The organism is Streptomyces sp. NA02950, assembly GCF_013364155.1.
Lineage (GTDB): Bacteria > Actinomycetota > Actinomycetes > Streptomycetales > Streptomycetaceae > Streptomyces.
Genome location: NZ_CP054916.1, coordinates 3,915,610 through 3,970,887, shown reverse-complemented (window position 1 = coordinate 3,970,887; position 55,278 = coordinate 3,915,610). Strand labels below are relative to the sequence as shown.

General features: G+C 72.0%; 59 protein-coding genes (2 of these 59 cut by a window edge). 41 read left to right on the top strand and 18 right to left on the bottom strand.

What is annotated here, in order from left to right:
- Positions 1-364, top strand: partial view of an STAS domain-containing protein gene (locus HUT19_RS16995; RefSeq protein WP_176181312.1) — the end only. Its footprint begins 518 nt before the window's first position; the window shows 364 of its 882 coding nt (coding positions 519-882); its start codon lies off the left edge, out of view; the stop codon is at positions 362-364.
- Positions 365-399: 35 nt separating this feature from the next.
- Here the strand turns inward: HUT19_RS16995 and HUT19_RS16990 are convergent, their stop codons facing one another.
- Positions 400-1,593, bottom strand: coding sequence for an IS110 family transposase (locus tag HUT19_RS16990; RefSeq protein ID WP_176179786.1), 1,194 nt, complete (start codon positions 1,591-1,593; stop codon positions 400-402).
- Between the two features lie 227 nt (positions 1,594-1,820).
- Between HUT19_RS16990 and HUT19_RS16985 the strand changes: the two genes are divergently transcribed.
- From HUT19_RS16985 to HUT19_RS16970, 4 genes are read left to right on the top strand one after another with little or no spacing between them, the layout of a single operon-like run.
- A complete protein-coding gene (locus tag HUT19_RS16985; RefSeq protein ID WP_176181311.1) occupies positions 1,821-2,231 on the top strand; it encodes an STAS domain-containing protein in 411 nt (136 codons plus the stop codon).
- Between the two features lie 58 nt (positions 2,232-2,289).
- A complete protein-coding gene (locus HUT19_RS16980) occupies positions 2,290-2,688 on the top strand; it encodes an ATP-binding protein (protein ID WP_254886177.1) in 399 nt (132 codons plus the stop codon).
- Positions 2,685-3,716 carry a SpoIIE family protein phosphatase gene (locus tag HUT19_RS16975; RefSeq protein WP_254885619.1) on the top strand — a complete coding sequence of 344 codons (1,032 nt, stop codon included), beginning with the start codon at positions 2,685-2,687 and terminating at the stop codon, positions 3,714-3,716. Before HUT19_RS16980 ends, HUT19_RS16975 begins: the two co-directional genes overlap by 4 nt.
- A complete protein-coding gene (locus tag HUT19_RS16970) occupies positions 3,713-4,984 on the top strand; it encodes a PP2C family protein-serine/threonine phosphatase (protein WP_176181310.1) in 1,272 nt (423 codons plus the stop codon). Before HUT19_RS16975 ends, HUT19_RS16970 begins: the two co-directional genes overlap by 4 nt.
- A gap of 35 nt (positions 4,985-5,019) precedes the next feature.
- Here the strand turns inward: HUT19_RS16970 and HUT19_RS16965 are convergent, their stop codons facing one another.
- Both HUT19_RS16965 and HUT19_RS16960 read right to left on the bottom strand, forming a co-directional pair.
- The gene (locus HUT19_RS16965; protein ID WP_176181309.1) at positions 5,020-5,676 is read right to left on the bottom strand and encodes a hypothetical protein; all 657 of its coding nucleotides are present in this window, start codon (positions 5,674-5,676) and stop codon (positions 5,020-5,022) included.
- Positions 5,677-5,774: 98 nt separating this feature from the next.
- Entirely contained in the window at positions 5,775-7,886 is a 2,112-nt protein-coding gene (locus tag HUT19_RS16960) for a glycosyltransferase (RefSeq protein WP_176181308.1), read from the bottom strand.
- 347 nt (positions 7,887-8,233) lie between these two features.
- Here HUT19_RS16960 and HUT19_RS16955 point away from each other — a divergent pair, with 347 nt between their 5' ends.
- On the top strand, positions 8,234-8,974 hold the full coding sequence (locus HUT19_RS16955; protein ID WP_176181307.1) for a hypothetical protein: 741 nt from the start codon (positions 8,234-8,236) through the stop codon (positions 8,972-8,974).
- 54 nt (positions 8,975-9,028) lie between these two features.
- Here the strand turns inward: HUT19_RS16955 and HUT19_RS16950 are convergent, their stop codons facing one another.
- Positions 9,029-9,877, bottom strand: a complete 849-nt coding sequence (locus tag HUT19_RS16950) for a hypothetical protein (protein WP_176181306.1) — start codon at positions 9,875-9,877, stop codon at positions 9,029-9,031.
- A gap of 71 nt (positions 9,878-9,948) precedes the next feature.
- Here HUT19_RS16950 and HUT19_RS16945 point away from each other — a divergent pair, with 71 nt between their 5' ends.
- The 4 genes from HUT19_RS16945 (at position 9,949) to glmM (ending at position 14,345) form a co-directional block, all read left to right on the top strand.
- Complete coding sequence (locus tag HUT19_RS16945; RefSeq protein WP_176181305.1) at positions 9,949-11,568, top strand: ABC-F family ATP-binding cassette domain-containing protein; 1,620 nt, start codon at positions 9,949-9,951, stop codon at positions 11,566-11,568.
- A 278-nt stretch (positions 11,569-11,846) separates the two neighbouring features.
- Positions 11,847-12,290: a 50S ribosomal protein L13 gene (gene rplM / locus HUT19_RS16940; RefSeq protein ID WP_176181304.1), complete on the top strand. Its 444-nt coding sequence runs from the start codon at positions 11,847-11,849 to the stop codon at positions 12,288-12,290.
- Between the two features lie 41 nt (positions 12,291-12,331).
- Positions 12,332-12,835 carry a 30S ribosomal protein S9 gene (rpsI, locus tag HUT19_RS16935; protein WP_176181303.1) on the top strand — a complete coding sequence of 168 codons (504 nt, stop codon included), beginning with the start codon at positions 12,332-12,334 and terminating at the stop codon, positions 12,833-12,835.
- Between the two features lie 151 nt (positions 12,836-12,986).
- Complete coding sequence (gene glmM, locus HUT19_RS16930) at positions 12,987-14,345, top strand: phosphoglucosamine mutase (RefSeq protein WP_176181302.1); 1,359 nt, start codon at positions 12,987-12,989, stop codon at positions 14,343-14,345.
- A gap of 99 nt (positions 14,346-14,444) precedes the next feature.
- On the opposite strand, the gene HUT19_RS16925 is transcribed toward glmM, so the two are convergent.
- Entirely contained in the window at positions 14,445-15,407 is a 963-nt protein-coding gene (locus HUT19_RS16925; protein WP_176181301.1) for a DUF389 domain-containing protein, read from the bottom strand.
- Between the two features lie 11 nt (positions 15,408-15,418).
- Positions 15,419-16,393 (bottom strand): type I pantothenate kinase, encoded by a 975-nt coding sequence (coaA, locus tag HUT19_RS16920; RefSeq protein ID WP_176186973.1) that lies wholly within the window; start codon positions 16,391-16,393, stop codon positions 15,419-15,421.
- A 173-nt stretch (positions 16,394-16,566) separates the two neighbouring features.
- Between coaA and glmS the strand changes: the two genes are divergently transcribed.
- Positions 16,567-18,414 (top strand): glutamine--fructose-6-phosphate transaminase (isomerizing), encoded by a 1,848-nt coding sequence (gene glmS / locus HUT19_RS16915; RefSeq protein WP_176181300.1) that lies wholly within the window; start codon positions 16,567-16,569, stop codon positions 18,412-18,414.
- Between the two features lie 10 nt (positions 18,415-18,424).
- Positions 18,425-18,793 (top strand): holo-ACP synthase, encoded by a 369-nt coding sequence (locus HUT19_RS16910; protein ID WP_176181299.1) that lies wholly within the window; start codon positions 18,425-18,427, stop codon positions 18,791-18,793.
- Positions 18,794-18,822: 29 nt separating this feature from the next.
- On the opposite strand, the gene bla is transcribed toward HUT19_RS16910, so the two are convergent.
- The gene (bla, locus tag HUT19_RS16905) at positions 18,823-19,746 is read right to left on the bottom strand and encodes a class A beta-lactamase (protein ID WP_176181298.1); all 924 of its coding nucleotides are present in this window, start codon (positions 19,744-19,746) and stop codon (positions 18,823-18,825) included.
- Positions 19,747-20,267: 521 nt separating this feature from the next.
- Between bla and HUT19_RS16900 the strand changes: the two genes are divergently transcribed.
- Both HUT19_RS16900 and HUT19_RS16895 read left to right on the top strand, forming a co-directional pair.
- Positions 20,268-21,170, top strand: a complete 903-nt coding sequence (locus tag HUT19_RS16900; RefSeq protein ID WP_176181297.1) for a LysR family transcriptional regulator — start codon at positions 20,268-20,270, stop codon at positions 21,168-21,170.
- Positions 21,167-22,066, top strand: coding sequence for a serine hydrolase (locus HUT19_RS16895; RefSeq protein ID WP_176181296.1), 900 nt, complete (start codon positions 21,167-21,169; stop codon positions 22,064-22,066). The genes HUT19_RS16900 and HUT19_RS16895 overlap by 4 nt, the downstream gene beginning before the upstream one ends.
- A gap of 171 nt (positions 22,067-22,237) precedes the next feature.
- Here HUT19_RS16895 and HUT19_RS43985 read toward each other — a convergent pair whose 3' ends face one another.
- Positions 22,238-22,360: a hypothetical protein gene (locus HUT19_RS43985; RefSeq protein ID WP_303331912.1), complete on the bottom strand. Its 123-nt coding sequence runs from the start codon at positions 22,358-22,360 to the stop codon at positions 22,238-22,240.
- A gap of 58 nt (positions 22,361-22,418) precedes the next feature.
- On the bottom strand, positions 22,419-23,864 hold the full coding sequence (locus HUT19_RS16890) for an NAD(P)H-hydrate dehydratase (RefSeq protein ID WP_176181295.1): 1,446 nt from the start codon (positions 23,862-23,864) through the stop codon (positions 22,419-22,421).
- Between the two features lie 83 nt (positions 23,865-23,947).
- Here HUT19_RS16890 and alr point away from each other — a divergent pair, with 83 nt between their 5' ends.
- From alr to HUT19_RS16870, 4 genes are all read left to right on the top strand, one after another.
- Positions 23,948-25,102: an alanine racemase gene (gene alr / locus HUT19_RS16885; RefSeq protein WP_176181294.1), complete on the top strand. Its 1,155-nt coding sequence runs from the start codon at positions 23,948-23,950 to the stop codon at positions 25,100-25,102.
- A gap of 2 nt (positions 25,103-25,104) precedes the next feature.
- Entirely contained in the window at positions 25,105-26,319 is a 1,215-nt protein-coding gene (locus HUT19_RS16880; RefSeq protein ID WP_176181293.1) for an alpha/beta fold hydrolase, read from the top strand.
- 15 nt (positions 26,320-26,334) lie between these two features.
- Positions 26,335-26,835: a tRNA (adenosine(37)-N6)-threonylcarbamoyltransferase complex ATPase subunit type 1 TsaE gene (gene tsaE, locus HUT19_RS16875; protein ID WP_176181292.1), complete on the top strand. Its 501-nt coding sequence runs from the start codon at positions 26,335-26,337 to the stop codon at positions 26,833-26,835.
- Positions 26,836-27,066: 231 nt separating this feature from the next.
- Complete coding sequence (locus HUT19_RS16870) at positions 27,067-27,261, top strand: hypothetical protein (RefSeq protein WP_176181291.1); 195 nt, start codon at positions 27,067-27,069, stop codon at positions 27,259-27,261.
- A 32-nt stretch (positions 27,262-27,293) separates the two neighbouring features.
- On the opposite strand, the gene HUT19_RS16865 is transcribed toward HUT19_RS16870, so the two are convergent.
- Positions 27,294-27,851: a hypothetical protein gene (locus tag HUT19_RS16865; RefSeq protein ID WP_176181290.1), complete on the bottom strand. Its 558-nt coding sequence runs from the start codon at positions 27,849-27,851 to the stop codon at positions 27,294-27,296.
- 264 nt (positions 27,852-28,115) lie between these two features.
- Between HUT19_RS16865 and tsaB the strand changes: the two genes are divergently transcribed.
- The 4 genes from tsaB to HUT19_RS16845 are packed head-to-tail and all read left to right on the top strand — an operon-like array spanning position 28,116 to position 30,745.
- Positions 28,116-28,790 (top strand): tRNA (adenosine(37)-N6)-threonylcarbamoyltransferase complex dimerization subunit type 1 TsaB, encoded by a 675-nt coding sequence (tsaB, locus tag HUT19_RS16860; RefSeq protein WP_176181289.1) that lies wholly within the window; start codon positions 28,116-28,118, stop codon positions 28,788-28,790.
- Positions 28,791-28,816: 26 nt separating this feature from the next.
- The gene (gene rimI, locus HUT19_RS16855) at positions 28,817-29,359 is read left to right on the top strand and encodes a ribosomal protein S18-alanine N-acetyltransferase (protein ID WP_176186971.1); all 543 of its coding nucleotides are present in this window, start codon (positions 28,817-28,819) and stop codon (positions 29,357-29,359) included.
- Positions 29,352-30,485, top strand: coding sequence for a tRNA (adenosine(37)-N6)-threonylcarbamoyltransferase complex transferase subunit TsaD (gene tsaD / locus HUT19_RS16850; protein ID WP_176181288.1), 1,134 nt, complete (start codon positions 29,352-29,354; stop codon positions 30,483-30,485). Before rimI ends, tsaD begins: the two co-directional genes overlap by 8 nt.
- Complete coding sequence (locus HUT19_RS16845; protein WP_176181287.1) at positions 30,482-30,745, top strand: hypothetical protein; 264 nt, start codon at positions 30,482-30,484, stop codon at positions 30,743-30,745. The genes tsaD and HUT19_RS16845 overlap by 4 nt, the downstream gene beginning before the upstream one ends.
- A 46-nt stretch (positions 30,746-30,791) precedes the next feature.
- Here HUT19_RS16845 and HUT19_RS16840 read toward each other — a convergent pair whose 3' ends face one another.
- Positions 30,792-31,403 (bottom strand): DUF6879 family protein, encoded by a 612-nt coding sequence (locus HUT19_RS16840; protein ID WP_176181286.1) that lies wholly within the window; start codon positions 31,401-31,403, stop codon positions 30,792-30,794.
- A complete protein-coding gene (locus tag HUT19_RS16835) occupies positions 31,396-31,665 on the bottom strand; it encodes a hypothetical protein (RefSeq protein WP_176186969.1) in 270 nt (89 codons plus the stop codon). Before HUT19_RS16835 ends, HUT19_RS16840 begins: the two co-directional genes overlap by 8 nt.
- Before the next feature lie 451 nt (positions 31,666-32,116).
- On the opposite strand from HUT19_RS16835, the gene HUT19_RS44290 reads away from it, so the two are divergent.
- From HUT19_RS44290 to HUT19_RS16820, 3 genes are all read left to right on the top strand, one after another.
- Positions 32,117-32,353 (top strand): hypothetical protein, encoded by a 237-nt coding sequence (locus tag HUT19_RS44290; protein ID WP_368661697.1) that lies wholly within the window; start codon positions 32,117-32,119, stop codon positions 32,351-32,353.
- The gene (locus HUT19_RS16825) at positions 32,350-34,473 is read left to right on the top strand and encodes a tetratricopeptide repeat protein (RefSeq protein ID WP_176181284.1); all 2,124 of its coding nucleotides are present in this window, start codon (positions 32,350-32,352) and stop codon (positions 34,471-34,473) included. Before HUT19_RS44290 ends, HUT19_RS16825 begins: the two co-directional genes overlap by 4 nt.
- Positions 34,474-34,591: 118 nt before the next feature.
- The gene (locus HUT19_RS16820) at positions 34,592-35,227 is read left to right on the top strand and encodes a hypothetical protein (protein WP_176181283.1); all 636 of its coding nucleotides are present in this window, start codon (positions 34,592-34,594) and stop codon (positions 35,225-35,227) included.
- A 10-nt stretch (positions 35,228-35,237) separates the two neighbouring features.
- Here the strand turns inward: HUT19_RS16820 and HUT19_RS16815 are convergent, their stop codons facing one another.
- From HUT19_RS16815 to HUT19_RS16805, 3 genes are all read right to left on the bottom strand, one after another.
- Positions 35,238-35,588 carry a hypothetical protein gene (locus tag HUT19_RS16815; RefSeq protein WP_176181282.1) on the bottom strand — a complete coding sequence of 117 codons (351 nt, stop codon included), beginning with the start codon at positions 35,586-35,588 and terminating at the stop codon, positions 35,238-35,240.
- 336 nt (positions 35,589-35,924) lie between these two features.
- On the bottom strand, positions 35,925-36,773 hold the full coding sequence (locus tag HUT19_RS16810; protein WP_176181281.1) for an arylamine N-acetyltransferase: 849 nt from the start codon (positions 36,771-36,773) through the stop codon (positions 35,925-35,927).
- Positions 36,774-36,893: 120 nt separating this feature from the next.
- Positions 36,894-37,601: a TetR/AcrR family transcriptional regulator gene (locus HUT19_RS16805; protein WP_176181280.1), complete on the bottom strand. Its 708-nt coding sequence runs from the start codon at positions 37,599-37,601 to the stop codon at positions 36,894-36,896.
- A gap of 94 nt (positions 37,602-37,695) precedes the next feature.
- On the opposite strand from HUT19_RS16805, the gene HUT19_RS16800 reads away from it, so the two are divergent.
- Positions 37,696-39,180, top strand: a complete 1,485-nt coding sequence (locus HUT19_RS16800) for an MFS transporter (protein ID WP_176181279.1) — start codon at positions 37,696-37,698, stop codon at positions 39,178-39,180.
- Here HUT19_RS16800 and HUT19_RS16795 read toward each other — a convergent pair.
- Both HUT19_RS16795 and HUT19_RS16790 read right to left on the bottom strand, forming a co-directional pair.
- On the bottom strand, positions 39,143-39,346 hold the full coding sequence (locus HUT19_RS16795) for a DUF397 domain-containing protein (protein WP_176181278.1): 204 nt from the start codon (positions 39,344-39,346) through the stop codon (positions 39,143-39,145). The genes HUT19_RS16800 and HUT19_RS16795 overlap by 38 nt on opposite strands.
- 60 nt (positions 39,347-39,406) lie before the next feature.
- On the bottom strand, positions 39,407-40,258 hold the full coding sequence (locus tag HUT19_RS16790) for a helix-turn-helix transcriptional regulator (RefSeq protein ID WP_176181277.1): 852 nt from the start codon (positions 40,256-40,258) through the stop codon (positions 39,407-39,409).
- Between the two features lie 167 nt (positions 40,259-40,425).
- Between HUT19_RS16790 and HUT19_RS16785 the strand changes: the two genes are divergently transcribed.
- A complete protein-coding gene (locus HUT19_RS16785; RefSeq protein ID WP_254885618.1) occupies positions 40,426-40,968 on the top strand; it encodes an ATP-binding protein in 543 nt (180 codons plus the stop codon).
- Here HUT19_RS16785 and HUT19_RS16780 read toward each other — a convergent pair.
- A complete protein-coding gene (locus HUT19_RS16780) occupies positions 40,958-42,157 on the bottom strand; it encodes a methyltransferase domain-containing protein (protein ID WP_176181276.1) in 1,200 nt (399 codons plus the stop codon). The two genes, HUT19_RS16785 and HUT19_RS16780, sit on opposite strands and share 11 nt — an antisense overlap.
- A 74-nt stretch (positions 42,158-42,231) precedes the next feature.
- On the opposite strand from HUT19_RS16780, the gene HUT19_RS16775 reads away from it, so the two are divergent.
- From HUT19_RS16775 to groL, 14 genes are all read left to right on the top strand, one after another.
- A complete protein-coding gene (locus tag HUT19_RS16775; protein ID WP_176181275.1) occupies positions 42,232-43,191 on the top strand; it encodes a polysaccharide deacetylase family protein in 960 nt (319 codons plus the stop codon).
- A gap of 326 nt (positions 43,192-43,517) precedes the next feature.
- Positions 43,518-44,255: a GntR family transcriptional regulator gene (locus HUT19_RS16770; RefSeq protein WP_176181274.1), complete on the top strand. Its 738-nt coding sequence runs from the start codon at positions 43,518-43,520 to the stop codon at positions 44,253-44,255.
- Between the two features lie 674 nt (positions 44,256-44,929).
- On the top strand, positions 44,930-45,199 hold the full coding sequence (locus HUT19_RS16765) for a DUF6284 family protein (RefSeq protein ID WP_176181273.1): 270 nt from the start codon (positions 44,930-44,932) through the stop codon (positions 45,197-45,199).
- On the top strand, positions 45,196-45,504 hold the full coding sequence (locus tag HUT19_RS16760) for a hypothetical protein (RefSeq protein ID WP_176181272.1): 309 nt from the start codon (positions 45,196-45,198) through the stop codon (positions 45,502-45,504). The genes HUT19_RS16765 and HUT19_RS16760 overlap by 4 nt, the downstream gene beginning before the upstream one ends.
- Entirely contained in the window at positions 45,501-46,361 is an 861-nt protein-coding gene (locus tag HUT19_RS16755) for a DUF2637 domain-containing protein (protein ID WP_176181271.1), read from the top strand. The genes HUT19_RS16760 and HUT19_RS16755 overlap by 4 nt, the downstream gene beginning before the upstream one ends.
- On the top strand, positions 46,358-46,849 hold the full coding sequence (locus HUT19_RS16750) for a hypothetical protein (protein WP_176181270.1): 492 nt from the start codon (positions 46,358-46,360) through the stop codon (positions 46,847-46,849). The genes HUT19_RS16755 and HUT19_RS16750 overlap by 4 nt, the downstream gene beginning before the upstream one ends.
- 16 nt (positions 46,850-46,865) lie before the next feature.
- Positions 46,866-47,198, top strand: coding sequence for a hypothetical protein (locus HUT19_RS16745; RefSeq protein ID WP_176181269.1), 333 nt, complete (start codon positions 46,866-46,868; stop codon positions 47,196-47,198).
- A gap of 91 nt (positions 47,199-47,289) precedes the next feature.
- Positions 47,290-49,458, top strand: coding sequence for a cell division protein FtsK (locus HUT19_RS16740; RefSeq protein ID WP_176181268.1), 2,169 nt, complete (start codon positions 47,290-47,292; stop codon positions 49,456-49,458).
- Between the two features lie 257 nt (positions 49,459-49,715).
- The gene (locus HUT19_RS16735) at positions 49,716-50,588 is read left to right on the top strand and encodes a bifunctional DNA primase/polymerase (RefSeq protein ID WP_176181267.1); all 873 of its coding nucleotides are present in this window, start codon (positions 49,716-49,718) and stop codon (positions 50,586-50,588) included.
- 2 nt (positions 50,589-50,590) lie between these two features.
- Complete coding sequence (locus HUT19_RS16730) at positions 50,591-52,066, top strand: ATP-binding protein (protein WP_176181266.1); 1,476 nt, start codon at positions 50,591-50,593, stop codon at positions 52,064-52,066.
- Positions 52,067-52,533: 467 nt separating this feature from the next.
- Positions 52,534-52,773: a helix-turn-helix domain-containing protein gene (locus HUT19_RS16725; protein ID WP_176181265.1), complete on the top strand. Its 240-nt coding sequence runs from the start codon at positions 52,534-52,536 to the stop codon at positions 52,771-52,773.
- Between the two features lie 90 nt (positions 52,774-52,863).
- Positions 52,864-54,126, top strand: a complete 1,263-nt coding sequence (gene xerC, locus HUT19_RS16720) for a tyrosine recombinase XerC (protein ID WP_176181264.1) — start codon at positions 52,864-52,866, stop codon at positions 54,124-54,126.
- Between the two features lie 225 nt (positions 54,127-54,351).
- Positions 54,352-54,660, top strand: a complete 309-nt coding sequence (groES, locus tag HUT19_RS16715) for a co-chaperone GroES (RefSeq protein WP_176181263.1) — start codon at positions 54,352-54,354, stop codon at positions 54,658-54,660.
- A gap of 94 nt (positions 54,661-54,754) precedes the next feature.
- Positions 54,755-55,278, top strand: the beginning of a protein-coding gene (gene groL, locus HUT19_RS16710; RefSeq protein ID WP_176181262.1) for a chaperonin GroEL. It continues 1,102 nt past the right edge of the window; only the first 524 of its 1,626 coding nucleotides appear in the window; it begins with the start codon at positions 54,755-54,757; its stop codon lies off the right edge, out of view.

Sequence of the window (55,278 nt, the reverse complement as noted above, 5' to 3'; positions counted from 1 at the left end):
GGTGCTGGCGGTGCCGCTGATCGGCACACTGGACACCGCCCGGACGCAGGTGGTGATGGAGAACCTGCTCCAGGCCATACAGGACCACGAGGCGCTGGTCGCGATCGTGGACATCACGGGTGTGGCGACGGTGGACACCGCGGTCGCGCAGCATCTGATGCAGACCGTCAACGCGGTACGGCTGATGGGCGCGGACTGTGTGATCAGCGGCGTCCGTCCGTCGATCGCGCAGACCATCGCCCAGCTCGGTATCGATCTGTCCGCCATCCTCACCCGGGCGACACTGGCCGACGCCCTGGCGGCGGCGATCAAGCTGATCGACGGGCCGGGCCCCGACGGGGACGACGGAGAGGATTCCCAATGACGTTGTCAAGCGTCAGCGATGAGCTGTTCGGGTCCTCATGCCGCCATAGCGACGGGTGGGACCGCTTGGTAGCAGCGCCTGTCCCGCAGGAGTGCCCACAGGACGTTGACACGTCTGCGCGCGAGGGCGATGACGGCCTGCGTGTGGCGCTTCCCCTCGGCCCTCTTGCGGTCGTAGAACGCCCTGGACTCTGGGTGGCGTTGGATGCTGATCAGCGCGGAGGTGTAGAAGACACGCTGCAAGCCGCGGTGGTATCGCTGGGGTCGGCGCAGGTTGCCGCTGATGCGGCCGGAGTCGCGCGAGGCGGGAGCCAGACCGCAGAAGCCGGCAAGCCGGTCCGGGGAGCCGAAGAGCTCCATGTCACCGTTGGTGGCAGCGAGGAACTCCGCACCGAGAGTCGGGCCGATGCCGGGCATGCTGGTGATGACCTCGGCGAGTTCGTGCTCCCTGAACCGCTCGGCGATGCGACGGTCCACTGCGGCGATCTGCTCGTTGAGAGCGGTCAGTTGCTGGGCGAGCGTGTGCACCAGCTCGGCGGCGACGTCTTCCCCCGGCACGGCGGTGTGCTGCCGTTCGGCGGCCTCCAGCGCGGTCCGGGCGACCTGACCGGCGCTGCGGACCTTGCGACGGCGAAGCCATGCCTCCAGGCGGGTGCGGCCCAGCCGCCGGATAGAGGCCGGGGTCTGGTATCCGGTGAGCAGGATCAGCGGGCCCGCGTTGCTCAGGTCCAATGCCCGTTCCAGAGCGGGGAAGATGCCGTTCAGCTGGGCGCGGAGCCGGTTGATGGTGCGGGTGCGATCGCAGACCAGATCGGTGCGGCGGGCAGTGAGGAGCTTCAGTTCGGCGCTGAGGCTGTCGGGCAATCGCATCGGGGTCAGGTCGCGGCGCATGCGTGCCTGATCAGCGATGATCGCGGCGTCGCGGGCGTCGCTCTTGCTCTCGCCCCGGTATGCCTCCGAGGCACGGTTGACGGTGCGACCGGAGATGTAGAGCACCTGCTGGTCATGGGCGAGCAGGGTGGTGATGGCCAGTGCGGCGCCGCCGTCGGCGAGGTCGACGGCCCAGACCACCTCATGGCCCAGCGCAAGGACATCGGCCAGGAGTTGGAGGAGTTCCGGCTCGTCGTTGGCCACGCGGCGGGAGAGGAGTTTGTTCCCCTCGGAGTCGATTGCCACACAGTGGTGGTGGGCCTTGCCGGCGTCGATTCCGGCCCATACGCGGGGGTGCATCGCTCTCCTGATCGTCGTCGTGCCGTGTCCCACAGACGACCTCGCCGACGAGTCCCTACAAAGCGATCTTGTCGCATTTCCCAATTGGCGGCCGAGTCGTCGTGGGGCGCCGGGCGGCCAATCCTCCCGAGCCACGAGCGGCAGACCAGTGATAGCCACACCCAGCGCCCCTGGGTGAGCCAACCCTACGAATGGCTCGCTCAGCCCGATCAAGAAGGTAGGGACCGGTGACCGGGTCCCGCCCGGCGGGCGTGCCGATTCTGCGGCTGGGTGACGTGCTGGTCACCGGGCTGCTCAATGAGCTGGACGACGGGGCCGCCGTCGCCTTCACCGAGGAGCTGACCGAGCGCATCTCCGCGGAGGGCGCCCGCGGGGTGCTCATCGACATCTCGCGGCTGGAGATCATCGACTCCTTCGTGGCGCGCACCCTGATGGAGCTGACCACGGTGGCGCGGCTGCTGGGGGCGCGGGTGATCGTGGCGGGGATGCGGCCGCCGGTGGCGATCACCCTGGTCGAGCTGGGGATCGAACTCGTCGGGGTGGAGACCGCCCTCAACCCCGAGCAGGGGCTGGCCGCGCTGGGGTGGCGGCAGGGCTCCCGCCCCGTGGAAGGGTCCCGGCGTGGCGCCGTCCGGTGAGCCCGCCCTGGCGTCGTGGGTGACGGCGGTACCCACGTCCGCGGAGGGCGCCGCGACCGTGCCGTCGGCCTATGTGGTGCGGACCGAGGAGGACCTGCTGACGGTCCGGCACGCGGTGCGCGCGGCCACGGTGGAGGTCGGCTTCGGTCTGGTGGACCAGACCCGGGTGGTCACGGCGGCGAGCGAGCTGGCCCGTAACGCGTATGTCCACGGCGGCGGTGGCACCGTCACCATCGAGTATCCGCGGCGGCCCGGCGCCCGGGGGCTGCGGCTGGTGGTCAAGGACGACGGGCCGGGGATCGCGGATCTGGACGCGGCGCTGACCGACGGCTTCACCACGGGCTCCGGCCTGGGCCACGGACTGGGCGGTGCCCGGCGGCTGATGGACGAGTTCACGGTGCAGACCGGCGCCGGTGAGGGCACCGTGGTGACCGTCACGCGCTGGACGGTCCGGTGACCCGGACCAGCACGCTGCCGACCGCCGCCGTACGGGTCGACCACCACAGCGCGGTGCATCTGGCCGCCGCGACCGCGCGCGAGGTGGCGCGGGAGCGCGGGCTGCCGGGTGCGCTGCCCGACCAGGCGGCGGTGATCGCGTCGGAGCTGGCGAGCAACCTCGACAAGCACGCCAGCAACGGCACGCTCTACATCCAGCCGACCCCGCTCGGTGCCGGGGTGGAGATCATGGCCGCCGACCGCGGCCCCGGGATGCCGGAGCTGGAACGCTGCCTGGCCGACGGTTACACCACCGCCGGAACGCTGGGGGTGGGTCTGGGCGCGGTGAGCCGGCTGGCCACCCACTTCACCATCCGGACCGGCACCGATGGCGGGGTCGGGGCGGGGACCTGGGCATGCGCCCGACTCACCCCGCCGGGCGACCGCGAGACCGGGCTCCAGGACGTGGGCTCGGTGTGTCTGGCGGTGGAGGGGGAGGAGGACTGCGGCGACGCCCGCGCCGTCGTCCAGACCGGTGAGACCCGCACCGCCGCCGTCGTGGACGGGCTGGGCCACGGCCCGCAGGCGGCAGAGGCGGCCCAGGTGGCCCTGCGATCGTTCCTCGCCGACCCCGATCAGCCGCTGCCCGATCTGCTCACCGCCATGAACCGTGCCCTGCGCCGTACCCGCGGGGCCGCCGTCGGGCTGCTGCGGCTGGGCCCGCAGGGCGCCGACTACTGCGGCATCGGCAACGTCCGTGCGCTGACCCTCTCCCACGAGGGGGTGCACCACCGGCTGACCGGACAGCCCGGGGTGGTCGGCTGGAGCATGCCGCGGCCGCGGTCCCACGGCTTCCCGGTGCCACCGGGGGCCACCGTGGTGCTGTACAGCGACGGCATCGACTGCCGGTGGGCGCGTGAGCCGTCACGGTCCCTGCTCCGCCTCCCCCCGTCCCTGCTGTCCGCGGCGCTCGCCCACGCACACCGCCGCCTCCGCGACGACGCGACGGTCCTCGCGACCAGGCCCCCACAGACACCGAGGCTGCCATGACGACCCGGACCGCCGGATGCGCCACCAGGGCGGAGCTGAGCCGGGTCATACGACGGCTGGCCCGCGACCACGGCCTGGACCCCGTGCTGCGGGGGCGGCTGGTGCTGTCGGCGGCCGAAGTGGCGGCGGAGGCCGTACGGACGGCCGAAGGCACCAGCGTGACCTGGTCGTTCGAGCCGGACCGGAGTGCGCGGGGCAGTGGCCGCGGAGAGCTCACGGTCACACTGCGCACGGCACGGCCCCCGGCCCCGCGGTCGCTGCGCGAACTGCCGCTGCCCGCCGACACGGTGCACGGCCTGGACGTGGTGTGGCGGCTGCCGGCCCGTGCGGCGGCGCCCGGTCCGGGTGGCGGCCCCGGCCCGGGCGGCGGGTCCGTCAACGGCAGCGGTCCGGCCGACGACGGCGCGCTCGCCGACGAGGAGCTGCGGGCGGTGATGGCCCGCGCCGACGCGCTCACCGCCGAGCACCGCAGGCTGAAGGACGAACTCGAGGAGACCAACAGCGGGGTCCTCGCGCTCTACGTCCAGCTCGACGAGCGCGACGAGCAGTTGCGCACCGCCCACGGCCAGACCCTGCGCGAACTCGAGGACGCGCTGCGCCCGTCCCCGCTGGAGGTCGCGGGGCTCGAACTCGCGGTCCACTACGAACCGGCGGGCACCGACGCCCCCACCGGCGGTGATCTCTACGACTGGTTCGTGCTGCCCGACGGCACCGTCCACATCACCATCGTGGACGCCCTCGGACACGGGGTGACCAGTACCCGTAGCGCGCTCAACGTCACCCACGCGGTGCGCACCCTGGCCCTGGAGGGCCATCACCTCCAGTCGATCGTGGCGCGGACCGATGAGATCCTGCTGCCGTTCGACCGGAGCGTGATGGCCACCGTACTGCTGGCCCGGGTGCATCCGGCCACCGGAGAGCTACGGGTGGCCAACGGCAGCCATCCGCCCGCGCTGCTGCTGCGGGAGGACGGAACGGCCCGTTATCTGGAGGCCCGTGGGCGGGGCATCGGCTTTCCGATGCCCGGGAGCGACCGGCTGGTCAGTGAGCGGCTGGCCCCGGGCGATCTCCTGCTGCTCTACACCGACGGGCTCACCGAGAGCCGGAGGAACCCGATCGAGGGCGAGAAGCGGCTGATCGAGGCCGCGCGGCTGCACCGGGGCCGTCCTACGGAGGACATCCCCGGCGCGATCGCCGGGGATATGCACACCGTCATCCTCCATCCGGACGACACCCTCGCCCTGGCCGTCCGGCTCACCGGCGGCTGATCGCCCGATCAGCCGCCGACGGCCGAGACGGGTGATCACCGGGCGGGGCCCAGCCGCTGCCCCGGGATCCGGCCGTGGCGCTGTCCGCCGTGGCTCTGCCGCGGCAGCATCGGCCGCTGTGAGGGGCGCCGGCGGCGCAGGCCCTTGTCATGGGGCTGGGCGCGGACCAGCTCCTCGAACAGGGGGCGGGCGGAGACCAGCGCCTCCCGCATCCGCTCCGTCTCGACCTGCCCGCCACCGCGCGTCCGCGCGGCCATCAGATGCAGTTGGCGGTAGCCGTCGACGGCATAGGCATGGCGGACGGACATTGCGTCCACCTGTTCCTCGTGGGATTCCGAGGCGTAACCGCGCTCGACGGCCAACTCACCGAGCAGCCGGTCGGCTTCCCGCACCGCGTGGGCGGGGGCGTCGACGAACTGCTCCTGAAGGCCCGCCCACCGCGCCGCGTAACTCTCACGGGCCTCCGGTGACAGGCGCTGTATCGGCAGATTGCCGTAGTGCCGGACCCGCTCGCTCAGCTCCCACTGTGCGGCCTTCTCATCGCCGTTGTGCCGGGAGACGGCCCGGTCGTACTCGGGGCCGAACCGGTTCATGAGTCCGCTGCGGCTGCTCTGGCGGACCGATGGGGCGAACACCAGCGCCGCCATGGCCGCCATGGCCACCGTCAGGATGACGAGCGTAACTGTTGACATCGCTCATGCCTTCCGCAGAGGTTTCCTCGCTCGAGGCTGTCATCACCGAGTGTTACCGGAGCCGTCCGGGCCAAACACACTCCGTTCGCTTGGCGGTCTCAATTCACCGTGGTGGGGCATCCGATGACCAGGTCACCGGCCCGCGTGAGGTACGGGCGCACCCCGTGCGTCACCGGGTGGACGTCGGTCCGGTCGCGGTCGAGGATGTCCCCGATGATCCGGCCGAGGCGGATCGGGACGGTGGAGTCGGGGGACTTACGCAGCGTCAGCTCCCATACGGCGGATCCGGCGCGGCCTTCGCGTGCGGCGTGGACGCGTTCGTAGGGCAGCGTGAAGCGGAACCGTCCGCTGTCCAGGACGGTGACCTCCGTGTACACGGCGCGGCAGGCGCCGCGGGGGGTGGCGACGGCGCGCGGGGAGGTGCCGGGGCCGAAGAGCACACCGTGCAGGGTGCCTTCGACGGTCAGTCCGTCGGCCCCGGCGTGGATCTCCCGGGCCTCGGCGTGACACGGGCGGCGCCAGGTGCGCAGCGCGAGATAGCCGTCGACGGTGAGGTAGGGGATCCACCAGCAGAACGGGGAGCCGGGCAGCGGCTCCAGGCCGAGCAGTCCGCGCCCTTCGGCGTACCGGCAGACGACGCGGCGGCGGGCGCCGTCGGAGGGGCGCACGACGTGCAGGTCCCAGCGGCCCTCGGCGAGGTCCAGGGCGCCGCGGTCGAGGGTGGCCGTCCACGGGGCGGCGGGCGCGGCCGGCGGGAGCAGCGGCACCCGGACCGGCTCGCCGTCGCCGTCGGCGTGGCGGCGCGTGAGGGTGAGCGTGAGACCGCTGCCGTGGACGCCGTCGGGCTCGACGAGGAGCGACAGCCGGCCGTCGGGGGTGACCCGGCAGCTCGCGACGGGGCGCAGGGGTCTGCGGATCAGCGCTCTGACCGCGCCCTTGAGCGCGGTGAGCGGGGTACCGGTCGCGTGGTGCGCCGCTCTCTGTCCCAAGACTCCCGGCAGGAAGGTGCCGGTGGTGTGCCGGGTGGCGGCGGCCGCGGGGGACGGTGTGCCGCGTGCCGCCCGGAGTTCGGTGAACAGCTCCTCGTACGCGGCCGCCACCCGCTCCGGTGCGTAACGCCGGGCGGACTCGCGCGCGGCGGCGGCCATGGTGCGGCGCAGCGCGTCGTCCTCGATCAGGGTGAGCAGCCCCTTGGCGATGCCGTCGGTGTCCCCGGGCGGGACGAGCAGGCCGTCCCGGCCGTCGGTGATGATCTCGCCCGGTCCGTGCGGGCAGTCGGTGGCGACGACGGGCACTCCGCAGTGCATGGCCTCCACGATCGTCATGCCGAAGGACTCCTCGCGGGAGGTGACGGCGGCGATCGCGCCTTTGGCCCATTCGGTCTCGATGGGGGAGTGGGCGCCCATGAGGGTGATCCGCCCGGCCAGGCCGAGGCCGTCGATCTGGCGGCGCAGCGCGGGTTGTTGCGGGCCGCGGCCGTAGATCCGCAGGCGCCAGTCGGGGTGTTCGGCGGCGACCGTCGCCCATGCGCCGACCAGCAGGTCGTACCGCTTGACGGGGATCAGCCGCCCGGCGGCCACGACCAGTCTGGCCCGGCCGTCGGAGGGTTCGACCCCGGTGGCGGGCACCGCGTTGGGCAGGGCGGTCAGCCGGGTGGGGATCCCGGGCAGCCGGGCGCGGTGGGTGGCCGCGTCGGCCTCGGAGACGGCGGTGTGCGCGTCGAGGAGGGGGATCGCGGCGTCGCAGGCGGCGCGGATCCCGGCCCGGTGGGTGCCGTAGAGCCGGTGCTCCTGGCCGATGCGCAGATAGCGGCCCTTCCGGCCCAGGGCCGCGAGACAGATGACGAGGCCGGGACGGGTGGCGATGACCACATCCGCGTCGGTGCGGTCGAGATGGTCGGCGATGCGCTCGTCGGTGAGGGCGTTGAAGTTGACCGTGCCCTTGGCCTCCGCGGCGGGGACATGGGCGCTGGGCCGCTCCAGCAGCGGATGTCCGAGGTCGGTCGACCCGCCCTCGGCGTCCGGGCGTTGGTCGATCAGCGGTCTGAGCCGGACGGCGGGGTGGAGGGGGAGCTGCGGGGTGTCGATGGTGCGGATCACGGAGACGATCTCCACGGTGTGCCGTGCCGCGAGGGCCCCGGCCACATTGAAGGTCGACCGGATGGTGCCGCCGATCCCATAGGCGTTGTGCAGCAGAAAAGAAATCTTCATGGTGATTGCCGCGCGGCCCGGTCCGGCTGCCGCGACGTGCCCCCTTTCCGGAAGAGCCCGGTCGGTCGGTAAGACAGGCCCTGGCCGGAAAAGTTGCTTTTGCCGGTCGTGAAGGGGCATGCGCCACAATGCGGGCGGGCCGTACAACGGTCGGACCGTCCCGGAGGTCCGCGCACGAGGGCGCGGAACCGGATCGTGCGATACCGGATCGTGCGATACCGGATCGTGCGATACCGGATCGTGCGATACCGGATCGTGAGGGAAACCGCTTGGTGTGCCGCGCCGGTCCGTTGTTGGATGATTCGAACAACAGGGCGGGGCATCAATCAAGGATGGGCGGAACATCGATGAAGTCTGGTACGCGGGTTGCTGTCGCGGCGGCGGCGATGGTCGCGGCACTCGGTCTGGTGACGGGGTGCGGCGGCGACGGCGGCAGCGACAGCGGCGATGCCAAGAGCAAGGGGGGTGGCGGCAAGGACGAGCAGTCCGCCGCGGCCACGTCGCTGTCCGCGGCGCAGTTGGAGCGGGCCGCCGTGACCAAGGCCGACGTCAAGGGATTTGAGATCCAGAAGATGTCGGAGAAGGAGTTCTCCGACGGCGGCGCGGCCAAGGCCGAGAAGGCCGAATGCCAGCCGATCGCCTCGCTGATGGGGTCCTCCTTCGACCCGGCGCCGAAGGCGTCCGTCTACCGGACGTACGCCCAGGCCAAGGGCGCGAAGCTGGGCGGCTCCGGCATGATCCGGCTCTCCTCCTACGGTGACGGCGACGCCGAGCGCACGGTCAAGGACCTGCGTGGCGCCGTGTCGGCCTGCGGGGGCGGGTTCGCGGCCAAGGACGGCTCCGGGAAGAAGTCCGACGTCGCCAGGGTGACGCCGTCGGCCGACCCGAAGCTGGGCGATGAGTCGCTGTCGTTCAGCCTGGTCGACGCGGGCAAGGACAAGGCCGTGGTGGAGTTCGCCGTGGCGCGCACCGGTTCCCAGCTGAGCGTGTTCTTCGGGGTGAACCTGACGGACCCCACCAAGTCCGATGTTCCGGCGGAGCTGGTGAAGGCACAGGTCGCCAAGGTCGAGAAGGCGAACGCCTCCTGACCCCCTGACGCGCGCCCGCTGACCCGTGCCGTCCGCCCCAGTACGGCGCGGGCGTCAGCCGCCGCCCGAGGCCGCCGCTGACGCCTGTGCGTTGCCACGGGCCAGGATGCGACGGAAGGCGTAGTCCGCGATATCGCGTCCGGCCCGCAGCGCCTTGGTGTCCGACGCGGTCACCGACTTGCCCGAGGTGTAGCCGGAGATGGTGAAGTAGGCGTAGCGGCCGATGGCGTTGGTGGACCTGCGGCACACCGGGCCGTGGCAGAAGTTCACCCCGCCCCCGGACAGGGCCGCGACCCCGCCCGTGGCCTCCTTCTTCGCCTTCTCCGCCGCCGCCTTGGTGTCGAAGACGGCGATGCCGACGGTGACCGCGACCCCGTTCTGGGAGTAGGTCGCGCGGAAGAGCTTGCGGCAGCCGTTGCCGGTGAGCGCCGGGCCCAGCCCGCCCTGGGCCACCGAGGCGCAGCCGGAGGTGGCGGACGTCGTCGCCTTCGTGTAGCCGCGCCCCTGGGTGACGGCCTTCTTTTCCGGGAACAGGGTCCCCGCGCTGAGCGGGGCCTTGTCCCGCTCGGCGCTGGAGATGATGTCCAGCGGCTTCGGCGGCGCCGGTGGGGCCACATCGGAGAAGGTGGGCTCGGGGGCGGACGAGTCGCTCGGCAGATCCTGCGGTGTGGGCAACTGGCCGGCCGACGCGTCGGAGCCCGAGCCCTTGTTGTCGTCGCTGGTCACCGCCACGGCCACGATCGCGGCCACGGCGCCCGTGGCGAGCAGCCCGCCACCGGCCAGCAGCCACTTGCGGCGCCTGCCGCGTGCGGCGGTGTCGTCCGCCAGCGCGTTCCAGTCCGGGGTCGGCGGCTGAGGCGCCCCACCCCCGGGCCCGTACGGTCCCCCTTGCCCAAAGCTCATGGCGCGCATCTTAATCCGCCCAGCTCATAAACCGGTTGGCCGGTGGAGGCACCCGAGGTCACAATCCGGGCATGGGTCATCTGGAGGCGGCACATCTGGAGTACTACCTGCCCGACGGACGGGCCCTGCTCGGCGATGTGTCGTTCCGGGTCGGGGAAGGGGCCGCGGTCGCGCTCGTGGGGGCCAACGGCGCGGGCAAGACCACCCTGCTGAGACTGATCGCGGGAGAACTCCAGCCGCACGGCGGATCGGTGACGACCGGCGGCGGCCTCGGGGTGATGCCGCAGTTCGTGGGGTCCGTACGGGACGAGCGGACCGTGCGCGACCTGCTGGTGTCCGTCGCCCGCCCGCGGATCCGGCAGGCCGCGAAGGCCGTGGACGACGCCGAGTACGCGATCATGACGCGGGACGACGAGCCCGCTCAGATGGCGTACGCCCAGGCGCTCAGCGACTGGGCCGAGGCCGGGGGCTACGAGACCGAGACGGTGTGGGACATGTGCACCGCGGCCGCGATCGGCGTCCCCTACGAACGCGCCCAGTGGCGCGAGGTGCGCACCCTCTCCGGCGGTGAGCAGAAGCGCCTGGTCCTGGAGTCGCTGCTGCGCGGCACCGACGAGGTGCTGCTGCTGGACGAGCCGGACAACTATCTGGACGTCCCCGGCAAGCGCTGGCTGGAGGAGCGGCTGCGGGAGACCAAGAAGACCGTGCTGTTCGTCTCCCACGACCGGGAGCTGCTGGCCCGCGCCGCCGGGAAGATCATCAGCGTTGAGCCGGGCCCGGCGGGCAGTGACGTCTGGGTGCACGGCGGCGGCTTCGGCACCTACCACCAGGCCCGCAAGGAACGCTTCGCCCGCTTCGAGGAGCTGCGGCGCCGCTGGGACGAGGAGCACGCCAAACTGCGCCGGCTGATGCTCACCTTCAAGCAGAAGGCGGCGTACAACTCGGACATGGCCGGGCGCTACCAGGCGGCCAGGACCCGGCTGCGGAAGTTCGAGGAGGCGGGCCCGCCGCAGGAGCCGCCGCGCGAGCAGGACATCCGGATGCGGCTGAAGGGCGGCCGTACCGGAGTGCGCGCGGTCACCTGCCGCGGGCTGGAGCTGACCGGGCTGATGCACCCCTTCGACCTGGAGGTCTTCTACGGCGAGCGGGTCGCCGTGCTCGGCAGCAACGGCTCCGGGAAGTCGCACTTCCTGCGGCTGCTGGCGGGCGGGGACGTGGCCCACACCGGGGAGTGGAAGCTGGGCGCGCGCGTCGTCCCCGGCCACTTCGCCCAGACCCACGCGCACCCCGAGCTGACCGGGCGCCCCCTGGTGGACATCCTGTGGACCGAGCACGCCCGGGACCGGGGCGCGGCGATGAGCGCGCTGCGCCGCTACGAGCTGGAGCGCCAGGGCGACCAGCCCTTCGACAAGCTCTCCGGCGGGCAGCAGGCCCGCTTCCAGATCCTGCTGCTGGAGCTGGCCGGGACCACCGCCCTGCTGCTGGACGAGCCGACGGACAATCTGGACCTGGAGAGCGCCGAGGCGCTCCAGGAGGGTCTGGAGGGTTACGACGGCACGGTGCTGGCCGTCACCCACGACCGCTGGTTCGCCCGCTCCTTCGACCGCTTCCTGGTCTTCGGCGCGGACGGCCGGGTCCGCGAGGTCCCGGAGCCGGTCTGGGACGAGGCGCGGGTGGCGCGTAAACGCTGAGTGGCCGGGATGTGCCCGAGCGGTACCGGGGGTGTTTTGACCCGTCCGGGGGCGGGCCGGTATTCTGCCAGTTCGTTATGCGTATTGGCTTGCTCGTTCTCACGTGAGAGGCCGTTACGCCGGTCCACCGGGCCGATGACCAGCGGCAAGCACCCGGATGCGTCACCGAGGTGCTGCCATGGCTGTCGTGATCGTCCGGGTGGCCTTGTCCGGACCCGTCCCCTCGGTCCTAGCGGATCTGGGAGACCCCACTCACTGAAGAAGCGAAGGCTACGACCGTGCGTACGTACAGCCCCAAGCCCGGCGACGTTCAGCGTCAGTGGCACGTCATCGACGCCACCGACGTCGTTCTGGGCCGCCTGGCCACCCAGGCTGCCACCCTCCTGCGGGGCAAGCACAAGCCCGTATACGCGCCGCATGTCGACGCTGGTGACTTCGTCATCATCATCAACGCCGACAAGGTGCACCTCTCCGGCAACAAGCGGACCCAGAAGATGGCCTACCGCCACTCCGGCTACCCCGGCGGTCTGCGCTCCGTCCGCTACGACGAGCTGCTGGAGAAGAACCCGGAGAAGGCCGTCGAGAAGGCCATCAAGGGCATGCTCCCCAAGAACACCCTGGGCCGTCAGATGCTCTCGAAGCTGAAGGTGTACTCGGGTGACCAGCACCCGCACGCCGCTCAGCAGCCGGTCCCGTTCGAGATCACCCAGGTCGCGCAGTAGTCCCGGCCACCCCCTAAGACGAAAAGAATCTGAGGAGCATCGTGGCCGAGACCACCGCCGAGACCCCCCTCGAGGTCGAGGAGTACACCACCGAGAGCGTTGAGACGGTCGAGTCGGAGTACACCTCCGAGTCGCTCGCCTCCCGCTTCGGCGACCCGCAGCCGGCCGCCGGCACCGGGCGCCGCAAGAACGCCGTGGCGCGCGTCCGCATCGTGCCGGGCAGCGGCCAGTGGAAGATCAACGGTCGCACCCTTGAGGAGTACTTCCCCAACAAGGTGCACCAGCAGGAAGTCAACGAGCCCTTCAAGGTGCTCGAGCTCGACGACCGCTACGACGTCATCGCCCGTATCTCCGGCGGCGGCGTCTCCGGACAGGCCGGTGCGCTGCGCCTGGGCATCGCCCGTGCGCTGAACGAGGCGGACGTGGACAACAACCGCGGCCCGCTGAAGAAGGCCGGCTTCCTGACGCGTGACGACCGCGCCACCGAGCGTAAGAAGGCCGGTCTGAAGAAGGCCCGCAAGGCGCCGCAGTACAGCAAGCGCTGATCCGCGCGAGCCCAGCGGACCAGCGGAATCGCTGTTCATCCGAACGCCCCGGCGGCACCACCAGTGCCCCGGGGCGTTCGGCTATCGCCACCAGGGGGCGTATACCTACAAGCAAGCTCCTGCCCCCAGCTCGTAATCTCGGAGGACACCAGTGGGACGACTCTTCGGTACGGATGGTGTGCGCGGCGTCGCGAACGCCGACCTGACGGCTGAGATGGCGCTCGGCCTGTCGGTCGCGGCGGCGCATGTGCTCGCCGAAGCGGGAACCTTCGAGGGCCACCGGCCGGTGGCCGTGGTCGGGCGGGATCCGCGCGCGTCCGGGGAGTTCCTGGAGGCCGCCGTGGTGGCGGGGCTGGCCAGCGCGGGGGTGGACGTCCTGCGGGTGGGTGTCCTGCCGACGCCCGCGGTCGCCCATCTCACCGGTGCGCTCGACGCGGACCTCGGTGTGATGCTCTCCGCCAGCCACAACCCGATGCCCGACAACGGCATCAAGTTCTTCGCCCGCGGCGGCCACAAACTGGCCGACGAGCTGGAGGACCGGATCGAGACCACCTACCGCGCCCACGCCTCCGGTGAGCCGTGGGACCGGCCGACCGGCGCAGGGGTGGGCCGGGTCCGCGGCTACGAGGAGGGCTTCGACAACTACGTCGCCCACCTCGTCGGCGCGCTGCCCAACCGGCTCGACGGGCTCACGGTGGTCATCGACGGTGCCCACGGCGCCGCCTCCCGGGTCTCCCCGGAGGCGTTCGCCCAGGCCGGGGCCGAGGTCATCACCATCGGCGCCGAGCCGGACGGGCTCAACATCAACGACGGCCACGGCTCCACCCACCTGGCGAAGCTCCAGGCCGCCGTGGTCGAGCACCGCGCCGACCTCGGTGTGGCCCACGACGGCGACGCCGACCGCTGCCTGGCCGTGGACGGCGCGGGCAGCGAGGTCGACGGCGACCAGATCCTCGCCGTCCTCGCCCTGGCGATGCGCGAGGCGGGCACCCTGCGCAACAACACGGTGGTCGGCACCGTGATGTCCAACCTCGGCTTCAAACTCGCCATGCGGCGGGAGGGGCTCCAGCTGGTCCAGACGGCGGTCGGCGACCGCTATGTGCTGGAGGAGATGAAGAGCGGCGACCACGCGCTGGGCGGCGAGCAGTCCGGCCATGTGATCGTCCTCGACCACGCCACCACCGGTGACGGCACCCTCACCGGCCTGCTGCTGGCCGCCCGCGTCGCCGCCACCGGCCGCACCCTGGCCGATCTCGCGGCCGTCATGGAGCGGCTGCCGCAGGTGCTGATCAATGTCCCGGACGTGGACAAGTCCCGGGTCGCCTCCAGCGCCGACCTCGCCGCCGCGGTCGCCGACGCCGAGCGCGAACTCGGCGAGACCGGCCGCGTCCTGCTGCGCCCCTCCGGCACCGAGCCGCTGGTCCGCGTCATGGTCGAGGCCGCCGACATCGACCAGGCCCGCTCCGTGGCCGGCCGCCTGGCCGACGCCGTGAAGTCGGCCCTGGGCTAGTGCCGCGTCGGTCAGGGTTCGCCCCGCTCGGGCGAACCCTGACCGACGCGGCACCAGAGCCCGTCCCCGTGGTCCAGGGGGCCCGCCCCCTGGACCCGCTCAGCCCCCGCTCAGCCCGTTCGGATCCCGCGGCAGGGCACGCCGTCGCTGCCGCTCCCACAGGACCTTCTGGACCATCAGCGTCAAGGTCCCGGCCACCACGATGCCCACCAGGTTCAGCAGTAGCTGCTCGGTCGAGCCCCACATCTGGTCGATATCGCCGTAGCCGAGCGCCACCGCCGCGTTGGCCGCCGCCGGGACCGTCGTCACCGAGATCGCCACTCCCACCAGCGCGCCGGACTTCGCCGAGGTCAGCGAGAGCGTGCCCGCGATCCCCGCGAGCACGGCGACCACGAACGAGAACATGTCCGGCTTCCAGATGAAGTCCGTGTTCGGCCGGGCGTGCTCCAGCATGTTCTTGCCGAAGAGGCCCACGGCGTCCATCGCGACGCTGAAGCACGTGGTCAGTGCCATCGCCGCCGCGAACCCGACCAGCAGCGCGATCGCCGAGCGGGCGGCCAGCCGCGGCGCACGCCGCACCAGCGCGGTGCACAGCCCCGCCAGTGGCCCGAACTCCGGGCCGACCGCCATCGCACCGACGATCAGGATCGCGTTGTCCAGTACCACACCGCATGCCGCGATCATCGTCGCGAGGACGAGGAAGGCGAGGTAGGTGACCGAGAGGGTGGACTCCTCATGGGTGGCGTCCGCCAGGTGCTCCCACAGGACCGCGTCCGCGCCTTCGCCGGGCGCCTCCTCCTCCGCCTTGTCGGCGCGCCGGGACAGCGACAGGTCGATGTTCTCCACCGCGATCGAACCGGTCTCGTCCAGCCCCAGCTCACGCAGGTCGCCCAGCAGGGCGTCCGCGGCCTCGCGCGCCACGTCGCACATGACGACATCCCCCGGCGGGTTGCGGGCGGCGTCCGGCAGCACCACCAGATGGGTGGTGCCGACCGTCTTCTCGATCGCGCGCACAACGTCCTCGGTGCGGTCGGCGGGGGCGATCAACCGCAGATGCAGCATGAAGGGGCTCCTCACAGCTTGCGCAGGGACAGCCGCTGGACCTTGTGGTCCGGTCCCTTGCGCAGCACCAGCGTGGCCCGGCCCCGGGTGGGCTGGACGTTCTGCCGGAGGTTGGGCTTGTTGATGGTCCGCCAGATCATCCGGCCGTAGTCCAGCGCCTCGTCCTCGGAGACCTGGGTGTACTTGCGGAAGTACGAGGAGGGGTCCTGGAAGGCGGTCTCGCGCAGCTTCTTGAAGCGGCCGAGGTACCACTTCTCGATGTCCTCGGTGCGGGCGTCCACGTACACGCTGAAGTCGAAGAAGTCGGCCAGCCCGACCCGGGTCCGGCCGTCCTTACCCGGCAGCGCCGGTTGCAGCACGTTGAGCCCCTCGACGATCAGGATGTCGGGGCGGTGCACGATCAGCCGCTGGTCCGGGACGATGTCGTAGATCAGATGCGAGTAGACCGGCGCGGAGACCTCCGCCTTGCCCGCCTTCACATCGGCGACGAAGCGGGTCAGCGCCCTGCGGTCGTACGACTCGGGGAACCCCTTGCGGGACATCAGTCCGCGCCGGTGCAGCTCGGCGTTGGGGTGGAGGAAGCCGTCGGTGGTGATCAGCTCCACCCGCGGATGCTCGGGCCAGCGGGCCAGCAGCGCCTGGAGCAGCCGGGCGGTGGTGGACTTGCCCACCGCGACACTGCCCGCCACCCCGATGACGAAGGGGGTGCCGGGCTGGGTGCCGCTGCCCTTCTTGGTGTCGCCGAGGAAGGTGTTGAGCGCGCCGCGCAGCCGCCCGGTGGCCGCGACATAGAGGTTGAGCAGCCGGGACAGCGGCAGATAGACGTCCCGCACCTCGTCGAGGTCGATGACGTCGCCGAGCCCCCGCAGCCGCTCGACCTCCGCGGCGGTCAGCGGCAGCGGCGTCTTGTCCCGCAGCGCGCTCCACTCCGCGCGCGAGAGATCCACGTACGGGCTGGCCTCGCCCCGCCGCTGCGGCGCGCGCACGGTGCGCGCCTCGCGCGCGGTTGACGTGATCACACCCTCATTGTCGGGGTTGGACCCGGAAGAGTGGGGCGGGAGGAGGCGTGGGGTCGGTCACCCCGGCAGGGGACCGGCACGGCATACGCGACGCGCGGGCCGTCGTCCGCCACCGGAGGCGCGGGTCGTACGCTGCCTCCATGTGCGGAATCGTTGGTTATGTGGGAGGGCAGTCCGCCCTCGATGTCGTCCTGGCCGGTCTCAAGCGGCTCGAGTACCGCGGCTATGACTCGGCCGGGGTGGCCGTGCTCGCCGACGGCGGGCTGGCCTCCGCCAAGAAGGCGGGCAAGCTCGCCAACCTGGAGAAGGAGCTGGCCGACCGGCCGCTGCCCAGCGGGGGCACCGGGATCGGCCACACCCGGTGGGCCACCCACGGCGGTCCGACCGACGCCAACGCCCATCCGCACCTGGACAACGCGGGGCGGGTCTCCGTCGTCCACAACGGCATCATCGAGAACTTCGCGGTGCTGCGCGCCGAGTTGGCCGAGCGCGGCCATGAGCTCACCTCGGAGACCGACACCGAGGTCGTGGCGCATCTGCTGGCCGAGTCCTTCTCCTCCTGCGGCGACCTGGCCGAGGCGATGCGCCAGGTGTGCCGTCGGCTGGAGGGCGCCTTCACCCTGGTCGCGGTGCACGCGGACGCGCCCGATGTGGTGGTCGGGGCGCGCCGGAACTCGCCGCTGGTGGTCGGGGTCGGCGAGGACGAGGCGTTCCTCGCCTCCGATGTGGCCGCTTTCATCGCGCACACCCGTGAGGCCATCGAGCTGGGCCAGGACCAGGTCGTGGAGGCCCGCCGCGACGGGGTGACGGTCACCGACTTCGACGGGGCGCCCGCCGAGGTCCGGCCGTACCACGTGGACTGGGACGCCTCCGCCGCCGAGAAGGGCGGCTACGACTACTTCATGCTCAAGGAGATCGCCGAGCAGCCGAAGGCCGTCGCGGACACCCTCCTCGGCCGGATCGACCTCTCCGGCAACCTCTGTCTGGACGAGGTGCGGATCCCCGCCTCCGTACTGCGCGAGGTCAGCAAGGTCGTGATCGTCGCGTGCGGGACCGCGTACCACGCCGGGATGATCGCGAAGTACGCCATCGAGCACTGGACGCGGATCCCCTGCGAGACGGAGCTGGCGAGCGAGTTCCGCTACCGGGACCCGATCCTGGACCAGCGCACCCTGGTGATCGCCATCTCGCAGTCCGGCGAGACCATGGACACCCTGATGGCGCTGCGGCACGCCCGTGAGCAGGGCGCCAAGGTGCTGGCGATCTGCAACACCAACGGCTCGACGATTCCGCGCGAGTCGGACGCGGTGCTCTACACCCACGCCGGACCGGAGGTCGCGGTCGCCTCGACCAAGGCGTTCCTCACCCAGCTGGTGGCCTGCTATCTGGTGGCGCTGTACCTGGGGCAGGTGCGCGGCACCAAGTGGGGCGACGAGATCCTCTCGGTGATCCGCGAGCTGTCGGAGATCGCCACCCAGGTGGAACAGGTCCTGGAGACGATGGAGCCGGTGCGTGAGCTGGCCCGCGGCCTCGCCGACAAGAACACGGTGCTCTTCCTCGGGCGCCATGTGGGCTACCCCGTGGCGCTGGAGGGTGCGCTCAAGCTCAAGGAACTGGCGTACATGCACGCCGAGGGCTTCGCGGCCGGTGAGCTGAAGCACGGCCCGATCGCGCTGATCGAGCAGGACGTCCCGGTGGTCGTCGTGGTGCCGTCGCCGCGTGGGCGGTCGGTGCTCCACGACAAGATCGTCTCCAATATCCAGGAGATCCGGGCGCGCGGTGCCCGCACGATCGTGATCGCCGAGCGCGGCGACAAGACGGTGGTGCCCTACGCCGACCACCTGATCGAGATCCCCGAAACCCCGACCCTGCTCCAGCCGCTGGTGGCCACCGTGCCGCTCCAGGTCTTCGCCTGCGAGCTGGCGACCGCGCGCGGCAACGAGGTCGACCAGCCGCGCAACCTGGCCAAGTCGGTGACCGTCGAGTGATCGTGATCCCGTGATCATCGGTGTCGGTATCGACGTGGCCGAGATCGACCGTTTCGCCGATGCCCTGCGGCGTACGCCGGGCCTGGCGGAGCGGCTGTTCGTGGCGGACGAGCTGACCCTGCCGAGCGGTGAGCGGCGCGGGATCGCGTCGCTCGCCGCCCGGTTCGCCGCCAAGGAGGCGCTGGCCAAGTCGCTGGGCGCACCGAGCGGGCTGCGCTGGACGGACGCCGAGGTGCTGACCGAGGACTCCGGCCGCCCGCGGCTGGCCGTCCGCGGTACGGTCGCGGCGCGGGCGGCGGAGCTGGGCGTGAGCGGCTGGCATGTCTCGCTGAGCCATGACGCGGGGGTCGCCTCCGCGGTGGTGATCGCCGAGGGGTGACCCCGGCCGCCGGTCCGGGGCGGCGTGGGCTACCTGAGGGTGTCGGCCACCACCCGGGCCGCCCGCGCGATCAGCCGGTCGTCGGGCTCGGCGTCCTTCGCGGTGCGGTTCGACAGGATCGCGATCACGATGGGGGCCGAGTCCGGGGGCCACACCACGGCGATGTCGTTGCGGGCGCCGTAGTAACTGCCGGTTCCGGTCTTGTCGCCGACCACCCAGCCCTTGGGAACGCCGGCTCTGATGACCTTGTCACCGGTCTTGTTGGTCCGTAGCCACGTGGTGAGCTGCGCGCGTTCGTCCTTGCCGAGGACGTCCCCGAGGACGAACGCGCGCAGGTCCTTGGCGAACGCCCGAGGAGTGGTGGTGTCCCGCGTCTCACCGGGGACCCACCGGCTCAGATACGGCTCGGGACGGTCCATCCGGGTGACGTCATCATCGCCTGTGTCTTCGAGCGCGGCGTCGAGGGCCTTGGGTCCGCCGAGTTCCCTGAGGATCAGGTTGGCCGCGGCGTTGTCGCTGTAGCGGATGGTGGCGTCGCACAGCTCGCGCAGGGTCATCCCGGTGGCGACGTGCTTCTCGGTCACGGGCGAGTTGGGGAGCAGAACGTCCTCGGAGTACGTGATCTTCTTGTCCATCCCGCCGAGCGAGTACTTTCGCAGGACGACACCGCAAGCCAGGGCCTTGAAGGTGGAGTTGTAGGCGAAGCGTTCGCCGTCGTGGTACGCCACCTCCCGCCCGGTTCCGGTGTCGATGGCGTAGACGCCCAGGCGCGCGTCGAACTTCTTCTCCAGGCCCTTGAATTCGCGGGCGAACGACCGCGTGGCGCCGGTGGGTCCGGTCGCCTTCGAGGACGGTGGCGCCGGGGAATCGTCCTGACCGCAGGCCGTCGGCGCGACGAGGACGAGGGTGGCGAGCGCACCGCGAAGGGCGCGTCGGGCGCGGGTGTGCCGCATGGTCCGGGACCTCCTGACCGGCCCCGTCGTACGGGGCACAGGGGGATGGAACGGATGGGATGACTTCCAGGACTTCCGTGGAACACCCTTGCCGTCCGCGGCTATGCGGTCCAATGCGGTTCTGTGGGTTTCCATGCCGATTCGTCATGACGGTGGCCTGGTGCCGCGTCAGCCCAGGTTCGCCCCGCTCGCCGCCCTGGCACACGCTCCCCCAGCTACCGCTGGGAGGTGCCCCCTCTCGCCGCGTTGGCCGAAAGCCCGGGCAGGCCCCCTACGAGGGCTTCCCCGCCGCCTTGCGATCGCACGCGCCAGGACGCCTCGCCACCGGGCCAACCCTGACTGACGCGGCACTAGGGCCCGTCTTCAAAGGGGGCGTCCGGCCGCGAGCGGCGTCTGGTGCGGTACATCGCAAGGCGAAGGATCGCCCTCGTACTGGGCGTACTCGGGCGACTCCGACAACGCAGCGAGGTGCCGTGCCAGGCGTCGGGAGCAGGGCGGCCCCTTTGAAGACGGGCCCTAGAATGGCGGCTGTGGATCTGGTGGGGGCGTGCCGCGCGTTTGTGAGCGTGAGCGAGCGCGGCGGTTTCACGGTCGGGGCGGCCGCCGCCCGGATGTCCCAGCCGGTGGCCAGCCGCCGGATCGCCGCCCTGGAGGCGCACTTCGGCGAGCGGCTGTTCGAGCGCACCTCGCGGCGGGCCGTGCTCACCCCCTTCGGCCGGGAACTGCTCCCCGCGGCCCGGCAGCTCGTCCTGGCGGCCGATGTGCTGCACCATGAGGCGGAGGCCGCCAAGCGCAAGCCGTGGCGGCTGGCGATGCCCGGGATCTGCTCCACCGTCGACCTCGCCCGGCTGGTGGCCGACGCGCGGGGGCACGGTGTCACACTCGATCTCCGGGCCGCGCCGCCGCGGCGGCGGGAGGAGCTCGTCCGCTCCCAGCAGGTGCGGGCCGCCCTGCTGCCGGTGCCGCCGGACGAGGCCCTGTGGTCGGTGCCGCTCGGGCTGGCCGGGGTCCGGGACCCCGGGGTGAAGCGCGTCTACCTCGAGACCCTGCGGATGGGCCGGGGCGCCCCCGGCCCGCCCCGCCGGATCCGGATCCAGCCGGAGGACGACGTACCGCACATCCGCGATCCGCTGACCCGGCTGCGGGACGCCGTCGGGCTGCGGCCCGCCCAGCTCGTGGTCGCCGAGGACCTCACGACCGCCGCTGCGGACGTCCTGTGCTCCGACGACCTGCTGCTGTGCTCACCCGCCCAGGCCCGGGAACTGGCCCTGAGCTGGCGGCCCCTCGGCGAGCTCACGATCGCCCGGGGCTACGCCGTCACCGCCGCCGCGGCAGGTAACCCCCGGCACATCCAGGCCCGCCTGGGCGACGCGATAGCGCGCTGCCTCGGCGCCGTACCGTCCACCGAGGGGGCCGGGGCATGACCGAGGCGCTGCTGCGCGCGATGCGCGGACAACTGCGCGACGGCGGTCTGCGCGGCTATCTGCTGGTCCGGGATCTGCACACCGGCGAGGAGCTGGGCCTCGAACCGGACGCCCAACTGCCGTCCGCCTCCCTGGTGAAGGTCCCGCTGGCGCTGGCGACGGCCGAGCGCATCCGGCGCGGTGAACTCGACGGGGCGGCAACGCTGGAGGTGCGGCCCGGGCGGATCACCACACCCGGTCCGACCGGGCTGAGCCGGTTCCGCCACCCTGCCCGGATCGCCGTGGACGACCTGGTCTATCTGAGCACCTGCGTCAGCGACGGAACGGCCGCCGACGCGCTGTTCGACCTCACCCCGCCCGACCGGGTCGCGGAGATCCTCCAGGAACTCGGTCTGCACGGCATCACCGTGCGGCACACCATGCGGGAGCTGTCCGACACCCCGGAGGAGCGCTTCGACAGCGCACAGGCCCATCTCGCCCACGCCCTCGCCATCGACGCGGGCACCTCCGGCCGCGGCCACCGGGTGCCGCAGCTCGACACCACCCGCGCCAACACCGGCAGCGCCCGCGCCTGGGCCGATCTGCTGCAAGCCCTGTGGACACCGTCGGCGATCCACCCCGAGGTGGCGATGCGGGTACGCGGTCTGATGGCCCACAACCTGATGCGGCACCGCCTCGCCCCGGACTTCGGTTCGGACGCCGCCACCTGGTCCTCCAAGACCGGCACCCTCCTCAACCTGCGCCATGAGATCGGTGTGGTGGAGCACGCCGACGGCCAGAGCTTCGCCGTCGCCGTACTGACCGAGTCCGTCGTGCCCGCCAGCCGGCAGCCCGGCGCCGAGGCCCTGATGGCGCAGGTCGCCCGGACCCTGCGGGACCATCTGCGCCAGCTCTGAGCGCTCCGCGGGAAGTGCCGCCAGGTGCGGTCGTTCGTCCGCGGCCGCGCCGTGGCCGGTCGCGCCCACGCGGCGGAGCCGCACATCGACACGGCCCCGCGCCCCATCGGGGCGCAACCGAACCGCACCGGAGGCCCGGGTAGCCGTGGAGACCCGCCGCGGCGGCCCCGGTCACTCCAGCCCGAAGCCGGTCCGCGTCAGCCACAGCTCCAGCAGGGCGGTGTCCCCGAGGACTTCGACGCGGGGCGCGGGCCTCCGGCGGCCGGGGCCGGCGGGGCGGTCGGCTCCGGCCACGGGGCGAGGCGTGACGGTACGGGGCCGGGCCCTCCACCGGTCTTCGCGCCCCGCGCCGTCACGCCGTGACGTCCCGCCATGCCTCCGCCAGCGCCGTCGCCACGTCGTACGCCGCGATCGGCGCGCCCTGCGCGCCTGCCGCGCGGCGGGCCGCCAGGCCGTGGAGGTAGGCGCCGGCCGAGGCCGCGTCGGGGGCGGCGAGGCCCGCCGCGAGCAGGGAGCCGGTCAGCCCGGACAGCACATCTCCGCTTCCCGCGGTGGCCAGCCAGCCGGTCCCGGTGGGGTTGACCCGCACCGGCCCCGTCTCGCCCGCGACCAGGGTGGTGGACCCCTTGAGGAGCACTGTCGCGCCGTAGCGCGCGGCCAGCTCCCGCACCGCCGCCAGCCGCCCGGACTCCACCTCCTCGCGGGAGACACCGAGCAGCGCCGCGGCCTCGCCCGCGTGCGGGGTCAGCACCGTGGGCGCCGCGCGTCCGCGCAGGTCGCCGGGCGGCAGCAGGCGCAGCCCGTCGGCGTCCACCAGGACGGGGACGTCGGAGGCGAGCACGTCCTCCAGCGAGTGCCGGGCGGCCGCGCCATCGCCGAGGCCGGGGCCGACGGCCCATGCCTGCACCCGGCCCGCCTTGGCCGGGGGACCGGAGTGCACCAGCGTCTCGGGGAAGCGCGCGATGACCGCGTCGGCCGCCGGGCCCACATAGCGCACCGCCCCCGCACCTCCGCGCAGCGCGCCCGCGACGGCCAGCACCGCGGCGCCCGGGTAGCGGGCGGAGCCCGCCACGACGCCGACCACCCCGCGCCGGTACTTGTCGCTCTCCGCCGAGGGCCGGGGCAGCAGCGCCGCCACGTCCTCGTGCTGGAGCGCCTCCGCGTCCGGGACCGGCGGCAGATGCGGCTCCAGGCCGATGCCGATCAGCCGCAGCGCTCCCGCGTGGGTCCGGGCGGGGTCGATCAGCAGGCCCGGCTTGTACGTACCGAAGGTGACGGTGGCGTCGGCGCGCACCGCCGCGCCCTTCACCTCCCCGGTGTCGGCGTCCACCCCGCTCGGCAGGTCCACGGCGACGACCGTGCCGCGCACCGCCCGGGTCAGCCGTTCCGCCTCGGCCCGCAGCCCGCCCTTGCCGCCGATGCCCACGATCCCGTCCAGCACCAGTTCGGCGCGGGCCAGGGCCGGTTCGGCGCGGTCGTCGCCGGCCGGTACGGACCGTCCGCCCGCGGCGAGCAGCGCGCGCAGGCCCCCGGGATGGGCCCGGTCCGGGGCCAGCAGCACCGCCGTGACCCCGGCGCCGCGGCGGGCCAGCCGGGCCCCCGCGTAGAGCGCGTCGCCTCCGTTGTCCCCGCTTCCGGTCAGCACGGCCACCCGGGCCCCGGACACCCGGCGCAGCAGATCGGCGCAGGCCGCGGCCAGTCCGGCCGCGGCGCGCTGCATGAGCGCTCCGTCGGGCAGCCGCGCCATCAACTCCCGCTCCGCGGCCCGTACGGTCTCGACGCTGTAGGCAGTCCTCATGGTCACAGTCTCCCGAACGGAAGGCACTCCGTGCGGGAAAGCACACACCCCGGTCGGCCGTCCGGCCTGAGAGACTGACGGGGATGGACGAGACACCGATGCGCGCCCGTGCCGTGGTCGATCTGGCCGCCCTGCGGGACAACGTTCGGGCGCTGCGTGCCGCGGCGCCCACCGCCGGGCTGATGACCGTCGTCAAGTCGGACGGCTACGGCCACGGCGCGCTGCCCTGCGCGCGCGCCGCCCGCGAGGCCGGTGCCGGCTGGCTGGGCACCGCCACGCCCCAGGAGGCGCTCGCCCTGCGCGCGGCGGGTGACACCGGTCGGCTGATGTGCTGGCTGTGGACGCCCGGCGGCCCCTGGCGGGAGGCGATCGAGGCGGACATCGACGTTTCGGCCAGCGGACTGTGGGCGCTGCGGGAGGCCGTCGCCGCGGCCCGCGCCTGCGGCCGGACCGCCCGGCTCCAGCTGAAGGCCGACACCGGTCTCGGCCGCAGCGGCTGCCAGCCCGCCGACTGGCCCGAGCTGGTCGCCGCGGCCCGCGCCGCCGAGGCGGAGGGCACCGTGCGGGTGACCGGTCTGTGGTCCCACTTCGCCTGCGCCGACGAGCCCGGCCACCCCTCCATCGAGGCCCAGCTGACCTCCTTCCGCGAGATGGTCGCGCACGCCGAGCGGGCCGGGCTGCGGCCGGAGGTGCGCCATCTGGCCAACTCCCCCGCCACCCTGACCCTCCCCGCGTCCCACTTCGACCTCGTCCGGACCGGCATCGCCACCTACGGCATCTCGCCGAGCCCCGAGCTCGGCGTGCCCGCCGATTTCGGACTGCGGCCGGTGATGACGCTGTCCGCCTCGCTCGCCTCGGTCAAGCGGGTGCCGGGCGGACACGGGGTCTCCTACGGCCACCGCTATGTCACCCCGGGCGCGACGACCCTCGCCCTGGTGCCGGTCGGCTACGCGGACGGCATCCCGCGCCATGCCTCGGGGACCGGCCCGGTGCTGGTCGCGGGGAAGTGGCGGACGATCGCGGGCACCGTGGCCATGGACCAGTTCGTGGTGGACCTCGGCGGCGACAGCGCGGCGGAGGGCGATGAGGCGGTGCTCTTCGGGCCCGGCGACCGGGGCGAGCCGACCGCCGAGGACTGGGCACGTGCCGCGGGCACGATCGCGTACGAGATCGTCACCCGTGTGGGTTCCCGGGTCCCACGCGTTTATGTAGGTCATTCGGGGGGCACAGGGATCTGACCATGGGCGACGACAGCACGGCACAGATGGCGACACGGGTCGCGGCGGGGGCCACAGCCGTGAGCTGGAAGCGCGGGGCCGGGTTCGCGGGCGCCGCGATCGGCGTCCTCGCGGCCGGAGCGGCGGCGGGCGTCGCGGTGGAGCGCCTCACGGTCGGCCGCGGCGTACGCCGCAAGGCGCGGCTCGCGCTGGACGCCGAGGGCCCGTACGGCACGCTGCGCGGCACCCCCGGTACGGCGGTCGCCGACGACGGCACCGAGCTGTATTACGAGGTCGAAGAGGTCCGGGAGAGCCCCGCGCCCGCACCGTCCCGGCGCAAGCGGCGGTTCGGCCGCAAGGCCACGCCCGCCCCCGTCACCCTGATCTTCAGCCATGGCTACTGCCTCGCCCAGGACTCCTGGCACTTCCAGCGCTCCGCGCTGCGCGAGGTGGCCCGCACCGTCTACTGGGACCAGCGCTGCCACGGCCGCTCGGCGCGCGGCTGCGCCCAGGCCGACGGTGACGCGCTCACCATCGACCAGCTCGGCCGCGATCTGAAGGCGGTCATCGACGCCGCGGCGCCCGAGGGCCCGCTGGTGCTGGTCGGCCACTCCATGGGCGGCATGACGATGATGGCGCTGGCCGCGCAGTACCCCGAGCTGGTGCGGGAGCGGGTGGTCGGCGTGGCGTTCCTCGGCACCTCGGCGGGCCGCCTCGGCGAGGTCAGCTTCGGTCTGCCGGTCGTCGGGGTGAACGCGGTGCGCAGGGTGCTGCCGGGGCTGCTGAAGGCGTTGGGCTGGCAGGTGGAACTGGTCGAGCGGGGCCGCCGGGCCACCGCCGATCTCTTCGCCGGGCTGATCAAGCGCTATTCGTTCGGCTCGAAGGACGTGGACCCCGGCGTCGCGCGGTTCGCGGAGCGGCTGATCGAGGCCACCCCGATCGATGTGGTCGCGGAGTTCTATCCGGCGTTCGTCGCCCATGACAAGGCCGCGGCGCTGCCGCACTTCGACGGGGTGCCGGTGCTGGTGCTGGCGGGCGACAAGGACCTGATCACGCCCATGGAGCACAGCGAGGCCATCGCGGAGCTGCTGCCCGGCGCCGAGCTGGTGATCGTCGAGGAGGCCGGTCATCTGGTGATCCTCGAGCACCCCGAGGTGGTCAACGGACATCTGACCGAACTGCTGGCCAGAGTGGTGGACGGGGTCGGTGGACGGGCCCGGCGCGGGGTGTCCGGCTGAGTACCATCGGCCGGTATGGACGTAGCGACACGTATCACCGTCACCTCCCCCGAGCAGATGCGGGATCTGGGCCGCAGGCTCGCCAAGCTGCTGCGCCCCGGCGATCTGGTGCTGCTCACCGGTGAACTGGGCGCGGGCAAGACCACGCTGACCCGGGGCCTGGGGGAGGGCCTGGGCGTGCGCGGCGCGGTGACCTCGCCGACCTTCGTGATCGCCCGTGTCCACCCCTCGCTGGGCTCCGGCCCGCCGCTGGTCCATGTGGACGCCTACCGGCTGGGCGGCGGTCTGGACGAGATGGAGGACCTCGACCTCGATGTGTCGCTGCCGGAGTCGGTGATCGCGGTCGAGTGGGGCGAGGGCAAGGTCGAGGGGCTGTCCGAGGACCGCCTCCACGTGGTGATCGAGCGGGCGGTGGGCGACGGCGCGGCCGGCGACCCGGACGACCCCCGCGGAGTGGTGGTCACCGGGGTCGGTCCGCGGTGGGCCGGTGAGGACCTGGCGTCGCTGGCCGGCTGACGGCGGGGAAACAGCTCTTCTGCCGGACGGGACCGACGGCGGGACTGCCGGCCGGGTGGCAGCGGGGATGACGGGCGGCTGACGGGGTACATTCCGACAAGCCGTCGGCATGATGTTGCGCTGTGGGCATCGGCCGTGGTGACATGGGAGGGGGAGCGTGGTTAGGCGTGCCTAACCACCTTCGGATTTTCCCTGTTCGTCCGAATGCCCCAGGACCCTCAGGAGGCATCCATGCCGGCCCAGGAACCCGTCGTCGGGACAGATCTGCGCGGCGATGGCCGTTCACCGTCGATGAGGGAGCTGCTGGCGGCCTGTGCGGCGGCCAGCGCGGTGTCCACACCCCCGGCGGAGGAAGCCGGGCGCGCCGGTGAGCGGCAGACGCCCGAGCCGGACGAGCCCGCGCGCGAGCGCCGCGACGCCGCGTAGACGAAGGCGTGGCCGTGGCCTGGCCGGACCGGCTACGCGATCACCACTACCGCGGTGCCGACCTGCGCGAACTCCCACATCGCCGATCCGTCCGCCCGGGACTCCCGCACCGCGCCCGTCCGCTTCCGCGCGTCCGGGTCCGGCATCGTGCCGTCCAGGGCCGAGCTGAAACCGAACACCACGCCCCCTTCCGAGTGGAAGACGACGATGTGCTCGACCTGCACCCCGTCCGATCCCACCCCGCCCGGGTTCCGCGAGCTGACCTTGTACGTCCCCGGGTCCGGGCTGGCCGAGCTGGGGCCGACCTCGAAGGTGCGGGTGGCCCGTCCGTCCGCGCCGACCAGCCACACCCGCCGGTCACCGAGCGCGTAGACGATCCGGGTGCCCGTCCCCGACCCCTTCGGCAGCGCCGTGGACTTCTTCTTCGTCTTCTTCGCCCGGTCCTTCGACTCGCTGGAGTGCGAGCCGGGCCGGGCCTGGGTGGGGTGGTCGGGCGCGGTTGCCGCGGCCCGGTAGCCGAGGAAGCCGACGGCGCCGAGCGCGGCGGCGGTGAGAACGGCGACGGCGGGCCCGGTGCTGCTCCTCGGCACGGCGGACATCCTCTCCTGCGGTCAGTACGCGCTCACGGCCCGTACACAGTCATGGCGACGGTAGCACCGGCGCACCGGACCGGCATGACCTCACCGCGCACCACCGCCGCCCTGTTGCCCCCTTGGTACGAAGGACGGCCGTCTCGGGCGACGGGGGCCGACGGGGACGGAACGGCGCGGCGGGGGCGGAACGGCGCGGCGGGGACGGGCGAACGCCGCCGTACGCCGAAGAACGATCTTCCGCGGGCGCCGTAGGCTGTCCTCGTGCTGTTGCTCGCTCTTGATACCGCCACCCCCGCCGTCACGGTCGCCCTGCACGACAGTTCCGAAGTCCTCGCCGAGTCCGCCGACATCGACGCCCGGCGCCATGGCGAGCTGCTGCTCCCCGCCGTCCACCGGACCCTGCGCGCGGCGGGCACCGAGCTGGCCGCCGTGACGGAGATCGTCGTCGGCGTCGGCCCCGGCCCCTACACCGGGCTGCGGGTCGGGCTGGTGACCGCCGCGACCTTCGGGGCCGCGCTCGGCATCCCCGTCCACGGGCTGTGCACGCTGGACGGCATCGCGTACGCCACCGGGCAGGCCGGTCTCACCGGGCCTTTCGTGGTGGCCACCGACGCGCGCCGCAAGGAGGTCTACTGGGCCCGCTACGACGACCCCCGGACCCGGGTGACCGAGCCCGCCGTGGACCACCCCGCCGACCTCACCGAGGCCGGGCCGGCCGCCGGGCTGCCGGCCGTCGGCGCGGGTGCCCTCCTCTACCCGGCCGCCTTCGCCGAGGTGCCGCCCGGTATGCCCGAGCACCAGTCGGCCGGCGCGCTGGCCTCGCTGGCGGCCGAAAGGCTGGCGCGCGGTGCGGAACTGCTGCCGCCCCGGCCGCTCTATCTGCGCCGCCCCGACGCCAAGGTGCCCGCGAACTACAAGGTGGTCACCCCGAAGTGACCGGCACGACCGTGACGTTGCGCGAGATGCGCTGGTGGGACATCGAACCGGTGCTGGCGCTCGAGGAGGACCTGTTCCCCGACGACGCGTGGTCGCGCGGGATGTTCTGGTCCGAACTAGCCCACGCCCGGGGCCGGGACGTCACCCGCCACTACGTGGTCGCGGAAGCGGGCGGCTCCGGGACGGATCAGCGTATGGAGCCGGGCGGCATAGTCGGCTACGCCGGGCTCGCGGTCTTCGACCACACCGGCGACGTCCAGACCATCGCCACCGCCCGTGACCACTGGGGCACCGGCCTCGGCGCCCGTCTCCTCACCGATCTCCTCGGCGCCGCCACCGCCTTCGAATGCCAGCAGGTGCTCCTCGAGGTGCGCGTCGACAACACCCGCGCACAGCGCCTGTACGAGCGCTTCGGGTTCGAGCCCATCGGCGTCCGCAAGGGCTACTACCAGCCGGGCAATGTGGACGCCCTCGTCATGCGGCTGACCGATCCGGCCGCGCCCACGACCACCTCCGCGGCCGCGGTCGTGCCGCCCTCCTCAGTACAAGGAACGAAGACCCATGGCTGACTCACGCAGCGAACCTCTCGTCCTCGGCATCGAGACCTCCTGCGACGAGACCGGCGTCGGGATCGTCCGCGGCCACACCCTGCTGGCCGACGCGGTCGCCTCCAGCGTGGACGAGCACGCCCGCTTCGGCGGGGTGGTCCCCGAGGTCGCCAGCCGTGCCCATCTGGAGGCGATGGTCCCCACCATCCAGCGTGCCCTGAAGGACGCCGGGGTGGCCGCCTCCGACCTCGACGGCATCGCCGTCACCGCCGGTCCCGGACTCGCGGGCGCCCTGCTCGTGGGCGTCTCCGCGGCCAAGGCGTACGCGTACGCCCTCGGCAAGCCGCTCTACGGCGTCAACCACCTCGCCTCGCACATCTGCGTCGACCAGCTGGAGCACGGCCCGCTGCCCGAGCCGACCATGGCCCTCCTGGTCAGCGGCGGTCACTCCTCGCTGCTGCTCGCCCCCGACATCACCGCCGATGTCCGCCCGCTGGGCTCGACCATCGACGACGCGGCGGGCGAGGCGTTCGACAAGATCGCCCGGGTGCTGAACCTCGGCTTCCCGGGCGGCCCGGTCATCGACCGCATCGCACGGGACGGCGACCCCGCCGCCATCGCCTTCCCCCGGGGCCTCACCGGTCCGCGCGACGCCGTCTACGACTTCTCCTTCTCCGGCCTCAAGACCGCCGTGGCCCGCTGGATCGAGGCCAAGCGGGCGGCGGGCGAGGAGGTCCCGGTCGCCGATGTCTCGGCCTCCTTCCAGGAGGCGGTCGTCGACGTGCTGACCCGCAAGGCCGTCCGCGCCTGCAAGGACGAGGGCGTCGAACACCTGATGATCGGCGGCGGGGTCGCCGCCAACTCCCGGCTGCGCGCCCTGGCCGAACGCCGCTGCGAGGACGCGGGCATCACCCTGCGCGTCCCGCGCCCCAAGCTGTGCACGGACAACGGCGCGATGGTCGCGGCGCTGGGCGCGGAGATGGTCGCGCGCGGCCGCTCGGCCTCCGCCTGGGACCTGTCCGCCGACTCCTCGCTCCCGGTCACGGACCCGCATGTCCCGGACCCCGGGGCGGATCCGCACACCCACCCGCACACCCACTCCCACGACCATGTGCACGAGCTGAGCCGGAAGAACCTCTACGCATGACCGTCGCCCTGATGTGGGAGGCCCGGGCCGTCGAGGGCCGTGGAGCCGATCTGCTCACCTGGGCCGCCCAGCAGCCCCTGGACCCGCCGCCGCTCCGCCGTGAGACCTTCCGCGCCCCCGAGGACCGGGTCCTGGTCATCACCTGGTGGGACGCCGGCTACGACACCCCCGGGCTGCCGGAACTCCCGGAGCCGGGGGAGGACTTGGTGCGGCGCGCGGTCCACCGGTGGCGCTTCGAAGCAGTCGCGGACGGGAGCTGACGCCCCGGCGCACCGCGTGCGCCCGGGCACCCTCGTCCACGGACGCTCACCCGCCGGGCGGGGGCGGCGGCAGCGGAGCGATCTCCCGCTCGAAGAACGCGAAGAAGTCCTCCGCGCGGTCGTAGAGCTCATCGAACCCGGCCGATGTCTCTCTGATCAGAGACCGGTCGGTGAACTGATTGGCACCCGCGGCGTTTCCGTCGCTGTCGTAGACCACCTCGAACATCATCTCGTCCCCGAGGATGACCACCTCAGGAACCGGATGTTCCTGTTCGATGTCCGAAATTTTGCGGGCGTCCATGACCCGGATGTTGTCACCGAGTTCCACGCGCAGCTTGAGTACAAAAAACTCCCACTGCACATAGGGCGTCACCGGAAATTCCACCACGCGAAGCCGTCGCCCGAGGATGCCGAGTTCGGCCGCCTTCCGGAACTGCCGGGTGTAGGTGTCGCGCTTCTCCTCCACAAGTGAGAGCGCCTTTTCCCATTCTCCGGCCGCGAACGCCTCCCAGCTCGCGAAGCCACGCTCCTTGAAGTGCTGTCCGCGCTCCAGCTTGTTCAGGAAGCGAATGCCGCTTTCCTGGACGCGACGGAATTCGGCATGGTAGTCGGGGCGGTTCAGGGGCTCCGAGGTGCCGTGCCGGAAGGATTCAAACACCAGGGATATCCGGCTTCGCCGCGACCATCATGCTCCTCGGGATCACCACGAGGCGTTCATCGGCCCCGATGGATACACCGGCGGGCAGCGACGTCCCGAGCGAATCCGTGAGGTCCCTGCCGATGACGGCCACGTCCCCGTTGTCGAGTTCCCAGATGTCGGGGCAGTCGGGGTCGTCGGTCGTGAGTTCTAATTCCTGAGGTGATTTCCCCATGCGCTTCTTGAACCCCGTGGTGGGGTCGGCTTCCCATGGCCTGGCCACAGTCGTCGCTCCCTTCGATTGATCCATGACCCGAAAACTATAGTGGCCGGACTATCGGGCCGACCAGGTTGTGCACATCGATTCGCGCCGGTTGGGGGGTGACCCTGGCATATGCCAAAGTGAGAACCCGAGGAACGGGGGCCGCCCTTGCCCCATTCGGCTCAATCGTGTAGTTATGCTGGGCTGTAAAGAGGCCGCAACGCGTTGGCGCAGGTCATCCGATCCGCCCCTCGCAAATCAGGAGAAAGTCACACACATCAGGCCAGGGGGAGCCATGGATCCGGAGCTTGCTTCAGCCGCTCAGATCGCTGGAGCCACAATAGTCACATTGATGGCGACCGATGCCTGGCAGCGTACGCGAGAGGGAATCACCCGACTGTGGCAGAGAATACAGCCGCAGCGGGCCGAAAATATTTCCGCCGAGTTGACGGCCAGCCGCGAAGATGTGCTGGTGGCCACGGAATCCGATGACCAGGAGATGCTGAACGAGCTGCGGGCGCAGTGGGAGGGACAGCTTCGGCGGCTGTTCCTGGCCCACCCCGCGGCCGCCGGTGAACTGCGCCGCCTCCTGGACGAGCTCAGCCCGGCCGACGCCGCCGGCCGCCCGGCCATCGGCCAGCACGCCACCGCCTCCGGGCAGGCGCGGGTCTACCAGGCCGGACGAGACCAGCACATCACCGAGCGATGACCGGCGGGATGGACGGCCGCGCCGAGGACAGCGGCCGCGTCTACCAGTCGTCGGGCGACCAGCACATCAACGAACACCACCACTACGGCGCCGAGGGCTCCGGCCCGGCCGGACCGGACTCGGTCCGCCGCCCGGCCGTCGGCCGGGCACCGGTGGTGCTGCGCGACCGCGCCGAGGTCCTGGAGCGGCTGCGCACGGCGGTCGCGCCGGGGCACGGCGGCGAGGTCTTCGTCCTGCACGGCATGGGTGGCTGCGGCAAGACCGCCGTCGCCTGCGCGCTCTTCCAGCACGCCACGGAGGCCGTCGGCCGGGCCGGACTGTGGGTCAACGCCGCCGATCGCGCGAGCCTGCGTTCCGGCATGCTCGCCGTCGCGGCCGACCGCGGGGCCGGTGACGGCGAACTGCTGGCGGCCCGCAACGGGCTCCGTCCCGCCGCCGACCTCGTCTGGGATCATCTGGACCGCTCCGCCGAGCCGTGGCTGCTGGTGCTCGACAACGCCGACGACCCCGAGATCCTTCGCGACGGAAGCTGGTTGCGCACCAGCCCGCGCGGCACCGTCGTCATCACCACCCGGCGGGCCGCCGCCCGCTGGTGGCCCGGGGCGGAGTTGCAGCACATCGGCGTACTGCCGCGCGAGGACGCCGCGCGGATCCTCCACGACCTCGCCCCCTCCAGTGGCACGATGCAGCAGGCCGCCGCGATCGCCGACCGGCTCGGCCGGCTGCCGCTCGCGCTCACCCTCGCGGGGGGCTTCCTCTCCCACCAGGTGCTCGACCCCTGGACGATGGACGCCTACGGGCGCCATCTCGACGACGGGGAGTCCATCGGGCTCATCGACCAAGGAGCTGACGCCTTGTCCGACGACGACCCACGCCACCTGGTCGGACGGACCTGGCAGCTGACCCTCGACGCGTTCGGGGCCCGTGGCCTGCCCGAGGCGGCCACGCTGTTGAGGCTGCTGGCCCGGCTCGCTCCGGAGCCGTTGCCGCTGTCCCTGCTGAACTGTCCGGAAATCGGCGCCGTCGTCCCCCGCGCCCGTACCGAAACCGCGCTGAGGGCCCTGCTCGACCAGTCGCTGACCGAGCTGGTGGACGTCGGCGTCCGCTGTCTCCAGAGCCACGGCGTGCTGCTCGACAGCGTCGCCGCCGCCACCCCGCCCGCCGACCGCACCGCCCTCGACACCACGGCGGCCGGGCTGCTCGGCGCGGCCCTGCCAGGACTCCCCGACGCGGGCCCGCACGACCCGCGGCTGCGGCTGTTCGTCCCGCATGTGCTGGCCCTGCTGCGCCATGTCACCGATCCGGCGACCGACTCCGAGGCGCTGGCCGTCGCCATCCGGCTGTCCACCGCGCTGCACCGCACCGGGGACTATCTGTCCGCCTGGGAGACCGCCCGTGCGGCCGCTGACGCCGCCGAGCCCGTCCTCGGCGCGGAGCACCGACTCGTCCTGGCGGCCCGCTCCCGGGCGGGACGCTCCCTCTTCCGCCTGGGCCGGTACCAGCAGGCCGAGCGACTGCTCCGCGGGGTACGCACCGCACAGGAGCGGCTGTTCGGGGCCGGTGACCCGGACACCCTGGACAGCTCCCACGGCCTTCAGCTGGTCCTCGGAAACCTCGGCCGCCGCGACGAGGCGCTCGCGCTCCTCCGTGCCGTGGTCACCGGCCGACGGTCCGCGCTGGGCCCCGCCCACCCCCTGACCCTGCGCTCCCGCGCCAGCCTGCTGACGATGCTGTCCGCCGGGGAACTCACCACCGAGGAGGGCGGTGCGCTGCTCTCCCTCCCCGAGGAATGCGTACACCACCTCGGCGCCGACCACACCGTCACGCTCGGCGCACGGCACAACCGCGCCCGGGCGCTCTTCGTCCTCGGTCGGTTCGAGGCGGCGGAGGAGGAGATCGGGCTGGTCACCGAGGGGTACCGGCGCCGCTTCGGCCCCGGCTACCCGATCGCCCTCGCGGCCCAGCAGTTGCTGGCCCGGATCCGGTCCGCGCTGGGTCACCATGACTCGGCGGTCGAGCTGATGGCCGACGTGGTGACCCGGCGCGAACGAGATCTGGGCCCGGACCATCCGTTCACCCGGGCGAGCGCGGAGCTGCTGAGCACCCTGCGCACCGGCTGAGCGCGGGGCAACGGCGCGGCCCCGCGCCGCACTTCGCGGGCCTGGAAGACTGTGTCCGACCCATGACGCTGTGCCATGTGCCCGCCGGGCCATGCGCCGTGCCCGGCGAAAGGACGCCATGCTCCCTCCCACCACCCCTCTACCGCCCCCACCCGCGCCGGAGCGGGGGGAACGGGCCGACCGGGCGGGGCTGCTCGACGACCGGGCGCGGGCGATGGGGGCGCTGGCGCGCTGGTACCTGGCGCCGCACCGGGCGCTGCTGCTCTGGCTGTCGGCCATGGTCTTCGCGCTCGGCTGGGTGCTGGCCGTGTCCGGCTTCCAGTTCCTGGTGACGGGCCAGCTCGTCGAACACGTCCTGGGTGTGCTGTTCCTGGGGCTGGCGCTGGGCGCCACCATTCCGTCGAGCCTGGGCGTGGCCACCGGCATCCGGCGCGATGTCCTGGTCGGCCAACGGCTCCGCGCCTGGGCCCGGGTGGAGCGCGACCCCCGCACCCTCCCCCTCTGGCGGGTCCGGGGCGGCGCCCTGCTGTGGCTTCTGCCGTCGGTCGTGCTGTGCAGTCTCGGGCTGGCCCTGGGGGCCGCCACGGTGTTCTCCGGGCCGAGCCCGGAGGGCTTCGGCATGCTGACGGGCATCGCGGCGGTCTCCGCGGCCGCCGGTGGGCTGGGCCTGGCCAAGACGATCGACTACTACCGCCTCGTCTACCGCGAACTCACCCCCGAACCCACCCCCGAACAGGGGCCGGAGGACCACTAGGGGCGCACGGTCAGGTGCCGCTCTCGTCGTCCCCGTCGTCCCCCTCGTCCGCCGAGGACCGCTGGAGGGACAGGAAGCGGTGGCGCAGCTCCAGGAAGTCCGGGCTCAGACTGGCGCCGTGCCGCTTGGTGGCGTCCTCGATGCGGGTCATCAGCTGTCTGATGCGGGCCGCGTCCATGTAGGCGTCGCGCTGGAGCTTCTTGTGGGCCGTGGCGGCGGGGCCCTTCGGGTCGGCGTCGAGCGACCGGACCAGGTGATCGAGGCGCTCGATCTTCCGCTCGAGGTAACTGATCATCTCCTCGAGGTCCCTGATGAGATCGGACAGTTCCTGCTCCGACACGGACAGCTTGTCTTGGCTCATGTCCCCGTCCCTGCCACCCTCCATCGGCCCATGAGGTCCTGTCCGGTGGATCTTCGAGGATCAGCCCGCGGCGTCTGGTGCCGTGGACCGCGAGGCGGAGGATCGCTCTCGTACTGGGCGTACTCGAGCGACTCCGACAACGCGGCGAGGCGCGGTACCAGGCGTCGCGGGCCCGATAAGATCCGCCGGACAGGGCCTAGGGGGATGATCGTGCCATGCGGCCCGGCGGCGCGGAGCGGCACCCGGGGAATCCGCGGAATCCGAAGGTCCGGGGCGGTGGCCCGCCGGACCGCGGTACGGTCCGGCGGAGGTGGCTCGGACGCGGGGGCTCAGAGCTCAGAGGGGCAGGACCGTGTCCGACGGCAGGTCGATGCCGAAGTCGGCGGCGAGGACGCGCAGCACCTCGTCGTTGTCCGCCAGTTCGCGCCGCTTGCGGGTGCCGTCGGGGTGGGTCTCGGTGAGGATGCGGGCCGACAGCTCGAGGTGGAGGTCGAGGCCGGTGCGCTGAACCTGGAGGGTGTGCTGGAAGGGGGAGCGCGGGTTGGTGGCCGTGTGCCAGTTGATGACCGCGTAGTCCGCCGCGATGAAGGGCTCGCGGCTGAAGGCGTACTGGTCCTCCCAGACGCCGTTGTGGAGGGCCTGGAAGACCCACAGGTCCTCCAGGCCGCCGGGGTGGGGCTCACGGATGTAGCGGTGGCGTCGGGTGCCGTTGGGCAGTTCGGTGTCGGTGATGAACGGCACGGCCTCGTGCAGGCCGCCGATGGCGCCGAAGCCCACGTCGGCGATCCAGCGCTGGGGCTCGCCCGGGATCTCGACCAGCAGGACCATATGGGAGCGCGGGCGGACGGTGCCGGGGGCCGCGCCCAGGCGGACGCGGGCGGCGAGGCCGGTGATGCCGAAGCCGAGGGCGCCGAGAGCGGTGGACAGCAGGGTGTTCTGTTCGTAGCAGTAGCCGCCGCGCCGGCTGCGGACCAGCTTGGCCTCCAGATCGGGCAGGGCGAGGGAGGGCGCCGAGCCGAGGAGGGGCTGGATGTTCTCGAACGGTATGGAGGTCACATGCGCCAGGTGCACCGCGCGCAGGGTCTCCGCGGTGGGAGCCGGGGGACGGGCGCCGGTCCAGCCGATACGGGTCAGATAGGCGTCGAGGTCCAGCTGAGGCGCGGTCTCGCTCGGTGCGTCGTTCATACGCCGACGGTAACGCCGCGCGGGGCGGCGGGCCTCATGCCCAGGGGCGGATCTCAGCTCCTCCCCTGGACCGAGGACATCGGGACGATCACCTGCTTCCGGGCCGGGGCGTCGGCGTGATCAGTCGCTCCCGGGCCCGGGGCCACCGCCGAGCAGCCCCGTCACGACCGCCCGCAGCTCCTCCGCGACGTCGTACGCGTCCGTGATCCCGCTCCAGCTGCCCGCGAGCGCGGCCAGCCGGGGCAGTTCGGAGGGGTCCGCGTCGGCCAGCAGCGCGGGGAACGCGGACCGGCGTCCCGGGTCCTCGGCGCGGCGGGCGAGGGCGGCGCGGAAGACGAGGGTGCCGAGGACGTAATGCCAGATCGAGCGGTAGGTGTGCACCGCCCGGCGCTCGCTCTGCCCGCAGGCCATGGCCGAGTCGATGATCTCCTCGACCATCCACAGGGCGTCCCGGTCGGTGAGTTCGCCAAGGCTGAGCACCTCGACCACCCACGGCAGCTCCTGGAGCGTGCGGTGCATGTGCAGGGCCACCGCGTACACCCGCTCGCGCGGGTCCTCGGGCAGCTCGGGGCGGGGCCGCGTGCGGGCCATACCGGACAGGACGAGCTGGAGCAGTTCGTCCTTGTCGCGGACGTGGCGGTAGAGGGCCATCGGCGTGGAGCCGACCTCCTTGGCCAGGCGCCGCATGCTCAACGCGGCCGCGCCCTCCTCCTCGAGGATGCGGCGCGCGGTGGCGACGATCGTCTCCAGCTCCAGGCGGCGGGGTCGTCCGCCGGTCCGCCGGGCCTTCGCGGCCCCCGCGCTCGTCTCCGTCCCGGTCTCCTTCATCACCGCCTCATTGTCCACGGAACGGGTTGGTGCACGGGTTGAGTATACGCGTATACTAACCTCCTGGCCCCGGGGGATCCGATGGAGGAGGACCATGAACGACCAACCGGAACGGACGGGTTGGCTGCTGGCCGTCGCACTCACCGTGCAGTTCGTCGTCGCGCTGGACATGTCCGTGGTGAACGTCGCGCTGCCCGACATCCGTGATGACCTCGGCTTCGGATCCGGCGGCCTGCTCTGGGTCGTCAACGCCTACGCCCTCGCCTTCGGCGGGCTGCTGATGCTCGGCGGCCGGCTCGCGGACATCGTGGGCCGCCGCACCACGCTGATGGCAGGGCTCGCGGTCTTCGGCGCCGCCAGTCTCGGCGGCGGGCTGGTGGGGTCGCCGGGCTGGCTGATCGCCGCGCGGGCGGTGCAGGGGGTGGGCGCGGCGGCGCTCGCGCCGGTGGCGTTCACGCTGATCGCCGTCACCTTCCCGGCCGGTCCCGCGCGGGCCCGGGCGCTGGGGCTGTGGGGGATGGCCGCGGCGGCGGGCGGCGCGGTCGGGGTACTGGCCGGAGGGCTGCTCACCGAAGGAGCGGGCTGGCGCTCGGTCCTGCTGATCAATGTGCCGATCGTGCTCGCCGCGATGGCCGCGGCCCGCTTCTCGGTGGCGCCCGACCGGCGCGAGGGCCCGCCCGCCCGGCTGGACGCGGCCGGCGCGCTGCTGGTCACCGGCGGAATGACGGCCCTGGTGCTGGCGCTGGTGCGGACCGAGACCCACCCCTGGGGGTCGGCGACCACCCTGACCACCCTCGCCGTCGCGGCCGTGCTGCTGGTGGCGTTCGTCGTGGTGGAACGGCGGGTGGCGCAACCGCTGCTGCGGATCGGGCTGCTGCGTCAGCGGTCGGTGCTGGTCGCGAACCTCTTCGTACTGCTGCTGTTCTCCGGCCAGTTCGCGGCCTTCTACTTCACCTCGCTCTATATGCAGCAGATCCTCGGGTACGGGCCGGTCAGGGCCGGGGCCGCGTTTCTGCCCTTCTGCACCGGCATCGTGATCGGCTCGCTCACCGCGACCCGCACGGTGGCCCGGTTCGGGGTGCGTACGCTGCTGGTCGCGGGCGGACTGCTGGGCGCCGCCGGGTTCGGCTGGTTCTGGCGGACGGTCGGGGTGGACGGCGGCTTCGCGGACTCGATCCTCGGCCCCTCGCTCCTGGCGAGCGTCGGCATCGGACTGTGCGTTGTCCCGATGGGCACGGCAGCGACGACGGGGGTCGCGGCGCGGGAGGCCGGTATGGCCTCCGGTCTGGTCAACAGCTCGCGGCAGATCGGGGGTTCGCTGGGGCTCGCGGTCCTCGCGACGGTGGCCTCGCACACCACGGACGCCGACGGCGGCACCGGTCCCTCCGGCCCGTCCGCCCTCGTATCCGGCTACGCCACGGCCTTCGGGGTGGCGGGCGCGCTGCTGGTGGTGGCGGCCCTGAGCGCGGCGTTGCTGCTGCCGCGGCGTACGGAACCGGCCGTGGAACCGGCGGCCGCGGAACCGGCGGCGGAGCCATCCGTCACGGCGCCGCGAGGTGATCGAACGCGCCTGTCTTGACGGCGTCGAGCAGGGCCCGCAGCCGCGCGGGGGTGGTGGCCAGGACGATGTCGGGGTCGTCGCTCTCGCGCAGGGCGACCCCGCCGGGTATGGAGGCGATTTCCACACAGGAACTGCCGTCTCCTTGGGTGGAGTAGGAGGACTTCCGCCAGGTGATCTCGGGCATGTGCGTGCTTTCGAAAGGTCTCGGGTGGTCACGGGGGCGAGGGGGAGGGGCGGGGCGCGGTCAGAGCCGCCGGGTGATGCCGTGGATCAGGTCCCGCGACGCTGCCGGGGCCAGGCTCACCTTCGCCGTCCGGTCCAGCACCGCGCGGTGGATGGTCAGTTGGGTCTCGGCGTGCAGGAACATGGGCCCGTGCGCCGAGTCCAGCTGCACGGTGTCCAGCTGCGGCACCGCGCCCGAGGCGTAGGTGACCGAGACCCCGGAGACGGGGAAGCCGCCCGCCTCGAAGGGGATGACCCGCACGGTGACGTTCTTCCGCGTGGACGCCTCCAACAGGCTCTCCAACTGGGCGCGCATCAGCTGCGGACCGCCGAACCGCATCCGCAGGGACGCCTCGTGGACGATGAAGGTGCACGGCGGCGGGGCGTCCCGGTCGAGGATGTCCCGGCGCTTCATCCGGTGGGAGAGTCTGCGCCGCAGCTCGGTCGGGGACCAGGGCGGTACGGTCTCGTTGAGGACGGCCGTGGCGTACGCCTCCGTCTGCAACAGACCGGGCAGAAACATCAGCTCGACCACGCGCAGGCTCTCCGCGTAGTACTCCAGCTCGGCGAGGTCGAGTCCGCCGGTGGCGATATGGCCGCGGTACTCCTCCCACCAACCGCCCTTGCGCTCCCGGGCCATGGCGACGAGCGCGTCGACGTAGGCGCGGTCCGGACAGGCGTAGATCGAGGCCAGGGACCGGACCCGCTCCTCGCTCACCCCGAAGCGCGCCAGCTCCAGGTTGGTGACGTGGGTGCGGTTGATGCCCAGCCGGTCGGCGGCGTCCTGGATGCTGAGCCCGGCCTTCTCGCGCATCCTCCGCAGCTCGGTGCCCAGCCGGAGTTGACGGACGGTGGGGGCGCTTCTGGGGGGCATGCTCCTCCGTTGCTCTTTCACCCTCACGGGCCGAATGTCGGGGAAATTAACCGGTGCCGTAGCAGATGTTTCCATATCTGCCCTACCGTGGGTGGCGGAACAGCTACCACGCGTTGATCACCCGCAACGGTACGCGCACCATCGGCCCCCTCGCAGGGAGTTGACCCATGGGTACCGACCACGAATCCGAGGACCTCCCGCAGTCCTCGTCGCCCTCGCCGTCACCGCCCGCCCCGCGCGCCGCCGGGCCCGGCTCCGGTTCCGGCCCGGCTGCCGCCTCCGACGACCCGTACGTCTACACCCTCCGGAGCAACCGCGGCCCCGCATCCCCCAAGCTCCTGCGGGACTTCGTCGCCTGCGTGCTGAACTGCACCGGCCAGGAGGGCCTGGTGGACGCCGCGACCCTCTGCACCTCGGAACTGGTCACCAACGCCTGGCTGCACGCCGAGGGCGACGCGCTGATGCTGCGCGTGGTGATCGAGCCCCCGCGGCTGCGCGTACTGCTCTACGACGGCTGCGCCGCGCTCCCGGTGCCCTCGCGCCTCCCGGACGGCGACCAGCTGCACGGCCGGGGGCTGCGCGTGGTCAGCGCGCTCGCCGAGGCGTGGGGGACGGCGCAGGGCGATCCGGCGGGCGTGTACGCCAAGGGCGTCTGGTTCGAGCTGCGCACCCCCGGCCGGGCGGCCTGCGTAACCGTGCTCAGGGACTGACCGGAGCGGGTTCGGCCGGATGCCCCAGCAGCATCGCCGGGGCGCCGTCGGTGCGCGTGAGCAGGATGGTGCAGGCGTTCCGCCCCGCCAGCCGCAGCTTCCTGCGCAGTGCCTCCGGCTCCACGGCCGAACCGCGCTTCTTGATCGTGGCGATGCCGATCTCGCGCTCCCGCAGCAGCGCCTTGAGCTTCTTCAGGTTGAACGGCAGCACATCGGTGATCTCGTACGCCGTGGCGTACGGCGTCGGGCGCAGCTCGTCCGCCGTGATGTAGGCGATCGTCGGGTCGATCAGCCGGCCGCCGATCCGGGCCGCGACGTCCGCCACCAGATGGGCGCGGATGACGGCGCCGTCCGGTTCGTACAGCCAGCGCCCCACCGGACCCGTCCGCGGATCGGGCAGCAACCGGGTGCCCAGGAGCGAGTGGGCGGCCGGGAGGAGGGTGGCGCGGCGCATCCCGGGGCGGGCCGTGCCGAACCACAGCACGGCCTCCTTCACATGCCCGTGGTCCGAGATCCACTCGGCCTCCGCGTCCTCCGGCACGGCCTCGTGGGGAATGCCCGGGGCGATCTTGAGGGCGGCGCGCGGTGTGGTGCGGGCGGCCTCGACGGCCCAGGAGAGCGGCGGGGAGTACGCCTCGGGGTCGAAGACCCGGCCCCGGCCGCCGCGCCGGGCGGGGTCGACGAAGACGGCGTCGAAGGGGGTGGTGTCGATCTCGGTGACATCCGCGCGGCGGACCTCGATGAGGTTGGACAGCTCCAGGGCGCCGGCGTTGGCGCGGGCCACCGCGCAGGTCAGCGGATCCCGGTCGACGGCCAGCACGGAGATGCCGGCCCGGGCGAGCGCGATGGCGTCGCCCCCGATGCCGCAGCACAGATCGGCGACACTCCGCACCCCGAACCCGGCGAACCGCTCGGCGCGGTAGGTGGCCACGGAGGTACGGGTGGACTGCTCGACACCATGCGGCGTGAAGTACATCCGGTGGGCGTCCTCGCCGAACTTGGCGACCGCCCGCTGGCGCAACTGGGCCTGCGTCAGCGCCGCCGAGACCAGCGCGGCCGGATGGTCGCGGCGCAGCCGGGTCGCGGTGGCGAGCTCGTCCGCCGGGTCGTGGTCCCGGAGCGCGGTGAGCAGCGCCTGCCCCTCGTCGCCGAGCAGTGAATCGAAGGCGTCAACGTCCACACGGCCCATTCTCTCCGCTCCGGCGGACGTATTCGCACCCGTGCGGCGCGCGCTTCCATGCTTTTCTCCCCAAGATCGCTTATATGACAATGATCAAATCTGGGCTTTCGAGGTATCTGGTTCTCGCCGCCGCGGCGGCCGTGTTCACGGGCTGTGGAAGCCTCGAGGGCTCCGGTCCGCTCGCCCGGACCACCGTGGACAGCGACACCGCGACGGCGTCATCCGCGCCGCGGACCGCGGGGCGTTCACCCACCCCGCCGCTTCCGGGCCACTCCCGGCCGCCGGTTCCCCCGGGATCGGGAACGGTCTCGGGCACGTCCGGCCCGTCGGGCTCGGCCCCCTCGGGCGACCCCGAGGCGTACCGCCTGTGGGGTCTGGACCGGCCGCTGGACCGGCCGCCGCCCGCCCCCGCCGCCAAACCGCAGCTCGCCCCGGAGGAGCCGACCGGCGAAGGGCTGCCGCCGGTCATCCGGCGCGTCCCGACCACCGATCGGGTGGTCTTCCTGACGATCGACGACGGCATCGAGAAGGATCCGCGCTTCGTGGAGGAGGCCCGTGATCTCGGTCTGCCGTTCACCGGCTTCCTCACCGACAACGTGATCGGCGACCACTACGACTACTTCGACCAGCTCCAGCGGCTGGGCAACCCGATGGAGAACCACACCCTCACCCATCCCAGCCTCGCCGGTCTCGACTACGACACCCAGCGGCAGGAGATCTGCGGCCAGCAGGAGAACGTCCGCACCCACCTCGGCCGCCAGCCGCGGCTGTTCCGTCCGCCCTACGGCGAGTACGACGAGACGACGCTGCGCGCGGCGGCCGACTGCGGGGCGCAGACGGTGGTGCTGTGGCGCGCCGAGATGGAGCCGCGCGGGCTGGTCTACCGGTCCGGCGGCAGCCTCCAGCCGGGGGACATCGTGCTCGCGCACTTCCGCGGCCCGGAGCAGCTGGAGGGCAAGTCCATGACCGACATGATCACGTCCCTGGTGCGGACGATCCAGGAGCAGGGGTTCACGGTCGCGCGGCTGGAGGACTACGTCTGAGCCCTGTGAGGCTCGCGTCCGGCGGGCCGGGCGGTACGGCGGCGCGGTGTCGACCGGAGGTCGGCCCCGCGTCGCTTGGCACTCTAGTTGACTGAGGACTGACGACTCCCTTTCCCCGAGCCGGGAAAGGCGCACCGCCCTCGCTGTTCAGCGGGGGCGGTGTCGTCGTTGTTGGTCGTTGTTGGTCGTCCTGGGCCACCCTCGGACGGCCCAGAGACGGCCCGGGGAGCGGGCCCAGTGGCGCTCTGGTGACTCCCCTGTCAGGGGCCAGCCGCCGGACGTATGCCAAGCTGGTAGAGAGACCACCCTAGGGAAGTGAGGGCTTGATGGCGGAGACCGCCAAGCAGATCGCCGACGATCTGCGGGAGCGCATTCGCTCGGGCGCGTTGGCGCCCGGCGCCCGACTCCCTGGCGAGCCTGCCCTCGTGCGGCAGTACGGGGTCGCCAAGGAGACAGCCCGACGGGCTCTGACCCTTCTGGTGACCGAGGGGCTGGCCGTCCGTCGCCGGGGTAGTGGCACGTACGTCCGGGAGTTCCAGCCCATCCGGCGCGTCGCCAACCGGCGACTCGCACAGGAGGGGTGGACCGAAGGCCGCTCCATCTGGAGTGCCGACATCGGTGAGCGGCCCATGACGGTCACCGGGTTGCGTGTCTATGAGGCTCTGGCGCCGGACGACGTGGCTCGCGCGCTGGGTCTGGAAGATGGCGCACCCGTGGTGATCCGCGATCGGCTGTTCGTTGTCGAAGGTGAGCCGGTGCAGGCAGCCGTCTCGTACCTTCCGGCCGACCTCGTGAGGGAGTCGGCCATCGCCCAGGAGGACACCGGGCCCGGAGGTACGTACGCGCGTCTCGCCGAGCTGGGCGCCAAACCAGTCCGCTTTGTGGAAGAGCTGCGCGCACGGATGCCCAGCCAGGACGAGACCGAGCGTTTGCACCTGGCTGAGGGGACTCCCGTGGTGGAGATCTACCGCACGGCGCTCACCGTGGAAGGCAAGCCGGTCGAGGTCAACAGAATGCTGCTGGATGCCGGGGTGTACGTCATGGAGTACCACGTCACCGGCTGACCACAGCCACAACTTCAACCCGAAGGGGCCCGCCATCGGCGGGCCCCTTTCGCATATCCCGTTGACCTCCCTAGGGATGTGTGGGAGAAATATCCCTAGGGAGGTTCGCCGCCCGGGAGCCCTTCAGGGGGCTTATCCGGCATGCGCGGATGCTCCTGAGGCGCCCGGAAGCCCTTCACAAGGGGGTGAAAGGAAGCGCTCGCTCCTTAAGAACTCAACAGTGATCTTTGAATTGGCGGGGTGTGAGTCCCTGCCCCTGCGGCGGCCGGGTAAGGGCCGTCGGCGGCACACCTTGCTCGTGTGTCAGCTCTGGAGAACGCCCGTGTGGATCATCCCTTCATTCCTGGAGGTCAACCCCTCGGGTTCCACCTGGCACACGGCCGCCCTGCTGGCGTCAGAGCAGTGACGATGACGCACCCGACTTCCCGGCTCGGGACCGGTGCTCCGTGGCAACGGCGCACCGGTGAAGCCCGGTTACGCCTCTTCTGGCTTCGCAGCGTCCAGTGCTGCGGCCGGTTGCCTCCTCCGCCCGTCCGGGCCGCCGTGCGCGGTGCCCCGTACGGGCGGGGTCGGGGGGAGCCGGACCTACCGGACTCCGGGCGGTGGGGCGGCGCCGGTGTTGCAGCACCGGCGCCGCTGTTCGGGCCGTCCCACCTTGGAAGGAACCACGACCCATGAACCACATCGCCGCACTTCAGGCGGTTGTTACCGCCGACCTGTCCGACCGCGAGCCGACAGCCGCGGAGCTGGACGCGATCGAACTGGAGATGCCCATCATCACGGCCGAGGTTGAGCTGCTGGATGCGCAGATCATGACGCTTGACCGGCCGGTGTCGGAGCTGGATGAGCGCCGTATCCGCCGGGCCCGTCGCCGGGTGCTGGCCGCCCGTCGGGAGCTCTCCAACCGCGCCGTCTCGGTGAGCGTGCCGGGGGTGGGCGCGTGAGCACCATCCCTCCAGTTCCCGGGCCGCTTCCGGAGGAAGTTGCCGCGCTGCTGCGCGCCGTTGTGGAGGCGCTGGACATCCCGGCCCCGGCTACTGTCGGCGACGCCGAGCGGTTCCGCGCGGTCCTGGACGAGCGGGCCATGCGTGTGGTCGTCACGCTCACGACCGTCCTCGATGGTCCCACCGGGATCGGTGCCGCAAAGTGGGCCGCCGCCTACCTGCGGAAGAAGCTCGCCGAGCACCCGCCCACCGGCTACCGCGCCTGGGACGACCAGCCGCGGCCGGACGGGGAGGCCGCCCGGTGAACCGCAATCCCAAGGTCCTGCTCGTCCTCGCCCTGGTGGCCGTGGTCGGCATGGCGTTCCGGGTCTCGTGGAACGCGCTGCGGGATGTGTCGACGGCCATAGGCGCCGATGCGACGGCCGCGACCCTGTACCCGTTCGTGGTCGACGGCCTGATGGCCCTGGCGCTGGTCGCCGCTCTCGTTCTGACCGGCCGGGACCGCAGGTTCGCGCTGCGGGTGCTGGCCGCCTACACCACCGCCTCACTCGTCCTGAACTACGTACACGGACTCGTGCCGGAGCTGCACGGCGGTTCGGTCGACCCCGGTCGACTGGGCGACCTCAACAAGGCCGGTTGGGTGCTGGTGCTGCTGGCGACCTCTCTTCCGGTCGGCTCGATCTACTTCGGGTCGGATCTGGTCGCCAAGGTGCTGCACCACCAGCCGCAGCCAACCACGAATGCTGAGAAAACGACTGAGAGCGGTATCAAACGGTCTACGTCTGAGCAGGGAGAGTCGGCACCGGAGCCGCCCGCGCCGGTCGCCGACCCGCTGCCCCTTCCAGCCCCGGGACCGGTCGACCAGCCCAAGCCCAACCCGTCGGCACCAGCAACCGCGCCTTTGGCGGCGGAGTCGGTCCGGCCCCGTCGGGCGACCGGTCAAGTCCCCCAGTCGGCCCGCACTCCCCGCCCGAAGCGGACGGCCACCGAACTGCTCGATGAGGCCCGGTCGATCACCGCCGACTGGACCGACGACGAGCTGACGGCCGAACGCATCCGGAAGGCGGTCCGGACGTCTGCGGAGAAGGCGCGCGGTCTGCGGGACACGCTCCGTGCCGAGCGGACAGAGACAGCCGCTGAGCCTGAGGAGGTGGCAGCATGAATGCGCCCCTGCCCTACCGCCCGCCGGATGAGCCGGTCCCCGACCCGGTCACCCCCGACCCCTACGGCCCCGCCCAGCAGCCGCTGAGCGGGGCCGTGGAACTGGCGGCCGAGCGTGGCCCGGTCGTCTACATCCCCGGCGCCCACGGCGGTTTCGTGGCCGTGCGCCGCGACGACCTGCCCACCGTCCGCACCCCCGCCCCCGCCCCCGCCCCCGCACCGGCCCCGGCCGGGGTGGACCCGCAAGCCCAACGGCTCGCAGCCAAGGGCGTGTTCGCCGCCGGGGCCGGTGTGGGCGCGTACTTCGCCGCGGGGGCCGCGGCCATCGTCGTGGACTCCTTCGTGCAGTTCCTCATCGCCGCTGGGGTCGCCGCCGGTGTTGCCATCGCGGCCCCCGGCCGCCGCGGCGGGGGCGACACGTTCGTGACCCATCACCACGTGTCGAACCGCTGGTTCGGCCGCTCGACCACCACCATCCGCAACCGCTGACCAGGAAGGACACCCTGTGACCGACGTTTTCCGCTCCTACACCCCGGCCGAGAAGCGCAAGCGCGCCTGGCTGATCGTGCGTGGCGCCAAGCAGGCCGCCGCCGATGCCGTTGACCCCAAGCTCGAGCGGCAGATTGAGCGCATCGACGCCCGCGCGGCCGAGCGCGGCCAGCTGGAGGCCGCGGCCCTGCACCGGCAGAACGAGAAAGCCAAGGCCACACTCGCCGCTGCCAAGGCCGCCGAACGCGCCGCGCGAGGCCAGGACCGGACCGCCGCCCGCGCCGCCCGCAAGCAGGCGGAGAAGCGGGCCCGTGCCACCGAACAGGCCGTCCGCCGCGCCGGTCTGTAGCCGCGCCCCGGGGCGGCCGTCACCCGGCCAAGGACACCGGCCGCCCCGGGCCTACCCGCCCGCATCCGATATCAGGCAGGAGATAACCATCATGACGGAGGCGCCCCACATGGGAAGCCTGCACCACCTCGATGACCACCGCGCCGCCAAGGACGCCGCTACGGCGCTCCCGGTGTCGCTGGTCAAGTCCGCCGACTCCCCGGCCAATGTGCCGGCGGAATCGTCCCCTGCGGGCGAGGCCGTGGACCGGCCGGACAACCCGCTTGCGGACTGGCTGACCGTGCCGGATACGCCGGTGCTGCCGGTGTGGGCCCGTTCCCGCGCCTCGGTGCTGGCCAACGTCACCGCGCTGGGGCGGCTGACGTGGTGGCACACCCGCTTCCACGGCATCCGCACCCCCAAGTACCTGATGAAAGCTGTGCTGCTGGCCGCCCGCGGCTTCTTCCGCGCTTGCGCCGGGCTATGGCCCACCCTGTCCGCGCAGGACCACACCGCGGCCGTGAAGGCGCTCAAAGCGCAGTCCAAGGCCCACCCGGAGGCCGTCGAGCTGGCCGTCCGGCTTCAGGCCGCGCACGCGGAGCGGACCCGTACCCGCCGTTGGCGCTTCGGTGCCGCCGCGGTCGCCGTGGCCGCCGCCGCAACCGGCATCGCCCTGGCGCCGCCGCTGGTCCAGGCCGGGATGACCGCGGCCATCGTCACCCCGCTGGCCTACCTCGGCCGCGGGCAGGAAACGCACCTGCTCGACCAGTGCGCCCCGCCGCTGCGGGTGGACATGTCCGCCCAGCAGCTCAACGACGCTCTGCGCGCCGCTGGCCTGCTGAAAAGCGGCAAGGGCGATGAGGAAGGACCCAAAGTCACCTGTGTCATGGGGCCGGTCCGTGACGGCCGCGGCTGGGCTGTGGTCTTCGACCTCCCTCGCGGGGGCGGCAAAACCGCCTCGGACGTGCTGGCCAAGCGGGAAGTCCTGGCTCAAGAGCTGGGGGTGGATGAGATCCAGGTCATCATGTCCCGGGTCCGCGCGGCCAAGGGCGGCAACGCCGGGCGCGTGTCGATGTGGGTCGCCGATGACGACCCCTACCTGGCCGACCCCAACCCCTCCCCGCTCGCCGGGATGGACCGGTTCTCCATCTGGGACCCGGTGCCGTTCGGGCAGGACGCCCGCGGCAACCGCATCAGCGTGCCAGTGGTGTGGCAGTCGATGTTCTTCGGCGGACTCCCGCGCCGCGGCAAGACCTTCACCCAGCGCCTGATGACCGCGGCTGGGCTGCTCGACCCGTGGGTCAAGCACTACGTGGCCGACTTCAAGGGCGGGCAGGACTGGATGGGCATGCGGCACGTCGCCCACCGCCTCGTTCTCGGTGCCGAGGAGGACGCGATCGATGCGTTCAAGGCCATGCTCACCGAACTCCTCGCGGAGATGGAACGCCGCTTCGCGCTCTTCCGCGGCCTGCCCACCTCGATCTGCCCCGAGGGCAAGCTCACCCCGCAGATCATCGAGAAGTACAAGCTGCCGTTCATCTTCCTGACCGTCGATGAGCTGCAGGAAGCGTTCCTGGCCATGGACGACAAGGACCGTGAGGCGGTCGTGGACGACCTGGGCAGGATCGCGCGGCGTGGTCCGGCCGCCGGGTTCATCTCCAACTACGCCAGCCAGCGCCCGGACGCCAAGAGCGTGCCCACCAAGCTGCGGGAGATCATCACCATCCGGTGCTGCACCCAGGTCACCGACAAGACCAGCTCGGACATGGTGCTCGGATCGGGAAAGGCCGCCATGGGTGCGGATGCCTCGCTGCTGTCGGAGGAACACAAAGGCGTCACGGTGCTGGTCACCGGTCCGGCCTCGTACGCCACGGTGAAGAACGACCTGCTCACCACAACCGAGTTCAACGCCCTGTGCCTCAAGGGCCGTGCGCTGCGCGAGCCGCTGGGGCAGATCACCGGAGATGCTGCCGGGGACGTGGCGGCCGCGGCCAGCCAGGCCGGGCTGGCCATCGCGCCGGTGCTCTCGGACTGCCTGGACGTGATGCGTCACTCCGACCGGCTCCACAGCGTTGACCTGCTCAACCGGCTCGTCAACGCCGACGAGGACCGGTACGGGGACTGGGACCTCGAACGGCTCGCCCGTGAGCTGGAAGACGCCGGGGTCAAGCGGACCACCAAGCAGGTCAACATCAAGGGCAAGAACCTCGCCGGATACCGGCGCGCCGACCTCGAAGCCGCAGTGCCCGAAGAGCTCCTGCTCGCCGCCCGCGAGGTCTGACCGTAGACCCTCCCCCCTCTACCCGGCCCCCGCCGAACAGGGTCTACCCGGCATGCGCGGGTAGCGGGGGGTCACTACGGCAGTAGATCCCCCCGGTAGAGGGACCTGACCTGCGAAGTAGCGCCCCCTAGAGGGGGCTCAGCACCCCGCACCCGTACCCCTCTCAGCCCCTGAATACGGCTGGGGCGGCCGTCTCTCGCCAAAGTCACGGCCGCCCCGGTCTCCCGCTCATTCCACAGAACTGGAGGACATCCAGCATGACCCAACCCGCCGTCATCCGGCGAGACCCTCCCGCCCTGTCGCCCCTGCGGACCGCGCTGGAGCTAGCCGCGGCCGGTCTGCCGGTGTTGCCCCTCCGGCACGGCAAGGTCCCGTTCGGGAATTGCCGCACCTGCGCGGCCGTCGCCTGTGGCGGGCGGCCGAACATGAAGGACGCGGGTCCCTGCCAGTGCCCCGGTCCCTGTCACGCGTGGGCCGCCGCCACCACCGATCCGTCCGTCATCGCCTCGCCCGCATGGGCGTCGGCGTGGCGGGAGGCCGTGACGGTCGCCTACCACCCCGGCGGTGCCCGGCTGACCGTGGTGGACCTCGACGACACAGCAGCCGTCGCCTGGGCCCGCCAGACCCTGCCCGCCACCCGGATCGTGCCGACGACCCGCGGTGAACACTGGATCTACCGCGGCGCCATGACCTCGGCCAACAAGGTCCGGCCCGAGGTGGACATCAAGTCGCGCATGTCCTACGCCCGCTGGCTCGGCCCCGGCACCGGCACCATGACCACCCTGCCCGACGAGGTGCGCGCACTCGCCGTGAAAGAACCCTCCCCGGCCCGGCGCCCGCACGTCGTCACCGTGGCCGCGTTGGGCGGTGGCGGGGAGTGCCGCCACCGCACGCCTGTCTACCTGGAACGCGGTATCGCCATGGCGGAGCAGCGCATCACGGAGGCCCGCAGCGCGGTGCACGCAACGGTGTACCGCACGTTCCTGGCGGTGCTGTCTGCGCACGGCCGGTGCGGCTGCCTCACCGAGGCCCACATGGCGCGACTGTTCAGCGCTGCCCAGGCCAAGGGCGAATCCGCCCGTCACTGTGTCGACGCGTGGGCCAACGCCCGTGCCGCGCTGGGGATGTAGCCATGTCCGAGGACGAGAAGACTCCGGCCCGCGAGGTCATCACCGACTACGCGCAAGCGCACTTCCGGTACTTCCGCACCATCGACGGCACCGTGTACGCGCAGAGGAATGATCACCCCGTGGCCCGTCCGATCCGCTCCCAGGGCACGACGGGGAGCCACCGGCAGGAACTCATGGTCGGCCTCTTCAGGGACGGGGTCGGCGTGTTCAACGGCACGGCACTCAAGGAGGCGTTGGACTTGATCGAAGCACTCGCGCTGACCGAGGACGTACAGCCCACCCACATCCGCGTCGCCCCCGGGTTCGACGGCGCGACGTGGCTCGACTTGGGCCGCGATGACGGCAAGTCCGTCCGCATCCACCCCACCGGCTGGGACATCCTCACCCCCGACCCGCGGGAAGTCTGCTGGCGGCGCACCCAGCTCACCGGCGAACTCCCCCTGCCCGACAAGGACACCAACGGCAAGGGCATCGATCTCCTGCTCCGTCTGTGCAACTTCGCCAGCGCAGAGACCGAGTGCCTGGCCATCGCCTGGCTGATCGGCTGCCTGGAGCCGTCCGTGCCCGTGCCCGCGCCGTTCCTCACCGGCCCCCAGGGGGCGGGCAAGTCCACCGGCGGCCGGATGCTCGTGCGGATCATCGAGGGGATGAGCGGGGACCTGCGCCGGGCGCCGAAGGACGAGGAGAACATGATCACGGCCGTCGCCGCCGGATGGGTCACCGCCCTGGACAACCTCTCCCACCTGCCCCCGGACCTGTCCGACCTCATGTGCTGCATCGTGACCGGCGCCGAGAGCATCAAGCGCGCGCTCTTCACCGACGGCGACGTCGTCCGCTCCCGCTACCGACGGCCCATGCTGCTGACCGGCATCGACGTCGGCGTCATCCGCCCGGACCTCGCTGAACGTCTCCTCCCGCTCCGTCTCGTGCGGCCCCGGGTGCGGCGGACCGAGGCAGAGCTGTGGACCGAGTACGCGGAGATCCTGCCGGTAGTTCTCGGCTCCCTGCTGGACCTGACAGTGAAGGTGCGGGCCGCCGAGGCGGAGACCCCCACCGACCTGCGGATGGCCGACTTCGCCCACCTGTGCGCGCAACTCGATGCGGCTACCGGGTTCGGCTCGCTGGCCGCGTACCGGGCCAGCCTCGATGACCTCAACGACGACGTCATCGAAGGAGACCTCCTCGCGCAGACGGTCTTGAAGCACGCCGCCGGGCTCGATGCGGGCGCGGAAGTCCGTATGTCGTCCTCGGAGTGGCTGCACTGCCTCACCGGCCTCTACAGCGGCGAGGAGTGCCGTCCCCTGCCCAAGGGCTGGCCCACCACCGGCAAGGTCCTCTCCGACCGGCTCAAGCGGCTACAGCCGACCCTCGCCGCACGCGGCGTCCTCATCGACTGGGGCCGCACCAGCGCCGCCCGCTACATCGAGATGACCCGACCCCCGCTCCCGCCACCGAACGAGCAGGAAACGGCGTTCTGACCCGCGCCACCACGGCGCCACACCGCACAAGCAAGAGGAGCACCCCGCGCCTGGGCGGTGCTCCTCTTGCTGTTCCGGCGGCTTGCCGCCGCTGCACAAGACGCGCCGCGAAGCGGCTCCTTCTTCACGTCCTGAGCAGCACCGCACCACCACAGACACCACCCCCTCTTCTCTTCCTAAGAGAAGAGACCCTGCGTCACCCACGTCACCAGCCACCCCAACCCGGTCCCTGACCAGCGGCTACAGCGGTGACGCAGACGGCCAAACCTGCGTCATCCCGCGTCACCCGCGTCACGGGTGACAGAACCCCGCCCCGCCCTGTGACACGCCCCGAGCTGCCCGCGTCACCGCATAACCGCAGGTCAGAACCGCAAATGACGTGCGTGACGCGATGACGCAGAAATCCGCACCTCGGACAGGCGCAGACCCCCGAAACAGGACCCGCGCCCGCGCACGGAGGACACGTCATGAGCACCGCACGTGAACAGCCGGACCCGCGCGCCACGCTCCGCGCCGGGTTGCCGGACCGCTACCTCACCCCCGACGACATCGCCGAGATCTTCGAGGTGCCCAAGGAGACCGTCTACCAGTGGCGCAAGAAGCGCCTCGGCCCGCCCGGCTTCCGGATCGGCAAGCACCTGCGCTACGACCCTGCCGACGTCCATCGCTACGTCCGGGAGCGCAAGGCAGCTTCGGTCGCTGCCTGACCACAGACACAGCCCAACCACCCACGCCGCGGGGCGGGGCCACACGGCCCCGCCCCGCTCCCATGCACGCGCGAAGGGACCACAGCCTCCATGGCAGGCCACATCCAAGACCGCTGGTACAAGACCGAGACAGCCGACGGCAAAGCCCGCCGCGTCAAGACCGACCGTCACGGCACCGGCATGCGCTACCGCGCCCGCTACATCGGCCCCGACGGCACCGAGAAGAGCAAGTCATTCCCCGACAAACAGAAGCGGCTCGCCGACCAGTGGCTTGCCCACATCGAGGCCGACATGTCGCGCGGGCAGTACATCGACCCGACGGCCGGACGGATCACCTTCCGGCAGTACGCGGAGAAGTGGCACGCCTCGCAGACGACGAACGTGAGCACCCGCGACATGGTCGAGATGCGGCTCCGGCGGCACGCCTACCCGTACCTCGGCTCGCGCCCGCTCGGTTCGTTCCAGCCCGGACACATCCGGGATTGGGTCCACGCCTTGGAGCGGGCCGGGGTGGCTGGCTCCTACGGTCGCACGATCTACGCGAACGTTCGTGCCCTGCTGTCGGCCGCTGTGGACGACGGTCACCTGAACCGCAACCCGTGCGACGCCGGAACCGTCCGGGCGCCAGCGATCGAGCCGAAGCGGCTTGTCCCCTGGGAGGCTGATCGGGTTTTCGCGGTGCGGGACGGACTGCCTGAGATCTTCCGGCCCATGGTCGACCTTGCCGCCGGATGCGGGCTGCGGCAGGGGGAGGTCTTCGGCGTGGCCGCGGACGCCCTGAACTTCGAGGGCGAGACCCTGCACGTTCTGCGACAGGTCAAGCTGGTCCGGGGGAAGCCAGTGTTCGCCCCGCCCAAGTGCAACAAGATTCGGGACGTACCGCTGCCCCGTGCGGTGGCTGACGCCGTGCGTCAGCACGCCGAGGTCAATCCTCCGACCCCCGTCACCCTGCCGTGGCTGCGCCCGGACGGGCCACCGGTCACGCATCGACTGATCTTCACCACTCCGAGCGGTACCGCGGTCCGCCGGGAGAACTTCAACGTGGACGCCTGGAAACCCGCTCTGGTCGCCGCGGGGGTCATCCCGGAGCGGGAGCGGGGGGAGCGGTACGCCTCGGCCCGCGAACACGGCATGCACGCGCTGAGGCACTTCTACGCCTCCGTGCTGCTGGACGCGGGGGAGAGCATCAGGGCCGTGAGTGAGTACCTGGGGCACGCCGATCCCGCGCTCACCCTCCGGGTGTACGCGCACCTGATGCCGAGCAGTCAGGCGCGCACGCGGCGGGCGGTCGATAAGCTCTTCCAGTGGCCTGACCAGGGCAGAGACGGCCCAGAGACGGCCCAGGCAGCATGAGCGGTGCCCCCACCGGCGCTAGTGCGCTGGTGGGGGCACCCACCGTTCGCCTGGCACTCTAGTTGACTGAGTGCTAACCGCGTCATAATGTCGAGGCTGGCACTCGGCAGTACGGAGTGCCAGCCACACAGCGACGGGCAGGTCCGGCACCCGCGACGACGGATCCACCTGGTCGCCACCTCAGACAGTTAACCCCGTGAGATCTCCGAAGGGGGAGGTCGGATCGTGACGACCACCAGCTCCAAGGTTGCCATCAAGCCGCTCGAGGACCGCATCGTGGTCCAGCCGCTCGACGCCGAGCAGACCACGGCTTCCGGTCTGGTCATCCCGGACACTGCCAAGGAGAAGCCCCAGGAGGGCGTTGTCCTGGCCGTGGGCCCGGGCCGCTTCGAGGACGGCAACCGTCTTCCGCTCGACGTCGCCGTCGGTGACGTCGTGCTCTACAGCAAGTACGGCGGCACCGAGGTGAAGTACAGCGGCGAGGAGTACCTCGTCCTCTCGGCTCGCGACGTCCTCGCGATCGTCGAGAAGTAATCACCGAAGTTTTGCCTATGAGCCGCGCCCCGGTGCCCGTGTCACAGATACCCGGGGTCGGGGCGCGGTTCGTTTGAGAGGACATACGCAACTCATGGCGAAGATCCTGAAGTTCGACGAGGACGCCCGTCGAGCCCTCGAGCGCGGCGTCAACAAGCTGGCGGACACGGTCAAGGTGACCATCGGCCCCCGCGGCCGGAACGTCGTCATCGACAAGAAGTTCGGCGCGCCGACCATCACCAACGACGGTGTCACCATCGCCCGTGAGGTCGAGGTCGACGACCCGTACGAGAACCTGGGCGCCCAGCTCGTCAAGGAGGTGGCGACCAAGACCAACGACATCGCGGGTGACGGCACCACCACCGCCACCGTGCTGGCCCAGGCGCTGGTCCGCGAGGGCCTGCGCAACGTGGCCGCCGGTGCCTCCCCGGCCGCCCTGAAGAAGGGCATCGACGCCGCGGTCAAGGCCGTCTCGGACGACCTGCTGGCCACCGCCCGCCCGATCGACTCCAAGACCGACATCGCCGCCGTGGCCGCGCTGTCCGCCCAGGACAAGCAGGTCGGCGAGCTTATCGCCGAGGCGATGGACAAGGTCGGCAAGGACGGTGTCATCACCGT

Coding starts and splice junctions, on each gene's coding strand:
- HUT19_RS16990 (WP_176179786.1), bottom strand. CDS start 1,593: ATGCACCCCCGCGTATGGGCCGGAATCGACGCCGGCAAGGCCCACCAC.
- HUT19_RS16795 (WP_176181278.1), bottom strand. CDS start 39,346: ATGCCCGAGATCACCTGGCGGAAGTCCTCCTACTCCACCCAAGGAGAC.
- HUT19_RS16740 (WP_176181268.1), top strand. CDS start 47,290: ATGACGGAGGCGCCCCACATGGGAAGCCTGCACCACCTCGATGACCAC.
- HUT19_RS16880 (WP_176181293.1), top strand. CDS start 25,105: ATGGGCGACGACAGCACGGCACAGATGGCGACACGGGTCGCGGCGGGG.
- HUT19_RS16960 (WP_176181308.1), bottom strand. CDS start 7,886: ATGAAGATTTCTTTTCTGCTGCACAACGCCTATGGGATCGGCGGCACC.
- HUT19_RS16895 (WP_176181296.1), top strand. CDS start 21,167: ATGACCGAGGCGCTGCTGCGCGCGATGCGCGGACAACTGCGCGACGGC.
- HUT19_RS16950 (WP_176181306.1), bottom strand. CDS start 9,877: ATGAGCTTTGGGCAAGGGGGACCGTACGGGCCCGGGGGTGGGGCGCCT.
- HUT19_RS16845 (WP_176181287.1), top strand. CDS start 30,482: ATGACCGTCGCCCTGATGTGGGAGGCCCGGGCCGTCGAGGGCCGTGGA.
- HUT19_RS16805 (WP_176181280.1), bottom strand. CDS start 37,601: ATGAAGGAGACCGGGACGGAGACGAGCGCGGGGGCCGCGAAGGCCCGG.
- HUT19_RS16925 (WP_176181301.1), bottom strand. CDS start 15,407: ATGCTGCATCTGCGGTTGATCGCCCCCGCCGACCGCACCGAGGACGTT.
- glmS (WP_176181300.1), top strand. CDS start 16,567: ATGTGCGGAATCGTTGGTTATGTGGGAGGGCAGTCCGCCCTCGATGTC.
- HUT19_RS16970 (WP_176181310.1), top strand. CDS start 3,713: ATGACGACCCGGACCGCCGGATGCGCCACCAGGGCGGAGCTGAGCCGG.
- HUT19_RS16890 (WP_176181295.1), bottom strand. CDS start 23,864: ATGAGGACTGCCTACAGCGTCGAGACCGTACGGGCCGCGGAGCGGGAG.
- HUT19_RS16735 (WP_176181267.1), top strand. CDS start 49,716: ATGACCCAACCCGCCGTCATCCGGCGAGACCCTCCCGCCCTGTCGCCC.
- HUT19_RS16955 (WP_176181307.1), top strand. CDS start 8,234: ATGAAGTCTGGTACGCGGGTTGCTGTCGCGGCGGCGGCGATGGTCGCG.
- HUT19_RS16945 (WP_176181305.1), top strand. CDS start 9,949: ATGGGTCATCTGGAGGCGGCACATCTGGAGTACTACCTGCCCGACGGA.
- HUT19_RS16815 (WP_176181282.1), bottom strand. CDS start 35,588: ATGAGCCAAGACAAGCTGTCCGTGTCGGAGCAGGAACTGTCCGATCTC.
- HUT19_RS16870 (WP_176181291.1), top strand. CDS start 27,067: ATGCCGGCCCAGGAACCCGTCGTCGGGACAGATCTGCGCGGCGATGGC.
- HUT19_RS16725 (WP_176181265.1), top strand. CDS start 52,534: ATGAGCACCGCACGTGAACAGCCGGACCCGCGCGCCACGCTCCGCGCC.
- HUT19_RS16765 (WP_176181273.1), top strand. CDS start 44,930: ATGAACCACATCGCCGCACTTCAGGCGGTTGTTACCGCCGACCTGTCC.
- HUT19_RS16820 (WP_176181283.1), top strand. CDS start 34,592: ATGCTCCCTCCCACCACCCCTCTACCGCCCCCACCCGCGCCGGAGCGG.
- HUT19_RS16900 (WP_176181297.1), top strand. CDS start 20,268: ATGGCGGCTGTGGATCTGGTGGGGGCGTGCCGCGCGTTTGTGAGCGTG.
- HUT19_RS16780 (WP_176181276.1), bottom strand. CDS start 42,157: ATGGGCCGTGTGGACGTTGACGCCTTCGATTCACTGCTCGGCGACGAG.
- HUT19_RS16800 (WP_176181279.1), top strand. CDS start 37,696: ATGAACGACCAACCGGAACGGACGGGTTGGCTGCTGGCCGTCGCACTC.
- HUT19_RS16810 (WP_176181281.1), bottom strand. CDS start 36,773: ATGAACGACGCACCGAGCGAGACCGCGCCTCAGCTGGACCTCGACGCC.
- alr (WP_176181294.1), top strand. CDS start 23,948: ATGGACGAGACACCGATGCGCGCCCGTGCCGTGGTCGATCTGGCCGCC.
- HUT19_RS16790 (WP_176181277.1), bottom strand. CDS start 40,258: ATGCCCCCCAGAAGCGCCCCCACCGTCCGTCAACTCCGGCTGGGCACC.
- HUT19_RS16770 (WP_176181274.1), top strand. CDS start 43,518: ATGGCGGAGACCGCCAAGCAGATCGCCGACGATCTGCGGGAGCGCATT.
- HUT19_RS16785 (WP_254885618.1), top strand. CDS start 40,426: ATGGGTACCGACCACGAATCCGAGGACCTCCCGCAGTCCTCGTCGCCC.
- xerC (WP_176181264.1), top strand. CDS start 52,864: ATGGCAGGCCACATCCAAGACCGCTGGTACAAGACCGAGACAGCCGAC.
- bla (WP_176181298.1), bottom strand. CDS start 19,746: ATGCGGCACACCCGCGCCCGACGCGCCCTTCGCGGTGCGCTCGCCACC.
- HUT19_RS16775 (WP_176181275.1), top strand. CDS start 42,232: ATGACAATGATCAAATCTGGGCTTTCGAGGTATCTGGTTCTCGCCGCC.
- tsaE (WP_176181292.1), top strand. CDS start 26,335: ATGGACGTAGCGACACGTATCACCGTCACCTCCCCCGAGCAGATGCGG.
- tsaD (WP_176181288.1), top strand. CDS start 29,352: ATGGCTGACTCACGCAGCGAACCTCTCGTCCTCGGCATCGAGACCTCC.
- HUT19_RS16750 (WP_176181270.1), top strand. CDS start 46,358: ATGAATGCGCCCCTGCCCTACCGCCCGCCGGATGAGCCGGTCCCCGAC.
- HUT19_RS16965 (WP_176181309.1), bottom strand. CDS start 5,676: ATGTCAACAGTTACGCTCGTCATCCTGACGGTGGCCATGGCGGCCATG.
- HUT19_RS16730 (WP_176181266.1), top strand. CDS start 50,591: ATGTCCGAGGACGAGAAGACTCCGGCCCGCGAGGTCATCACCGACTAC.
- HUT19_RS16825 (WP_176181284.1), top strand. CDS start 32,350: ATGACCGGCGGGATGGACGGCCGCGCCGAGGACAGCGGCCGCGTCTAC.
- rimI (WP_176186971.1), top strand. CDS start 28,817: ATGCGCTGGTGGGACATCGAACCGGTGCTGGCGCTCGAGGAGGACCTG.